This window comes from Shewanella algicola (genome assembly GCF_014648035.1).
GTDB lineage: Bacteria > Pseudomonadota > Gammaproteobacteria > Enterobacterales > Shewanellaceae > Shewanella > Shewanella algicola.
Window position 1 is genome coordinate 1 of sequence record NZ_BMQI01000016.1, and the last position, 57671, is coordinate 57671.

The 57671-nt window shown below is 42.5% G+C and carries 57 protein-coding genes and 1 pseudogene (1 of these 58 running past the window's edge); 23 read left to right on the top strand and 35 right to left on the bottom strand.

What is annotated here, in order from left to right:
* Positions 1 to 285 precede the first annotated feature (285 nt).
* Both IEY42_RS08645 and ppsR read right to left on the bottom strand, forming a co-directional pair.
* Positions 286 to 1350: a 3-deoxy-7-phosphoheptulonate synthase gene (locus IEY42_RS08645; protein ID WP_188924876.1), complete on the bottom strand. Its 1065-nt coding sequence runs from the start codon at positions 1348 to 1350 to the stop codon at positions 286 to 288.
* A gap of 204 nt (positions 1351 to 1554) precedes the next feature.
* On the bottom strand, positions 1555 to 2367 hold the full coding sequence (ppsR, locus tag IEY42_RS08650; protein WP_188916508.1) for a posphoenolpyruvate synthetase regulatory kinase/phosphorylase PpsR: 813 nt from the start codon (positions 2365 to 2367) through the stop codon (positions 1555 to 1557).
* A gap of 126 nt (positions 2368 to 2493) precedes the next feature.
* Between ppsR and ppsA the strand changes: the two genes are divergently transcribed.
* From ppsA to IEY42_RS08690, 8 genes are all read left to right on the top strand, one after another.
* Positions 2494 to 4863, top strand: a complete 2370-nt coding sequence (ppsA, locus tag IEY42_RS08655) for a phosphoenolpyruvate synthase (protein ID WP_188924933.1) — start codon at positions 2494 to 2496, stop codon at positions 4861 to 4863.
* Between the two features lie 117 nt (positions 4864 to 4980).
* A complete protein-coding gene (ydiJ, locus tag IEY42_RS08660; protein WP_188924877.1) occupies positions 4981 to 8031 on the top strand; it encodes a D-2-hydroxyglutarate dehydrogenase YdiJ in 3051 nt (1016 codons plus the stop codon).
* Between the two features lie 10 nt (positions 8032 to 8041).
* Entirely contained in the window at positions 8042 to 8479 is a 438-nt protein-coding gene (locus IEY42_RS08665) for a DUF1285 domain-containing protein (protein ID WP_188924878.1), read from the top strand.
* Positions 8480 to 8773: 294 nt separating this feature from the next.
* Entirely contained in the window at positions 8774 to 9193 is a 420-nt protein-coding gene (locus IEY42_RS08670; RefSeq protein ID WP_188924879.1) for a MarR family winged helix-turn-helix transcriptional regulator, read from the top strand.
* 516 nt (positions 9194 to 9709) lie between these two features.
* Positions 9710 to 11059 (top strand): M24 family metallopeptidase, encoded by a 1350-nt coding sequence (locus IEY42_RS08675; protein WP_229779985.1) that lies wholly within the window; start codon positions 9710 to 9712, stop codon positions 11057 to 11059.
* Between the two features lie 73 nt (positions 11060 to 11132).
* Entirely contained in the window at positions 11133 to 11717 is a 585-nt protein-coding gene (locus IEY42_RS08680; RefSeq protein ID WP_188924880.1) for a hypothetical protein, read from the top strand.
* Positions 11718 to 11892: 175 nt separating this feature from the next.
* Positions 11893 to 12489 carry a YqiA/YcfP family alpha/beta fold hydrolase gene (locus IEY42_RS08685; protein WP_188924881.1) on the top strand — a complete coding sequence of 199 codons (597 nt, stop codon included), beginning with the start codon at positions 11893 to 11895 and terminating at the stop codon, positions 12487 to 12489.
* A gap of 148 nt (positions 12490 to 12637) precedes the next feature.
* Positions 12638 to 13294, top strand: coding sequence for a Bax inhibitor-1 family protein (locus tag IEY42_RS08690; protein WP_188924882.1), 657 nt, complete (start codon positions 12638 to 12640; stop codon positions 13292 to 13294).
* Positions 13295 to 13675: 381 nt separating this feature from the next.
* Here the strand turns inward: IEY42_RS08690 and IEY42_RS08695 are convergent, their stop codons facing one another.
* Genes IEY42_RS08695 through IEY42_RS08740 form a run of 10 tightly spaced genes read right to left on the bottom strand, consistent with a single transcriptional unit; the run spans position 13676 to position 21614 of the window.
* Positions 13676 to 15385: a Na(+)/H(+) antiporter subunit D gene (locus tag IEY42_RS08695; protein WP_188924883.1), complete on the bottom strand. Its 1710-nt coding sequence runs from the start codon at positions 15383 to 15385 to the stop codon at positions 13676 to 13678.
* Positions 15375 to 15689, bottom strand: coding sequence for a hypothetical protein (locus tag IEY42_RS08700; protein WP_188924884.1), 315 nt, complete (start codon positions 15687 to 15689; stop codon positions 15375 to 15377). The genes IEY42_RS08695 and IEY42_RS08700 overlap by 11 nt, the downstream gene beginning before the upstream one ends.
* A gap of 1 nt (position 15690) precedes the next feature.
* The gene (locus IEY42_RS08705) at positions 15691 to 17157 is read right to left on the bottom strand and encodes a monovalent cation/H+ antiporter subunit D family protein (protein ID WP_188924885.1); all 1467 of its coding nucleotides are present in this window, start codon (positions 17155 to 17157) and stop codon (positions 15691 to 15693) included.
* The gene (locus IEY42_RS08710) at positions 17154 to 18644 is read right to left on the bottom strand and encodes a monovalent cation/H+ antiporter subunit D family protein (protein ID WP_188924886.1); all 1491 of its coding nucleotides are present in this window, start codon (positions 18642 to 18644) and stop codon (positions 17154 to 17156) included. The genes IEY42_RS08705 and IEY42_RS08710 overlap by 4 nt, the downstream gene beginning before the upstream one ends.
* A 5-nt stretch (positions 18645 to 18649) precedes the next feature.
* Positions 18650 to 19009 carry a cation:proton antiporter subunit C gene (locus IEY42_RS08715; protein ID WP_188916495.1) on the bottom strand — a complete coding sequence of 120 codons (360 nt, stop codon included), beginning with the start codon at positions 19007 to 19009 and terminating at the stop codon, positions 18650 to 18652.
* Positions 19006 to 19986: a DUF4040 domain-containing protein gene (locus IEY42_RS08720; RefSeq protein WP_188924887.1), complete on the bottom strand. Its 981-nt coding sequence runs from the start codon at positions 19984 to 19986 to the stop codon at positions 19006 to 19008. The genes IEY42_RS08715 and IEY42_RS08720 overlap by 4 nt, the downstream gene beginning before the upstream one ends.
* Positions 19983 to 20342, bottom strand: coding sequence for a monovalent cation/H(+) antiporter subunit G (mnhG, locus tag IEY42_RS08725; protein WP_188924888.1), 360 nt, complete (start codon positions 20340 to 20342; stop codon positions 19983 to 19985). Before mnhG ends, IEY42_RS08720 begins: the two co-directional genes overlap by 4 nt.
* Positions 20335 to 20616, bottom strand: coding sequence for an MrpF/PhaF family protein (locus IEY42_RS08730; RefSeq protein WP_229779986.1), 282 nt, complete (start codon positions 20614 to 20616; stop codon positions 20335 to 20337). The genes mnhG and IEY42_RS08730 overlap by 8 nt, the downstream gene beginning before the upstream one ends.
* 3 nt (positions 20617 to 20619) lie before the next feature.
* Positions 20620 to 21141 carry a Na+/H+ antiporter subunit E gene (locus tag IEY42_RS08735; RefSeq protein ID WP_229779988.1) on the bottom strand — a complete coding sequence of 174 codons (522 nt, stop codon included), beginning with the start codon at positions 21139 to 21141 and terminating at the stop codon, positions 20620 to 20622.
* Positions 21138 to 21614 carry a Rap1a/Tai family immunity protein gene (locus tag IEY42_RS08740; RefSeq protein WP_188924889.1) on the bottom strand — a complete coding sequence of 159 codons (477 nt, stop codon included), beginning with the start codon at positions 21612 to 21614 and terminating at the stop codon, positions 21138 to 21140. The genes IEY42_RS08735 and IEY42_RS08740 overlap by 4 nt, the downstream gene beginning before the upstream one ends.
* Positions 21615 to 22008: 394 nt before the next feature.
* Here IEY42_RS08740 and IEY42_RS08745 point away from each other — a divergent pair, with 394 nt between their 5' ends.
* Together IEY42_RS08745 and IEY42_RS08750 are read left to right on the top strand one after the other, a co-directional pair.
* The gene (locus IEY42_RS08745) at positions 22009 to 22443 is read left to right on the top strand and encodes a hypothetical protein (RefSeq protein WP_188924890.1); all 435 of its coding nucleotides are present in this window, start codon (positions 22009 to 22011) and stop codon (positions 22441 to 22443) included.
* Between the two features lie 48 nt (positions 22444 to 22491).
* Positions 22492 to 22896: pseudogene (locus tag IEY42_RS08750) on the top strand (NUDIX hydrolase).
* Here the strand turns inward: IEY42_RS08750 and IEY42_RS08755 are convergent.
* Together IEY42_RS08755 and IEY42_RS08760 are read right to left on the bottom strand one after the other, a co-directional pair.
* Positions 22858 to 23880, bottom strand: a complete 1023-nt coding sequence (locus IEY42_RS08755) for a Gfo/Idh/MocA family protein (protein WP_229779990.1) — start codon at positions 23878 to 23880, stop codon at positions 22858 to 22860. The pseudogene IEY42_RS08750 and the gene IEY42_RS08755 overlap by 39 nt on opposite strands.
* Before the next feature lie 3 nt (positions 23881 to 23883).
* Positions 23884 to 24198: a putative quinol monooxygenase gene (locus tag IEY42_RS08760; RefSeq protein ID WP_188924891.1), complete on the bottom strand. Its 315-nt coding sequence runs from the start codon at positions 24196 to 24198 to the stop codon at positions 23884 to 23886.
* Positions 24199 to 24340: 142 nt separating this feature from the next.
* On the opposite strand from IEY42_RS08760, the gene IEY42_RS08765 reads away from it, so the two are divergent.
* Positions 24341 to 25216, top strand: coding sequence for a LysR substrate-binding domain-containing protein (locus tag IEY42_RS08765; RefSeq protein ID WP_188924892.1), 876 nt, complete (start codon positions 24341 to 24343; stop codon positions 25214 to 25216).
* A gap of 5 nt (positions 25217 to 25221) precedes the next feature.
* On the opposite strand, the gene IEY42_RS08770 is transcribed toward IEY42_RS08765, so the two are convergent.
* Genes IEY42_RS08770 through IEY42_RS08785 form a run of 4 tightly spaced genes read right to left on the bottom strand, consistent with a single transcriptional unit; the run spans position 25222 to position 27500 of the window.
* Positions 25222 to 25623 (bottom strand): CBS domain-containing protein, encoded by a 402-nt coding sequence (locus IEY42_RS08770; protein ID WP_188924893.1) that lies wholly within the window; start codon positions 25621 to 25623, stop codon positions 25222 to 25224.
* Positions 25620 to 25970 carry a P-II family nitrogen regulator gene (locus IEY42_RS08775; protein WP_188924894.1) on the bottom strand — a complete coding sequence of 117 codons (351 nt, stop codon included), beginning with the start codon at positions 25968 to 25970 and terminating at the stop codon, positions 25620 to 25622. The genes IEY42_RS08770 and IEY42_RS08775 overlap by 4 nt, the downstream gene beginning before the upstream one ends.
* A 3-nt stretch (positions 25971 to 25973) precedes the next feature.
* Positions 25974 to 26741 (bottom strand): DUF1538 domain-containing protein, encoded by a 768-nt coding sequence (locus IEY42_RS08780; RefSeq protein ID WP_160052914.1) that lies wholly within the window; start codon positions 26739 to 26741, stop codon positions 25974 to 25976.
* A 21-nt stretch (positions 26742 to 26762) separates the two neighbouring features.
* Positions 26763 to 27500, bottom strand: a complete 738-nt coding sequence (locus IEY42_RS08785; RefSeq protein WP_188924895.1) for a DUF1538 domain-containing protein — start codon at positions 27498 to 27500, stop codon at positions 26763 to 26765.
* A 257-nt stretch (positions 27501 to 27757) separates the two neighbouring features.
* Between IEY42_RS08785 and IEY42_RS08790 the strand changes: the two genes are divergently transcribed.
* Complete coding sequence (locus tag IEY42_RS08790) at positions 27758 to 28879, top strand: energy transducer TonB (protein WP_188924896.1); 1122 nt, start codon at positions 27758 to 27760, stop codon at positions 28877 to 28879.
* Positions 28880 to 28899: 20 nt separating this feature from the next.
* Here IEY42_RS08790 and IEY42_RS08795 read toward each other — a convergent pair whose 3' ends face one another.
* From IEY42_RS08795 to IEY42_RS08815, 5 genes are all read right to left on the bottom strand, one after another.
* Positions 28900 to 29244 (bottom strand): hypothetical protein, encoded by a 345-nt coding sequence (locus IEY42_RS08795; protein WP_188924897.1) that lies wholly within the window; start codon positions 29242 to 29244, stop codon positions 28900 to 28902.
* Between the two features lie 336 nt (positions 29245 to 29580).
* On the bottom strand, positions 29581 to 29967 hold the full coding sequence (locus IEY42_RS08800; protein ID WP_229779993.1) for a CBS domain-containing protein: 387 nt from the start codon (positions 29965 to 29967) through the stop codon (positions 29581 to 29583).
* A 197-nt stretch (positions 29968 to 30164) separates the two neighbouring features.
* A complete protein-coding gene (gene olsF, locus IEY42_RS08805) occupies positions 30165 to 31889 on the bottom strand; it encodes a bifunctional ornithine lipid synthase OlsF (RefSeq protein WP_188924899.1) in 1725 nt (574 codons plus the stop codon).
* Positions 31890 to 31902: 13 nt separating this feature from the next.
* Positions 31903 to 32799 (bottom strand): UDP-2,3-diacylglucosamine diphosphatase, encoded by an 897-nt coding sequence (locus IEY42_RS08810; protein WP_188924900.1) that lies wholly within the window; start codon positions 32797 to 32799, stop codon positions 31903 to 31905.
* A gap of 186 nt (positions 32800 to 32985) precedes the next feature.
* Positions 32986 to 34017 carry a Glu/Leu/Phe/Val dehydrogenase dimerization domain-containing protein gene (locus tag IEY42_RS08815; RefSeq protein WP_188924901.1) on the bottom strand — a complete coding sequence of 344 codons (1032 nt, stop codon included), beginning with the start codon at positions 34015 to 34017 and terminating at the stop codon, positions 32986 to 32988.
* Between the two features lie 279 nt (positions 34018 to 34296).
* Between IEY42_RS08815 and IEY42_RS08820 the strand changes: the two genes are divergently transcribed.
* Complete coding sequence (locus IEY42_RS08820) at positions 34297 to 34737, top strand: DUF4826 family protein (protein ID WP_188916478.1); 441 nt, start codon at positions 34297 to 34299, stop codon at positions 34735 to 34737.
* 107 nt (positions 34738 to 34844) lie between these two features.
* On the opposite strand, the gene IEY42_RS08825 is transcribed toward IEY42_RS08820, so the two are convergent.
* The 6 genes from IEY42_RS08825 to IEY42_RS08850 all read right to left on the bottom strand — a co-directional run bounded on the left by IEY42_RS08825 (position 34845) and on the right by IEY42_RS08850 (position 40742).
* Entirely contained in the window at positions 34845 to 35984 is a 1140-nt protein-coding gene (locus tag IEY42_RS08825) for a ribosomal protein uL16 3-hydroxylase (RefSeq protein WP_188924938.1), read from the bottom strand.
* An 86-nt stretch (positions 35985 to 36070) separates the two neighbouring features.
* Positions 36071 to 37441, bottom strand: a complete 1371-nt coding sequence (gene purB / locus IEY42_RS08830) for an adenylosuccinate lyase (RefSeq protein ID WP_188924902.1) — start codon at positions 37439 to 37441, stop codon at positions 36071 to 36073.
* Positions 37442 to 37480: 39 nt separating this feature from the next.
* The gene (gene hflD, locus IEY42_RS08835) at positions 37481 to 38113 is read right to left on the bottom strand and encodes a high frequency lysogenization protein HflD (RefSeq protein WP_268244266.1); all 633 of its coding nucleotides are present in this window, start codon (positions 38111 to 38113) and stop codon (positions 37481 to 37483) included.
* A gap of 3 nt (positions 38114 to 38116) precedes the next feature.
* Complete coding sequence (gene mnmA / locus IEY42_RS08840; protein WP_188924903.1) at positions 38117 to 39235, bottom strand: tRNA 2-thiouridine(34) synthase MnmA; 1119 nt, start codon at positions 39233 to 39235, stop codon at positions 38117 to 38119.
* Between the two features lie 246 nt (positions 39236 to 39481).
* Complete coding sequence (locus tag IEY42_RS08845; protein WP_188924904.1) at positions 39482 to 40015, bottom strand: NUDIX hydrolase; 534 nt, start codon at positions 40013 to 40015, stop codon at positions 39482 to 39484.
* A gap of 49 nt (positions 40016 to 40064) precedes the next feature.
* Positions 40065 to 40742 (bottom strand): rRNA large subunit pseudouridine synthase E, encoded by a 678-nt coding sequence (locus IEY42_RS08850; RefSeq protein ID WP_188924905.1) that lies wholly within the window; start codon positions 40740 to 40742, stop codon positions 40065 to 40067.
* 392 nt (positions 40743 to 41134) lie between these two features.
* Between IEY42_RS08850 and IEY42_RS08855 the strand changes: the two genes are divergently transcribed.
* Positions 41135 to 43357, top strand: coding sequence for an NADP-dependent isocitrate dehydrogenase (locus tag IEY42_RS08855; RefSeq protein WP_188924906.1), 2223 nt, complete (start codon positions 41135 to 41137; stop codon positions 43355 to 43357).
* Positions 43358 to 43505: 148 nt separating this feature from the next.
* Here the strand turns inward: IEY42_RS08855 and cspD are convergent, their stop codons facing one another.
* Positions 43506 to 43712 carry a cold shock domain-containing protein CspD gene (gene cspD, locus IEY42_RS08860; protein WP_160052900.1) on the bottom strand — a complete coding sequence of 69 codons (207 nt, stop codon included), beginning with the start codon at positions 43710 to 43712 and terminating at the stop codon, positions 43506 to 43508.
* A 196-nt stretch (positions 43713 to 43908) separates the two neighbouring features.
* Between cspD and clpS the strand changes: the two genes are divergently transcribed.
* Both clpS and clpA read left to right on the top strand, forming a co-directional pair.
* Complete coding sequence (clpS, locus tag IEY42_RS08865; RefSeq protein WP_160052899.1) at positions 43909 to 44217, top strand: ATP-dependent Clp protease adapter ClpS; 309 nt, start codon at positions 43909 to 43911, stop codon at positions 44215 to 44217.
* A 45-nt stretch (positions 44218 to 44262) separates the two neighbouring features.
* On the top strand, positions 44263 to 46521 hold the full coding sequence (clpA, locus tag IEY42_RS08870) for an ATP-dependent Clp protease ATP-binding subunit ClpA (RefSeq protein WP_188924907.1): 2259 nt from the start codon (positions 44263 to 44265) through the stop codon (positions 46519 to 46521).
* 235 nt (positions 46522 to 46756) lie between these two features.
* Here clpA and infA read toward each other — a convergent pair whose 3' ends face one another.
* The 3 genes from infA to aat form a co-directional block, all read right to left on the bottom strand.
* Entirely contained in the window at positions 46757 to 46975 is a 219-nt protein-coding gene (gene infA, locus IEY42_RS08875; protein WP_011496276.1) for a translation initiation factor IF-1, read from the bottom strand.
* Positions 46976 to 47053: 78 nt separating this feature from the next.
* Positions 47054 to 47773, bottom strand: coding sequence for an arginyltransferase (locus IEY42_RS08880; RefSeq protein ID WP_188924908.1), 720 nt, complete (start codon positions 47771 to 47773; stop codon positions 47054 to 47056).
* A complete protein-coding gene (gene aat, locus IEY42_RS08885; protein ID WP_188924909.1) occupies positions 47763 to 48470 on the bottom strand; it encodes a leucyl/phenylalanyl-tRNA--protein transferase in 708 nt (235 codons plus the stop codon). The genes IEY42_RS08880 and aat overlap by 11 nt, the downstream gene beginning before the upstream one ends.
* Before the next feature lie 52 nt (positions 48471 to 48522).
* Here aat and IEY42_RS08890 point away from each other — a divergent pair, with 52 nt between their 5' ends.
* Positions 48523 to 49011, top strand: coding sequence for an outer membrane lipoprotein (locus tag IEY42_RS08890; protein ID WP_188924910.1), 489 nt, complete (start codon positions 48523 to 48525; stop codon positions 49009 to 49011).
* Between the two features lie 113 nt (positions 49012 to 49124).
* Here IEY42_RS08890 and IEY42_RS08895 read toward each other — a convergent pair whose 3' ends face one another.
* The gene (locus IEY42_RS08895) at positions 49125 to 49478 is read right to left on the bottom strand and encodes a hypothetical protein (protein WP_188924911.1); all 354 of its coding nucleotides are present in this window, start codon (positions 49476 to 49478) and stop codon (positions 49125 to 49127) included.
* Positions 49479 to 49788: 310 nt separating this feature from the next.
* Between IEY42_RS08895 and IEY42_RS08900 the strand changes: the two genes are divergently transcribed.
* Both IEY42_RS08900 and IEY42_RS08905 read left to right on the top strand, forming a co-directional pair.
* Positions 49789 to 50571 (top strand): Nif3-like dinuclear metal center hexameric protein, encoded by a 783-nt coding sequence (locus tag IEY42_RS08900; protein ID WP_188924912.1) that lies wholly within the window; start codon positions 49789 to 49791, stop codon positions 50569 to 50571.
* Positions 50572 to 50628: 57 nt separating this feature from the next.
* Positions 50629 to 52578 carry a monovalent cation:proton antiporter-2 (CPA2) family protein gene (locus tag IEY42_RS08905; protein WP_188924913.1) on the top strand — a complete coding sequence of 650 codons (1950 nt, stop codon included), beginning with the start codon at positions 50629 to 50631 and terminating at the stop codon, positions 52576 to 52578.
* 94 nt (positions 52579 to 52672) lie between these two features.
* On the opposite strand, the gene metG is transcribed toward IEY42_RS08905, so the two are convergent.
* Complete coding sequence (gene metG, locus IEY42_RS08910; protein ID WP_188924914.1) at positions 52673 to 54709, bottom strand: methionine--tRNA ligase; 2037 nt, start codon at positions 54707 to 54709, stop codon at positions 52673 to 52675.
* 155 nt (positions 54710 to 54864) lie between these two features.
* On the opposite strand from metG, the gene apbC reads away from it, so the two are divergent.
* The 4 genes in view from apbC to pabC are tightly spaced (at most 22 nt apart) and all read left to right on the top strand, a layout consistent with a single transcriptional unit that may run on beyond the window.
* Entirely contained in the window at positions 54865 to 55980 is a 1116-nt protein-coding gene (gene apbC / locus IEY42_RS08915; RefSeq protein ID WP_188924915.1) for an iron-sulfur cluster carrier protein ApbC, read from the top strand.
* Between the two features lie 9 nt (positions 55981 to 55989).
* A complete protein-coding gene (gene udk / locus IEY42_RS08920; RefSeq protein WP_188916464.1) occupies positions 55990 to 56628 on the top strand; it encodes a uridine kinase in 639 nt (212 codons plus the stop codon).
* A gap of 22 nt (positions 56629 to 56650) precedes the next feature.
* Complete coding sequence (dcd, locus tag IEY42_RS08925) at positions 56651 to 57235, top strand: dCTP deaminase (RefSeq protein ID WP_188916463.1); 585 nt, start codon at positions 56651 to 56653, stop codon at positions 57233 to 57235.
* 5 nt (positions 57236 to 57240) lie between these two features.
* A protein-coding gene (gene pabC, locus IEY42_RS08930; protein WP_188924940.1) for an aminodeoxychorismate lyase crosses the window boundary here: on the top strand, positions 57241 to 57671 show its 5' portion. 397 nt of this gene lie beyond the right edge of the window; 431 of the gene's 828 nt are visible here — the first part of the coding sequence; it begins with the start codon at positions 57241 to 57243; its stop codon lies beyond the right edge, outside the window.

The window sequence follows — 57671 nt, forward strand, 5'->3', positions numbered from 1 at the left end:
ATCATAAATAAGGCCTTTTTTCTACCTAAAATATAGCGTTATCGCTAAAGATCCTGTCTATGATTAGTTGATAGCTTTATGACGATTGAGCATTACTTTGCAGAGTTATCGCAAGCCTCTTTGGCACATCATTCTGCAAGTTATGAACCATAGATGGCCAATGTTGATGATGGATCAAGTGTTTAATAAGTCCAATTACCAGCACTTAATCAATCTCCTATTATAAAAAATGCCAGTCTTCATAGACTGGCATTATTTTGTGAACTCGATTAACGCGAACAGGTGTTACTTGGCAAGCAAGTTTTTGCGGTCACGGGAGGCTTGTGCTAATTCACGCAATAACTTTTCAGAATCAGCCCAATGCAAACAAGCATCAGTGATACTTTGACCGTAAACCAATGGCTCACCTTTAACCACTTTTTGATTACCTTCTATCATAAAGCTCTCAGCCATAATACCTGCAATAGCAGTGCTACCATTGCGCATTTGCGCCATGATGCTATCTGCAACGTTTAACTGGTTTTTATGCTGCTTTTCGCTATTGCCATGGCTAAAATCAACAACCATACGTTGAGTCACACCCACTTGTTCTAGCTGTGCACGAGTCACTTCAATATCTTGTGCTGAATAATTTGGTGTTTTACCGCCACGTAAAATAATGTGACCGTATGGGTTACCGTGAGTACGGTACACAGCCATGGCGCCATCTTTATCTGGAGAATAAAAAATATGTGGTACTTGAGCTGCACGAACGGCATCTACTGCGATATTGATATTACCGTCAGTACCATTTTTAAAGCCGACAGGACAAGATAGGGCAGAGGCCATTTCACGGTGAATTTGGCTCTCAGTGGTGCGCGCACCAATAGCTCCCCAGGTGATGAGGTCTGCAATATACTGACCGTTTACCATGTCTAAAAACTCAGTAGCGATTGGCAGTTTAAGTTCGGTAATTTGTTGCAGCAACTGACGAGCCATGCGCAGGCCTTTATTGGGGCTAAAGCTGCCATCTAAATCAGGGTCTGATATTAAGCCTTTCCAACCTACAATGGTGCGTGGCTTTTCAAAATACACTCGCATCAAAATACACAAGTCGTCTTTTAATTCATGGTGCAATGCCGATAACTTCTCAGCGTATTCTAACGCGGCTTTGGTATCGTGAATTGAGCAAGGGCCAATAATGACTAATAAGCGTTGATCTTCGCCTGCAATAATCGCCTCAACTTCGCGACGTTGCGCAACAAGGTAATCCGCAGCGTCTTGGGTTAAAGGATATTCTGAAGCTAACTGAGCAGGAGAGATAACTTTGCTTAATAAGGTCGTTCTTAGTTCATCTGTTTTAATAGTCATGCGTATTACCGAAAAATCGTGAGATGCATCAGCATCATAATGCCTCGGATTATATACCCAAAGAAGTTAAAGATGCGAGGCTTCACCTAGGATTCTACTCGTTAAAAAACAGATTGCCCTAAGCGTTCAAGACGAATCAACCAGGGTTAAGTTCGTCTTTGATGAATAATTAACCTAATTCAGCGTGGTCTAATTGTTTACTTTTTAGAACATATGACGATCTAAACCGGTAATGTCGAGGATTTTTGTGGCAATTTCTTCAACCGAATGATTGGTGGTATTCACAAAGGGAATACGCTCTTTTTTAAACAACATTTCCACTTCTTTGACTTCAAGACGACATTGTCTTAATGACGAGTAACGGCTGTTTTCCATGCGGCTTTGTCTAATTTCATGCAGTCGATGTGGGTCAATTGTTAGGCCAAATAATTTCGATTTATTGCGTTTAAGCGATTCCGGCAACTTTAGATGATCCATGTCATCCTCAGTAAAGGGGTAGTTTGCAGCCTTAATACCAAATTGCATTGATAAGTACAAACTCGAGGGCGTTTTACCACAGCGAGACACGCCTAATAAAATAATATCGGCTTTATCCATGTGTTTCATGGTTTGGCCATCATCATTTTCCATCGCATAGTTAATGGCATCGATACGGGTGTCATAACTGTGATTACTTTTACCATGAGTACGATGCAAAATAGGCTTTGCTTGCACCCCTAAGTGTTGTTCGAGTGGCGCAACAAAGGTATTCAAAAAGTCGTAATCGACACATTCGCTCGAAAAAATCACATTGCGGATCTCGGGATTAATGATCGAATGGAATACAAGTGGTCTTTCGCCTGTTGTAATAAAACAATCATTTATTTGTTGTTTAACTTTTTGTGCACGTTGAACCGTTTCAACAAACGGAATTGTAAGTGCTTCAAATTCAATGGGAAACTGTGAAAGTACAGCATGACCAAAAACCTCTGCTGTGATCGCGGTCCCATCTGAGATATAAAATACTTTTGGCGTCATTATGACCTCTTGTAGTAATAAAATTACAAATAAAATTATAGATTTACGCGTGTTGTATGGGAGTGTAAGATGCTATTGCCCTCGTGTGAAGTGGCCACTGAAATAAAAACTTGCGGAGATAAAACTGTGCAGCAATACGTACTCTGGTATCAAGAATTAGGCATGGGTGATGTAAACAAGGTTGGCGGAAAAAACGCATCCCTTGGAGAGATGATCAGCAATCTAGCTAATGCAGGAGTTCAAGTTCCTGGTGGTTTTGCTACGACCTCGCATGCGTTCAATGAATTCCTTGAACAAAGTGGAGTTAACCAGAAGATTTTTGACATTCTGGCTACATTGGATGTGGATGATGTCAATGAACTGGCGAAAGTCGGTGCACAGATCAGACAATGGGTGATTGAGACCCCATTCCAGCCTGCATTAGAAAATGCTATTCGTGAAGCTTATGAGCAATTATCAAGTGAAACGCAAGACGCTTCATTTGCCGTACGTTCTTCAGCTACTGCAGAAGATATGCCGGATGCATCATTTGCGGGTCAACAAGAAACATTTTTAAACGTTAAAGGTTTCGACGCTGTCATGCTAGCAATTAAGCATGTATACGCATCACTCTTTAACGACCGTGCAATTTCTTATCGTGTTCACCAAGGTTATGAACATCAAGGTGTGGCTTTATCTGCTGGCGTGCAACGTATGGTGCGATCAGACAAAGCGGCTTCTGGGGTGATGTTTACCATGGACACTGAATCAGGTAACAACGACGTTGTCTTTATCACTTCATCATTTGGTTTAGGTGAAATGGTAGTGCAAGGCGCGGTTAACCCTGACGAATTCTATGTGCACAAACCAATTTTAACGCAAGGACATCAAGCCGTTGTGCGTCGTAACATTGGTAGTAAGCTGATTCAAATGGTTTACTCAGATGATGCTTCACACGGTAAGCAAGTCAAAATTGAAGATGTTGCCGCAGAGCAACGTCGCGAATTCTCTATTAATGATGCCGAAGTAATGGAACTGGCTAAACAAGCCATGACCATTGAGCAACATTATGGCCGTGCGATGGACATCGAATGGGCAAAAGACGGTAACGACGGTAAGTTGTATATCGTTCAAGCGCGCCCTGAAACAGTTCGTAGCCGTGAGGATGTGCAATTAATTGAACGTTACCACTTAAAAACCAAAGGCGATGTGATTTCAGAAGGTCGTGCTATTGGTCATAAAATTGGTTCAGGTGTGGCTAAAGTTTTAGCTTCAATTGAAGACATGGACCAAATTGAGCCTGGTGACGTATTAGTAACAGATATGACAGACCCAGATTGGGAACCTATCATGAAGCGCGCGAGCGCCATCGTAACTAACCGTGGTGGCCGTACATGTCATGCTGCGATTATCGCACGTGAACTAGGTGTACCTGCTGTTGTGGGGTGTGGTGACGTGACTGACCGTATTAAGAGCGGTGACTTAGTGACGGTATCTTGTGCTGAAGGTGACACTGGTTTGATTTATTCTGGTGAGCAACAGTTTGAGGTGGTAACAAACCGCGTTGATACATTGCCATCATTACCAATGAAAATCATGATGAACGTGGGTAACCCTGATCGCGCATTCGACTTTGCTCGTTTGCCAAACGAAGGTGTTGGTCTAGCACGCTTAGAGTTCATCATTAACCGCATGATCGGTATTCACCCTAAAGCCTTGCTTGAATTCAACGACCAAACGGCTGAGCTACAATCTGAAATCAATGACATGATTGCCGGTTACGACTCGCCAGTTGAATACTATGTTGCTCGCCTAGTTGAAGGTATTGCTTCAATTGCATCTGCTTTCTACCCGAAAAAAGTCATCGTACGTATGTCAGATTTTAAGTCTAACGAATACGCAAACTTAGTCGGTGGTGAGCGTTATGAGCCTGAAGAAGAAAACCCAATGTTGGGCTTCCGTGGTGCTAGCCGTTATATTTCTGAATCATTCCGCGATTGTTTCGCGCTTGAATGTGAAGCCATTAAACGTGTTCGTAACCAAATGGGCTTAACCAATGTTGAAGTGATGATCCCATTTGTTCGTACTGTTAAAGAAGCATCACAAGTTATCGAATTACTGAAAGAGCAAGGCTTAGAGCGTGGTAAAGATGGTTTACGCGTTATCATGATGTGTGAGCTTCCATCTAACGCCTTATTAGCTGACCAATTCCTTGAGCATTTTGATGGTTTCTCTATCGGCTCAAACGATTTGACTCAGTTAACACTTGGTCTTGACCGTGATTCTGGCATTATCAGCCACTTGTTTGACGAACGTGATGATGCCGTTAAAATATTGCTGTCTATGGCCATTAAAGCGGCGAAAACCAAAGGTGCTTATGTCGGCATTTGTGGTCAAGGTCCATCAGACCATTCAGATTTTGCGGCTTGGTTAGTTGAGCAAGGCATCGACACTGTGTCATTAAACCCTGACACTGTTATCGATACTTGGTTATATTTAGCCGAAGCTCATGGATAATTAGTGTTAAAAATGCAGTCCAACCTGCATTTTTATCACGTTGCAACAAAAGCCGCTTTTTAGCGGCTTTTTTTTGTTTATAATGACAACAATATACCCATAATGAATAAGTCCTCTATGTTACCTTTACTATCACATAAACAAACATTAGAACCTATCTATCTAGATTACCTTGACGCGCTTGAACAAAGTGAGTTTGAGGGTGAAATAGACAAGCGATACAGCGCTCGGCTTATTCAAGCTACCGATAATTCGGTATACCAATTTTTACCTCAAGCAGTCATTTATCCATTACATCAACAAGATGTCGAACTTGCTCTGACGCTAGCATCACAGCCAAAGTATAAATCGGTTACTTTTAGTGCGCGTGGCGGTGGTACTGGTACCAATGCCCAATCCTTAACCCATGGGTTGATATTAGATGTGTCTCGCCACCTTAATCAGGTACTCGAAATTAACGTCAAACAGGGCTGGGCAAGGGTACAAGCTGGTGTTATTAAAGATGCTTTAAATGATGCATTACGCCCTCATGGACTGTTTTTTAGTCCTGATTTATCCACGTCTAATCGTGCCACAATTGGCGGCATGGTGAATACTGATGCATCGGGAGCTGGTTCACTGGTTTACGGTAAAACCTCAGATCATGTATTAGGGGTAACCAGCGTTTTAGTAGACGGCAGCGTATTAAACACACTACCTCTTTCTACCGAAGCTATTGATAATCAGCCTCATGGTGACAACACTCTGGCCAATATTATTGCCAGCCAAATTGCTGGTGTTTGTCAGCAAAAACGCGACACTATTATTGAGCGCTTTCCTAAGTTGAATCGATTTTTAACCGGTTATGACTTAAAAAATGTGTGGAACAACGAGCTAACTCAGTTTGATTTATCACGCATTTTAACGGGTTCAGAAGGCACATTGGCGGTCATCACCGAAGTTAAGCTAAATCTAACGCCATTACCGGCGACTCGGATGATGGTCAATATCAAATATGACTCTTTTGAATCAGCATTACGCCACGCACCATCGCTGGTTAGCGCTCAAGCTACAGTGGTTGAAACCGTTGACTCAAAAGTATTAAACCTTGCGCGCGAAGATATTATTTGGCATTCAGTCGCCGATGAAATTAAAGCTGTCCCTAATAAGGTGATCGAAGGCCTTAACATGGTTGAGTTTGCGGGTGACGACAGTGATGTCAAAAGTAAGGTGGCCAATTTAGAGGCCATGTTGACTGATCAGCTCAGTCAACAACAGTATGGTTTAGTGGGGTTTCAAATTACTGGCGATCGCAGCAGCATTGACAGTATTTACGCCATGCGTAAAAAAGCCGTAGGGCTACTTGGCGCCACAAAAGGCAGTCGTAAACCGCTTGCTTTTGCTGAAGACACCGCCGTACCACCTGAAAACCTAGCCGACTATATTATGGAGTTTCGTGCGCTACTCGATAGCCATAAATTGCAATATGGCATGTTTGGTCATGTTGATGCCGGTGTGTTACATGTGCGCCCCGCACTCGATATGTGCGATGAAAACGATGAAAAATTACTGAAAGTCATCTCCGATCAAGTGGCTGCATTAACCCTTAAATATGGTGGATTAATGTGGGGTGAACACGGTAAAGGTGTTCGTGGCGAATATGGCCCAGACGTATTTGGTGATGAACTATACGGCGTGCTTGAACAAATTAAAGGTTGGTTTGACCCCAACAATCGTTTAAATCCAGGTAAGTTAGTGGCGCCGCCACAGTCGGGTCCATTAATGTTTAATGTCGACAGCGCCAAGCGTGGCAGTTTCGACAGACAAATTCCGGTACAAACGCGAGATGCATTTCCAGATGTCATGAACTGTAATGGCAATGGCTTGTGTTTTAACTACAGCAGTTACTCACCGATGTGTCCATCATTTAAGGTGACAGGCGATAGAGTGCAATCACCTAAAGGCCGTGCAGGCTTAATGCGTGAATGGTTGCGTTTACTTGAAGCTGAAGGTGTTGATGTTGAAGAGCTTGCAAAGTCTAAATCTTTAGGTTGGATGCAGCGCACCCAAAATACCATAAATAACCAACGTGATTACGATTATTCTCATGAAGTGATGGAATCACTCAAAGGCTGCCTGGCCTGTAAAGCCTGTACAGGGCTGTGCCCGGTTAAGGTCGATGTGCCTAAATTTAGAGCGCAGTTCTTTAATATTTATTACAAACGTTACTTACGTCCAGCAAAAGACTACCTAGTGGCCGGTATTGAAGATTCATTACCGTTAATGGCATCAATCCCTAAACTGACAAATTTTGCATCGCAAAACCCATTGAGCCAATGGGTGATTAAAAAGACCATTGGTTATGTTGATGCGCCTAAGTTGTCAGTTCCTACTCTCAAGCAACGCTTAGATGGCCATGTGAGTCGGGGTTATGATTTAGACGCTTTGTGCGCGATCCCAGAAGCAGACCGCAGTCAGTATGTACTGGTAGTGCAAGACCCATTCAATAGCTTTTATGATGCAGGCTTGGTTTATCGTTTTGTTCAACTAATTGAAAAATTGGGTTTAAAGCCGGTATTATTGCCTTTTAAACCGAATGGTAAACCAACACACATAAAAGGCTTTTTAGACAAGTTTGCCAAAACAGCCCAAGACAGCGCCGACTTTTTAAACCGTGTTCACGCGCTTGGCATGCCAATGGTTGGCCTCGACCCTGCGTTGGTATTGTGTTATCGCGATGAATATAAAGAGGCACTAGGTCAACGTCGTGGTCCATTTGAAGTTAAACTTGCTAATGAGTGGCTAAGCTCTGTCATAGCTACTCGTACTGAGGCAAACCCAGTAGCCAACGACGCACCACAATACACTTGGTTTAGTCACTGTACTGAATCGACGGCAAAACCTAATACAGCCAATGAGTGGAAAGCCATCTTTAGTCACTTTGGCGCTAAGCTTAATAGCGTGAACTTAGGCTGTTGTGGTATGGCGGGTACCTATGGCCATGAGCTTGAAAATCTTGAACGCTCAAAGCAGCTATTTGATATGTCATGGCAGTCTGGAATTGCCGATATTGCTGAAAACAGCCAAGTGTTAGTGTCGGGATATTCTTGTCGAAGCCAGGTTAAACGCTTTGCAGGCTTTAAACCTCAACATCCAATTGAAGCTTTGCTTAAATTACTCAACTCATAAGGCTAATAACATGGCAGATGAAACAACGGCATTAAACGCATTTACTCATCCTGATGGGGTAGCGTTGTGCAGTGATGATGTGTTGTTTCATATCCAAGAAAATGGTGATTGGCTGTATCTCAACAGCCCATTGCCAACGAAGTTTGCTGCATTGTTCAGCAGTATTTTGCACTGCATCGACAATGAATATTTGTTAATTACCCCAGTTGAAAAAGTCAAAGTCAGCGTAGAGCAACACCCATTAATAATGGTTGATTATCAACACAAGACAGAGCCGACTCAATTAACCTTTTTCAGTAGTATTGGCACGCAACTTCCACCGGTTAATATTGCAGATATTATCGTGACAGATGATGGTATTTATGTGCCATTAATAAGGGGATTAACCGGTAAGCTTAATCGAGCTTGTTATTACCGATACATTAATGAATACATTTCATTTGATTAACGTGAGGCTATTCAGCTTCCCAACAGTTTTTGGCTTGTAAATGGCACACTTGGAATTGTAATCACTAGCTTATGGCGCATAAATGTGCCTTGTGAGCAATACAATGACTCACCTTAATATTTATCGTCATAAATACAAGCGGTTAAACTTTTTTAACTATATGTTCATTCAAACTAAGGCTAAAGAGCTTCTCTTAACGTATAGACATGGTAATCTTAATTTGTTAGCGCGAGTTTAGTTACTGAGCATAGTGATGCAAACTGAACATGCCAATGACGATGTAGGAGGTATCATTTGAAACGATTTGAAAGTTTAAGCTACCTGATTTCTCATCTTAATATTGCCTTACAGCAAGAACTCGACACGCGCTTAAAGCGTTATGAGTTAGACAGCAAACTTTGGCCAGTGTTATTTGCTTTATGGCAAGAAGAGGGCTTAAGCCAAACCGAGCTATCAAAACGTTGTGATGTGGCTAATTACACTATGACTCGCCTGCTCGATAACCTGCAAGTGCAGGGATTTATCACCCGTCATCAAGAAGCCGACAATCGCCGTGCTTTTCAAATCTTTTTAACCGACAGCGGTAAAGCATTAGAGCAGGATTTAGTGCACGAAGCTGAGTGGGTCAATGAACTCTTTTTAGCGGTACTCACCGAAGCTGAGCAAGGTGAATTTATGCGCCTGTTGAATAAAGTGAATCAGTTTAGCCAATAAAGGTTTGAGTGCAGCGTTGCTTTTATCCCTTTTAAGTTAGTGTATCTGACTCTTTTTTGTCCCCAAACGTGTTTCAAATATGGCCCGCGGCTACAAACGTCGTGGCGCATCCCCCAAACCAGAGCAATGGCCGTAAGTTGTAAACTTACGCTGGTGACCTTACTCATTATCCCTACTAAGTGTCTAAAAAATAGGTGTGTTCTTACTTTATTTTACTGTGAGTTATTGTTATCGGGGATTAGCCACTCATTAAGCAAAACCGTAGGTCTATGATAGTCGTTTAAAGTGATTTTTTATTATAACCGAGGGCAATCTCAGTTATTTTAGGCGTTGTTTTATGGAAGATGGTATTTTTCTTTACTCCATTCACAACAGTTAACGTTAAATTCTTTATTACAATATTGAATAAACTTGAATACGGAGATGTGAATTTTGTTTATATTAATATCAATCCGTTTAAGTCATGGGTTGTGTGCGGTGTGCATTCAACATTATCGCTAATAAAAGGAGTTAATTGTGCGTTTTTTTAATTGGATCTGTTTATCATTTCTACTGACCTTAACTGTCTCTGTTACTTCATTTTCAGCCAATGCAGTTAAGGTTTTGCCCATGCGAGACAGGGCAACATTTATCGACGATATTTTAGCTAAACGGGTTGATCAATTATTGCCCATATTAATGAATGAACATAAGTTAGATATGTGGGTCATCATTAGCCGTGAATACAATGAAGACCCCGTCATTAAAACGCTATTACCTGCCACATGGATATCTGCACGCCGTACAACAATACTGGTGTTTGCTCGTAAAAATGACGGAACAATAGGTGCTCATGCCATTGCCCCTTATAACGTTGGTCAAGTTTTTGAAAAAGCCTGGGATAAAACAACACAGCCTAATCAATGGTTAGCGCTTAATGTATTAATTGAACGCTATCAACCTAATAGTATTGGTATTAATCAATCTGAACACTGGGCACATGCTGACGGGCTTGTTGCCACAGACAAAGATAACCTGTTAGCGCATTTACCTGAAAAATATAAAAGCAAAATTGTTTCGGCAGAATCAGTTGCCATTGGGTGGTTAGAGCAACGTATTCCAGAAGAAATTGCAGTTTACAAAGATATTGTAAAATTGGCACACTCTATCATTGCCGAAGCCTTTTCAAACAAAGTGATTACGCCCGAACAAACAACCACTGACGATGTCGTGTGGTGGCTGAGAGAACGTGTTGTTGAACTTAAGCTACAAACTTGGTTTCACCCAACCGTTTCAATTCAGCGAGGAGCTGATGTTAGTTTCGAGCACGGATCAGACTTAAGCCATGGCGATGAAACACAAGTCATTTTACCTGGCGATTTATTGCATGTAGATTTTGGGATAAGCTATTTACGCTTAAATACCGATACCCAACAACATGCTTATGTATTAAAACCGGGTGAGACTGAAGCGCCGCAGTATTTGCAAAAGGCGTTGTTGTCTGGCAATCAACTTCAAGATGTATTTACCGGGCAATTCGCTCAAGGGCTAACGGGTAACCAGGTATTAGCACGTTCTCGTCATCTGGCCATTTCACAAGGATTAACCCCAACAATATACACACATCCGCTGGGCTATCATGGCCATGGTGCTGGCACCACACTGGGGATGTGGGATTCGCAGCAGGGCGTACCTGGCGATGGTGATTATCCATTACACCTAAACACCGCTTATGCTATTGAGTTAAACAACGCTATTTTTATCGACGCATGGAATAAAGAGATCAGGATTATGCTGGAAGAGGATGCCATTTTTGATCAATCGGGTGTGTGGTATCTCAATGGCAGACAAACAGAGTTATTACTCATCAAACCTGTAAAGAGCTGATTTTGCTACCAGCTCAGTTAACGTTATTTTTAAACACTCTACACATCGGTGTAAATATTCTTTTTGAGACGCTATGAATAACATAAACGTGAATGACATTTTGCAACATGCTGATTCTCTACAATATGAAGACCCAGAACATACCTATCACAGATCATACCGTCATTTTGTTAACTACTTCAGTGATAAAAATGAGTTAACAGAGCAAGATTTGATTATAGGAGCCAATTTCACATACGGGTGGATGCCGACGATAATGAATTTTAAGTCAAATAACTTTGACGAGTCGTTGAAAATACTCAATAAAGCGAGATTGCCAGAGCGTATTTCAAGTAATGAAATCCTTATTCTTAAGTCGTTGATCAACAATTCTCTTGTGGGTGTGTCAAAGCTCTTACATTTTATCAATCCAAAGGTATACGCCATTTGGGATAGTCGAGTGTGCTATTTTCTTCTTGGTAAGTCGCATAAATACCTCATTGAAAAAGTAGACATGTATTGGCAATACTTGGACTTATGTGAGCGAGTTTCAGCAGATTTGGATTTTAAGGTAATCCATTCAAAGTTCGAATCTTCGGTAAATTATGAGGTTTCAGCTTTAAGAGTGGTAGAGCAATTGATGTTTGTGAATAGCAATATGACAATAGCAAAACTCTAGCTGATATCAGTTTCCCTCTTACCAATAATGGATATGAGCTAATTAGGCTGAGCAATTTGAGCAGGATCTCTTACCTGCTAAACCCTATGATTTATTATATCTTTGGATTTTAACTTGTGCTTGTGAATAAAGAAGTGCATGTAAGTTATTTAGCGTTAATTTTAAGTGGAATAAAATGCACTCAAAAATAGTAATTTTATACATTCACGGTTTTGGTAGTCGATTTGATCCTCAATCTGACAAAGTTAAGGCATTAAGCTATTTAGGAGAGGTTAAAGGGATTACTGTTGATTACACATCAATGCCAAGTTTGATTGAAAAACAGTTGATGAACGCCTGTACGGACTTTCAAGTTGATCTTATCGTCGGTACAAGCCTTGGTGGATATTGGGCAAATAGAATTGGAGCTCAAATTGGGGTACCTTTTGTATCTATAAATCCAGCTATATCACCTAACGTTACATTGCAAAAATATATTGGATTTGGACAAACCTATTATGGTGAAAATTATGAGTTAACACCAGAAGCTGTTGATGCGTATACTGATTTTTCTGCTCAAGGTTGCGGTTTGATTTTATTAGATATGGCAGATGAGTTGTTAGATTCAGTTGCTACAAATAGTCAATTAAAAGACCAGTTTAAGGTTCATTGCTTTGAGGGGGGTACTCACCGCTTTTCTCATATGAATGAAGCTATTCCAATCATTGAGAGATTTGTAAGTAATGCAGCGCTTATTTATGGTGTAGTGAATGAGACAGATATTAACCATTAGCTTTTTCAAATTAGAAAAGAGGATTTCATAAATAATGCTATTATTACAGAGTGTTGTGTAATAATGGGAAATCTTAAGGCTAGCTCAATCGCTCTTGATATTGAACATGCTCAAATCAGCATAAAATCTCAATTTATAAGGATGTAGAATGGAAGTCGAAGTATTTAACAGAACCCACACTAATGACAAAATTATCAGTGGGTCTACTTACAATTTTATCATTGGCTCAACGCTGTTATGGGGTTTTGCCATCAATTGGCTTATGGTGCTGAACATTTCGGTTGAATCAATCAGCAGCATTAATCCTATTATTTTCTTTATTGGTTATTTTGCTTCGTGTTTCTTTGGTATTTACCTTTTTAGCAAATCAGATAAGCCTATTGTGAGCTTTATTGGCTATAACTTTGTGGTGGTACCGTTTGGGTTGATTATTAATCTTGTGGTGAGCCAATATAATCCCGATATTGTGCAAGAGGCCATTAGGGTTACCGGCATGGTAACGTTTGTGATGATGCTGTTAGGCTCAATGTATCCAGCATTTTTTAAAAAGATAGCGGGTGGATTAACTATTGCGTTGATTTGTGTGATTGTCGTGGAGCTCATTGAAATATTTATTTTTAATACCCATCATGGCATTTTAGACTGGATTGTCGCGCTGATTTTTTGTGGTTATATTGGCTATGATTGGGCTCGAGCTAATGCAATCCCGAAAACAGTTGATAACGCCGTCGATAGCGCTGCAGCCTTGTATATGGACATCATCAATTTGTTTTTACGAATACTTAGAATTTTAGGGCGAAAATAGTCTTCAAAGAACGATTCTTATCAGCGTTCAAATGAAGCTAATCCCATTTGATTAGATCATAGATTGCCTTGATGAGCAGTGCAAACAAGAGCCGGACATTGACAGTCTATTACCCAGGAATTTTAACGATAGGCGTGATTGTCCCTGACGCTTTCATTAGTACCAAAGGTAAAGCGGATATAAGTGGCTAGTTCATTTTGAGTTAGTGGGCTCTTTTTCTATGTTGCAGCACCATAAAAGCTTCCCATAGAGTGTTATGTTTATTTGTACTGCTATATTGATTTTTGCTAAAACTCCGCCTGAGTTTGTCGTTATTAAAACACAGAAATTTAAAAATTATTATGCTAAATGGAGTCAAATGAAACATTTTTCCCATTGAAGCTAAAAGTAATACAACAATACGTAGGCCGATAGCAACCCAGCGATCCATAGTACAGTAGTGCCCACACGCCAAGACCGCGCGAACACGCTGCGCTCTTGGCTATCTGCTGTATGCGGTTGGCCTAGATAACGCACTGCCATACGTTGTAAAAGTTCCTGCAAGCGGTTTTGTTGTTGCGTAACAATTTCACCTAGTGAGCTAAGTGCTCGCTCGATCAATTTAACCAATGAAAAGCCCGCACGTCGCCAAAGCCAATCTGTGTCGAGGCTAATCGTCATGGTTCGCTTCATTAGTGGCAATAATACGAAGAAAGCCAATCCTGAAAATAGCAGCAACTGCAGGTAGAACAGCACTTTACCAATAGAGTAAGGTTGGTAATCAACAGGGTAGGGTAATAGGGCATAAAGTAATTCTGGGAATACCCCCAGTAAAATGCACATACTAGCAAAAATGATCATCGCCAGCCCCATATTCCATGGCGCATCTTTTGGTCTTAACCCTGAGTCTTTTTGGAAAAACACAAACCATGGAAATTTGATGCCAGCATGAAGAAATACACCGGCCGACGCGGCGGTTAATGCCATGTAAACCCACACTAAGTTTCCATCGATAGCAGCTTGGGAGATCATGCTTTTTGTTGTAAAGCCTGAAGTCAGTGGAAAACTTGAAATCGCTAGCGCGCCAATAATACCGCAAACGCAGGTAAGTGGCATGGTGCGAAATAGCCCCCCCAACTCTATACATTTATTTTTCCCTGTGCGGTATATAACAACACCAGCACTCATAAACAGTAGCGCTTTATATATAATATGTGCAAAAGCATGAGCCGCAGCCCCATTAAGTGCCATTTCAGTGCCAATACCTACGGCAACAACCATAAATCCGACTTGGTTAACTACAGAATAGGAAAGGATACGACGTACATCATTTTCCAATAATGCGAAAATAATACCGTACATAACCATAAATAGACCAATGCCAATCAGCACTGATTCGCCTGGGAATAATAATATCAGTGCCAGTACAGCTGTTTTAGTTGTAAATGCCGACAAAAATACTGAACCAGTGGGTGTGGCTTCTGGATATGCATCGGCTAGCCAAGCTGACACTGGCGGTGCTGCTGCGTTTATCAATATGCCAATAAGTATCATCCATGTACTGAAATCTGTTGCCAGCATAGGTTGGATTTGGATAGAACCAGTCCCAAGTACGACACCGACTATTCCCACATTAAGTATTACGCCACCGAGAAAATGCATGATGGCATAACGCATTCCAGCTGCGCGTGAACCGGGCGTACCACCACACCAAACAACGATAGTAGAGAATATTGCCATGAGTTCCCAGTAAACGAACATGGTAATAAGATCGCCTGCAAAACAGACTCCTATAGCACCTGCAGCGTATGTAAAGGCTGCGGCAAGTTCATACCAACGTGCTATACGAAATGAAAACAGACCTCCAACAAAGACCATTATGGAAAAAATAGCCGCAAACAATCTCCTTAGCGGGCTACCTTCGACAGGTTCAATGCTGTATGAAAGAAAGTTTACCGTGCTCTGGACTCCGTCAGGGACCTGCCATATGGCCAACAAGGTAATCATTGGGGCGATTAAGATGATAGTTGTTCGTGCGTGCCCTTTAACCAAACATATCAGTACAGCAGCAATTAGCAGGATAAATGCTGGAGAGAAAAATTCAAACCCCATTGCTATTCTCCTTTACCTTGTCATGACTGGGTACTGAGGTTTTAATTTGTTCTGGTTCATCATAATAGTCCTGAGGACGTTTGAGAAATAGCCCTAATAATTTCGCTATTAATACCATCACTAGGCAACTGACAAATCCATAAACTGCACCGAACCCAAACCAGCCATCAAAGCCGAAATAACCTTTAACGTATATTACTGTTTGCGCAAGTACCACCAAGGTCAGTACAACACTGAAACCAATCCAGAGCTTACGAATAGTTGACGGCCGTACTAACCAGTGTAATTGTTTTTCGTCATTCATTTTAACTGAGCCCCTTAACAACTTGGCTTGCCAATTCAATGACTGGACCGTTAAATAAAAAGAAAGCGAGTGTCAGTATGGCGGTGAGAGTCAATGCCAATACAGCTAAAAACGGTGCTTCCCCGTGCTCCTTGTCACCTTCATTTTCTTGTTCAAACCAAACTAGGTATAAAATCGGCAAAAAGTAAGCGGCATTAAGAAGGGTACTGGCAATGATGGTGAATACTGCCACGAGATTATTTGCTTCGAAAGCGCCGGCTAAAATGTACCATTTGGAAACGAACCCCGCAGTGGGAGGGACACCAATCATACTTAATGCACCAATTGTAAACGCCGCCATTGTCCATGGCATACGTCTACCAATACCACGTAATTGATGGATTTCGGTCTTTTTAGAAGCAACATAAATTGCGCCAGCAGCAAAGAACAATGTGATTTTACCAAAAGCATGAGCGACCATATGCAAGGCGGCACCAACTTCAGCGAGCGGCTTAAGAATAGCTGTGGCCATGACAACATAAGATAACTGGGCAATAGTGGAGTAGGCTAGCAGACGTTTGATGTTGGTTTGGCGCAATGCAACAAGACTCGCAACAATGATGGTAAATGCTGCTATATATAAAAGCCATTCTGAGCTCGGTGATTCAAATAGATATTCAATACCAAATATATAAATGATTATCTTAGTGATAGCAAAAACACCTGATTTAACTACCGCAACGGCATGGAGTAAGGCGCTCACAGGGGTGGGGGCTACCATAGCGGCGGGTAACCATTTATGCATCGGCATCACAGCCGCTTTGCCAATACCAAATACAAATAGTGCCAGAAGCAACCCTATTTCTGGGTCATTTAACTTACCCGCGAGGATCCCGCCTACAGTAAAATCTCCTGTACCTGCCACGGTATAAGTCCAGATGATAGCAGGAAGGAACAAACCAATAGATGTACTCAGTAAAACACCCAGATAAATCCTTGCCGAACGTATCGTAGCTGCATCGCCTTTATGTGCGACTAAGGGGTATGTTGAGAGTGTTAATAATTCATAGCATAAAAATAGAGTGAATAGATTGCCAGCGAAAGCAACACCAACAGTGGCTGAAAGAGCTAACGCGAAGCATACAAAAAATCGAGTTTGGTTTTTCTCTTTATTACCGCGCATGTAGCCAACGGAATATATCGAGTTGATAAGCCAAAGCCCAGATGCCAATGCTGCAAATAGCATGCCCAGAGGTTCAACAGTAAATGCAATACTTAGCCCAGGCATCACCTCGCTTACTTCTATTGAGGGTCTTTTGCCTTCCATAAGAGTAGAGATGAGTCCCCAAACAACCCAGATTAGTGAAACAGACGTAATAGCGGTTGCAGCTTCGCGAATATTAGGGCCTATTCGCCCAGCAAGGGCGATGGCGAGAGCGCCTACTAGAGGAAGACTAATGGCGACTAATATGGTAGTTTCAGGTGTCAATTTGTACCCTCCAATAGAAGGGCTGCGGCACTATTTGCAAGTTCTAATGGAACCTGTGGAAACAGTCCGAAGTATATATTGAGTAGTGCAATAAAACCGGTAACTAATAACATTTGTATTGGTGCTTCAGATGTTGGACCTTCTCCTTCGACAGGAGCTTGGAAGTAAAGCGCCTCAACGATGCGCCAAACATAAACCACCGCCATCAAGGAGCTGACTAGAATAATTGCGACTAGCCCGCCCCCCCAAGGACCGCTTTCCAAAGCTGAGATGATAAGGAGCCATTTACTAATAAACCCTGCAGTACCAGGCACGCCGATTAAGCTCAAACCACACACAACAAAAGCAGCACAAGTCCAGGGCATACGAGCAGCAGCACCACCGAGTTGATCTAGGCGCAAATCACGATACTGATAAGCTAGACAAGCAACTGCCAGGAATAAGCCACCTTTTGCTAGCGCATGGTTGAACATATGCATTGCGCTGGCGGTTAGTCCAGCCATGCTGACAAAGCTAACACCAAGCAAAATATAGCCTATTTGTGCTATAGATGATGAAGCAAGCCGCCTTTTAAGATGCCCTTCGAACATCGCAACAGCAGAAGCAATCAGTATTCCGAGAATTGCCAAAGGCATCGCAAACAATGCGAACTGAACTTGGTGATCCTCAAGCGTTGCTTGAAATATCATATAGTCAAATCGGATAAGTACATACAGTGCAACCTTGGTCGCGCAAGCAGAGAGAAACACAGTCACCATGTGTGGAGCATGTGTATAAGCGTTTGGCACCCATACATGTAAAGGAAACACCGCCGCTTTAAGGGCCAACCCAATAGTGATGAATCCCGCAGCAACTAGCACTGGATTTATATCGGTCACATCACCGAGGCGATCTTGAATATCGGCTAAGTTAAGCGTGCCGGTCATCATGTAGATTAAACCTACACCAATTAGATAAAAGGTTGCGCCAATGGTACCCATCATTAAATATTTGAATACGGCTGGAAGAGCGCGACGGTCTGGACCTCCAGCAATTAATATGTAGCTGGCCAGAGATGAAATTTCCATGAAAACAAAAATATTGAAGGCATCTGCTGATACGACAATACCCACCAGTCCAGATAAAACCAAAAGCCAGGCCGCATAGAAAAGTGGTTGGCGTTCTGATTCAATTTGCTGATCAATGCTTGGTTTGGCAGCGAGTAAAGCAGCTGTGCTCGCTCCCGTAATTACCAGCAAAATAATGGCACTAAACGGATCAACCGACAGTGCGATACCATAAGGTGCTGGCCAGCCGCCCATAGCGTATTGAAGGGCTTGTCCGTCTAAAACGGCCAAAGTGAGCGCAACGGCGATGGAAAAACTCACTAGTGCCACGGCAGTTGCTCCGGCCCAAGCTAAACCTCGCGGTTGTAACATGACGATAAGTGGTGCCGACAACATCGGTATCACAACTTGCAAAGCTGGAAGGTGTGCTAATAAATCCATAGTAGTCAGTCGGCATCCAAAATTTCGGTTTCTTCGATCGTGCCATAACATTCCTTGATACGCACAACCATGGCCAGTCCCAATGCGAGGGTAGATACTCCAACAACAATGGCTGTTAGTATCAGTACCTGCGGTACTGGGTTTGAAAATATTTGATCTTCTACACCGCTTTGTATGATGGGGGCTGTCCCACCTTCTACCTTGTCCATAGTGATATACATAAGGAATACAGCAGATTGAAATATAGATAATCCAATGAGTTTTTTTATCAAATTGGTTTTGCTAATCACGGTATACAGTCCCACCGTTAAAATGATAGCGAATACCCAATAATTGAAGTAGCCCAGCAGTTCTAATAGTTTCATGACAATCTCTCACGGGCTGCGAACGCATGGAAAATGGCCAGAAGTGCACCACAAACGGCCATGCCAACGCCGGCCTCGATAATTAATATCCCCAGCTGTTGTCCAAACACAGGGTCAGCGGCTAGTACTGAATAATCTAGAAATGTTCCTCCCATCAACATGCAAACCACACCCACGCCGCCATATAGCGATGCTCCGCCTATAACCATACCCAACAGCATCCCGCGAGGTATTGCGCGCAATGCTTCGGATTCGCCTTCAAGCAGCGCGTAAAGAATTACGCCAGTGGCAATAATTGCACCCGCTTGGAATCCTCCGCCGGGGCCATATTCGCCATGGAATTGTACATAAAGGCCAAATAACACGATAAACGGGATTAGCAGTCGGCCGATCACTTGGGGGATCAGATGGTGGCGTAGGCCACTACTTTTTTTAATCACTGACTGCTTTTTTCGTGAAGGGCCCACACCAAGAATGAATAAAACACCGATACAAGCAGCGAAAACAACAAACACCTCGCCCAGCGTGTCATAACCTCGAAAGCTGCCAAGTATGGCGGTGACCACATTGGGAATATCAATATACTCAGGCGTTTTTTCTAGATACCAAGGCGCTAGATGTTGATGCACAGGGGCATCAGGATCGCCGAGCCGTGGTTTGTCGAAAGTGGCGTATATTATTAGCAATGCCAGAACGCCAACAGTACCTAGAGCGACCCACCGACCTCCAACTCGAGCTTTTTCCCGGTCACCAGTCAGCTCTAATGCACAGAGGAAGATTACCGTTGTCACTCCAGCGCCCACCGCAGCTTCTGTTAGTGCTACATCAGCAGCGTCCAAAATAAAAAAGTTGGCCGCCATGAGTAAACTGAAAATAGATGTCAGCATTACCGCGACAAACAGGTCGTCGGTGCGCACTATAGCAATAGCGGTAATGACGAGAAGGGTCAGTAGAAATAGCGCAAAAATTAATATCATTCTCCAGCCCCTTCTTTGGGTAAGTTGTTAGCCTTGGGTGCGTCGCTGGCACATCCATCGTCTGGCTTGAGACCCGATAATAGCGCGGCATTGGCCAACGCATAGGTAGCCGTTGGGCCTGTCAGCAGCAAAAACAGCATAATAGCAAACAGTTTAATTGCGGCTAGAGATAAACCGGCTTGTAGGATCATACCAACAAAAATTAAGATAGTTGCCATGGTATCAGTAAGGCTAGCGGCATGAATTCTGGTGTAAAAGTTTGGCAGACGCAGGCCGCCTATACCGCCGATTAACACGCAGCCGCCCCCGAGAACGAGTAAAATCCAACTCAGAATATCTAACGCAAAATCAATCATTTTCTGCCTCGGAATCAGACTTTCTTCGGGAACGATTTTGGAAAAAATTTAATACTGCAAGAATCCCGACCATATTGATCAGGGCGTAGGCCAACGCAAGATCAAGAAAATCAGGCCGTCCGTAAAGAAATGCAATGACGGACAGTAACAACACGGTCTTGGTACCAAACACATTGACTGCCAGTACGCGATCGTAAACGCTTGGCCCTTTAAGTGCTCTCACTAGGGCCAATACCATGGTCACCAAAATGGCTATAGAGACAACAATATACATAAGTTAGCGGGGCTCCAGTGCTGCGACTCGCCGATTTGCTTCGCCTTTTTGTAATTCTTTGGCACTTTCACTGGTCAGACAATGAATCAATACTTTCCCCTTGTATAAATCTAACGTGACGGTTCCCGGAGACAGGGTAATGGAGTTGCCAAGTATAACTTGGCCCATGTCCGTTTTAGCTTCCGCTTCAAGCACAACTACGGTGGGGCTTATAGGCATTGAGGGTTTCAGGATTAGCTTGGTAACGTCCAGACTCGAAATAATAATCTCTCGAAGCAGCCACAACCAATAGCCAGGCAGGCGAGGCATCAGTCTAAGTAAATTTGTATTATTCCTGAAAAAGCCCATACGATGCGCTAAGTAAATGCTGAGCAAGCAGGACAAAACACCCAAACTCATGACGAGTGGTTTGTAGAGTCCCGACCAGAGAAGCCAAGATATTGCTAAAATAAGCAGAAGTAGCAAAACAGACGAGAGTCTTGTTTCGCCGCGTTGAAACGTATGGCGGACTAGAGTTAAGTTCATAGTTTGCAGGGGTAGTTTTTCAGTAAAGATTTATAGACGACTTCCATCGCAGGTGCATTTTCTTCGCTGCTATCTGTTTGGGCTGTTATATCGGCGACGATGACGTTAGCTACATCACGTAATAGCAGTGGATCTCCGAGGCAAAAACCGGCTAAGCCTGCGGCTCTAGAACGGTCTAAACGGTTAGGCATACGGGTGCGAATCGCGCGTTCCGAGAAGGTTTCTTTACTTGCTAGGGCACTTTCCGCATTTGGCATGACTCTTGCATCGGTCGCTATTGCACCATCTATAAAGCCTTGAATATAGCGGACACAATACTGACCATCAGCGCTTTCTGGTTCAGAATTAAACAGTGCACAGTGCGATGAAAGTTCTTGAGCCGTCAGTACTTCTATTGCCTTAGCGGGTGGTACTGAGAATAATTGAATGGCCAAGAAAGCGAAAGCCATTAAGGGGAAACTGTTTTTTGACATAAAAATCCTTTTTTTCTAATGATTTAACTTTATACAATTAATCATAGTATTAAAAGTTTAGTTTAGTTTAGTTTTTTTTATCAATAAAAAATTGATGATGTATTTTGAGAGAAAACATTAGATGAGAGAAAGTACATTCGGGAGTCATAAGGTAAGTTCAATTAGGACATTATTGGCCGCAGGGCATATCTTAAGTCAACGCCGATATTTTTACTGCGTAGTTCTAAATGGCCACTGAACAATGGGAGGTAACAAACAAGCTACCAACAAGGTTCGTTATGCAAACCATTTAAAAATTCATCGCGAATAAGCGACTAATGTTGAACTCGTTTTCGCTTAGCTACACTAACTATTACATACTTCAAAGCGGAGCCATTAGCAAAAAGGATTTTGAATGCAAAAGAATAGTTTACTCGTTATCGCAGGTTGCTTAAGTCTCTTTGCTGCCTTACTACACATCAGTTGTATATTTGGCGGCCCAGACTGGTATAGCTTCTTTGGTGCTGGTGAAAACATGGCTCAAATGGCTGCTGCCGGTGATACGTATCCCACCATTGTCACATTAATTATCGCAGCTATGCTTTGTGTTTGGGGGCTTTACGCATTTTCGGGCGCGGGTTTAATTGTTAAGCTACCGCTTCTAAAAACATGTTTAGTGTTAATCACTGCTGTATATCTCATTCGTGGTTTGGCGGGGTTAATTGTGCCTTTTTTCACGTCAGCCCCCGAGATCCATCAAAACTCTATGGCTTTTTGGTTGGTGAGGTCAATCGTTTGTTGCATCTATGGTATTTACTATTTACTTGGAACAAGGCAGTTATGGCGGTAGTTTTCCAAGACCAAATATCAAGGTTCTATTTATAATAGGAAAACCATCATGGCTTTTAACGATTAATTTAGACCCAGCTCCCATGCCGTAATCACTAATGACGATGGTCAAGTGTTGTTATTAAAAGCCAATTATGGTGACAAGCATTGGGGCTTGCCGGGTGGCGGACTTGATCCTAATGAAACCATTCATCAGGCATTACTGCGAGAGTGCAAAGAATAGTTAGGTTGTTTGGTGAAGGTGAACTATTTATCTGGGGGGTATTTTCACTCTGCTTATCAATCGCAAGCGTTTATCTTTCGCTGTGAATTACCAGAGTCAGCTCAAATAATGTTAAGTAATGAGCACAGTGACTATGCATTCTTCGTTATTGCCGACCTGTCTGCGGTGCAGCAACAACGAATTAACGATTGCCTAACCTTTAATGGTCAGGTTTTCAGTGCAGCTTTTTAAAGCCGCTTGATGCCAAGTGGTTAACATGCTCATAATATCGTGCGAATCTTGCAATTGTGCTAATGGTCTTGCCACTGTGTGTTGCTTACTGTCTAGCGCCGCTAGCACCGCTTCTACCTGGTAGTAAAAACCATTGCCTTTGGCTTCAACATTAACAATGTCAGCATCTTGCTCATATAACCTTACTGAAAAATGATTGCCTTGAGCTTCTGGTAACCAGGGATTTGAGGTGAACTCAATACTTCCTAAGCTGCCTAAAATGGTAAACCCTGCGTGTAAGCCATAATCTTCTGCTGTGTGTAAATGACATTGCACGCCGTTTGCATAAGTCACAATAGCCGTAGATTCACAAATATTGCCATCTTGTCCGCGTCGGCCTGTTGCTTGCAGTTGATATTGTTGGCTGACGCTATTACCAAATTGTTGCTGCATGACTAATTGCATTAATGATGCAGGGTAACAACCAAGGTTAAACAATGCGCCAAGACTGGCCGGATTAACAAATTGGCTGATAGCCGCACAATATTGGCCACGAATACTTTTTACGTCGCCAATGACGCCAGATGCTAGCGTTTGACTTAACTGCTGCATAAAAGGATGCGCAAGATACATTAGCCCTTCTAAAAAGAACACCTGGTTTTGCTTAACCGCATCAAGGCTGGCAATGGTTGATGGCATATCGACCGACAGGGACTTCTCACATAAAATAGCTTTACCCGCATTGGCCGCTTTAATGACATATTCGTGGTGCAAATGATTCGGCAGGGCAATATAAATCACATCCACCAATGGATCGTTAATTAATGCATCGAAATCAGTAAATTGATGTGCGATGTTATATTGCGTTGCAAACTCAGCTAACGTTGTGGTGTTACGGCCTGCAACTGCATATATCTGACTTTGGCCTTGGGCTTTTATCGCATCTACCATTACACCAGAAATGAAGCTGGTGCCTAAAATACCCCAATTAATCATTTTACTCATTGGTTACTCCTCGGTGGCTAGGTGTTGATAGTCAAAGGCTTGTTTGAGTTCGGTGAGCCCCGCTTTAATAAAGGCTTGAGTGTGAGGTGCAGCAAAATGGGTATCAAAGGCGGCTTGATCATCATAACGCTCCCAAAACACAAATTGCTTAGGGTGAGTTTTATGTTGAGTTGCCATGGCAAGTGAGCAGCCGGGTTCGCTATTCATGTCGGCGCAAAATTGACGGATTGCAGCAAGGCCCTGGGCTAACGGTACGTCATCTTTTATGTGAATTTCAGCGGTGATAAATATGCCTGCTTGATCTAATTTGTAATCCATAACAACTCCTCAATAATGATGGCTCATCGTAAACCAGTTTTCTTAAAATCAACATCAATCAATGGCGTTTACAGAAAACACTATAGGTTTATAATCTTTGGTATTAATTTATAATCATTGGCATAAATGATTGAGGGGCACTATGGATAAATTAACCGCGATGCAAGTGTTTAGCTGCGTAGCTGAGCAGGGTAATTATGCTGCGGCGGCGCATCAGTTTAATATTAGCCGCACTATGGTGGGCAAGCACATCAATCAGTTAGAAGGCTATTTAGGCGTTAAGCTAATCAATCGCACCACACGTCAGCAAGCATTAAGTGAGTCTGGCCAATTATATTATCAAGAATGTAAAACTATTTTGGCAGCCATTACTGCCGCTGAAAATACCTTACAAAATATGACGGGCACGATTAGCGGCAGCATTAAGATTAATGCACCAGTGAGTTTTGGTAATACGGTACTGGCACCCATTGTGAATCGTTTTTTATTAACTTATCCGCAAGTCGATGTTGATTTACGTTTAGACAATAACCTTGTCGACCCGATGTTAGACAGTGTTGATATTTTGGTGCGCATTGGTGAGCTTGAAGATTCTGCGTTAATTGGTCGGCATATTATGGATTATCACATGCAATTTTGTGCATCCCCTGAATATTTAGCCAATCATCCAGCAATTACAACTAATACTGATTTACATACACATCCATGCCTTGGGTTTAGTTATTCGAGCAATGGTTCATTGTCAGTGGCCCATCAACAAATATTTGGTAAACGGGATTTTAGGTTGTCGTCAAACAGTGGGGTAGTACTGACACAAGCTGCCATTGATGGGTTGGGTGTGGTGTTACAACCTAGTATTGTGGTCAAACAGGCAATAGAGGATGGCTTCTTGGTTAATATTACGAGTTTAACCCCACCAGAAGCCATGCCGATTCATTTATTGTATAAAGATAAAAATTTGCCGTTAAAAACGCGTTCATTAATCACGTTTATTGTTGAGCAGCTTGCTGAGCAATAAGTTTTTTAAGACTTAATCATGCCTTTAAGAACAATATCCTTATAGGTTACAAAGCCCAAAATACTTCCGGACTCTACTACTGGAGCTTTATTAACATTAAAGCGTTCAAATAACCTTGCGGTATAGCGAACATCCATATCGGCAGGTACAGAAAATACCGGTTTTATCATAATCTCATAAATATTGGTGCGCTCTGGCGACTTGTCTTTTGCCAGCACTTTTCGGGCAATATCACTCATTAAAACCATGCCGTATTCGTCATGTTCGTTGCGTTTATCGACCACCAAAATACTGATATTTTTGGTCACGGCAACTTGAATAGCCTCCGCAACTGTATGCATACCGTCCACCATGGCGTAACGGTTATTCATCACATCGCGGTTAAGGGTAGGGGCTGACTTTGTCATATTTGGTCCTCAATGTCTTTAGTTAACTTTTCTACCTGATGAGCCACACCTACGGCATCTTCAACATCAATTTGAATCGCAATACCTTTACCTGAGTTGGTATCAAATTCACCCACTTTGGCAATGGTTTCTAAAATACAGCGACACATATGCTCTTCAACCAACCATAAAATCACATCGCGCTGTACATCTAAGGTAAGGCCCATAAAGGTTTTCTTTTTTTCTAAGCCTTCACCACGAGCATGATTAATGACAGTGGCGCCAGTGGCTCCAGCAAAACGCGCGGCATCGAGCACTTCGTCGGTACAGTCTTCGTCGACAAAAGCGACAATTAATTTAAAGCGCATAGATTACTCCTTAATCGCTTTTCGTTTGGATAAATAGTCAACGATTTGGGCATAACCCATTACGGTGATCATCGGAAATAAACTGGCAAAGGCGATTAAGCCAAAGCCGTCAATGAGTGGGTTTCGCCCTTCAACGTTGGTGGCAAGCCCAAGACCTAGTGCGGCAACCAAAGGAACGGTTACAGTGGATGTGGTCACGCCGCCTGAGTCATATGCCAGAGGTACGATCATTTTAGGGGCATAAAAGGTTTGGATAACCACGATGACGTAACCGGCCATAATGTAGTAGTGGATGGGATCGCCAACCACAATACGAAAGCAGCCTAAGGTAATCCCAATAGCGACACCCAATGCGACCGAAATGCGTAAACCTTGAATACCAATGGTGCCAGCAGATACTTGATTCGCTTTAATCGCTACCGCAATCAGTGACGGTTCGGCAATGGTGGTACTAAAACCAATCGCGGCGGCAAACACATATACCCAAAAATAATCCTGCCAAATAAACGGTGCTTTGCTGCCATCGGGGTGTAAAAACTCGCTGGTGGTTAATTGGTTTGCCATACTTTCGCCAATGGGAAACAGTGCGAGTTGTAAACCGACTAAGAAAAAGGTTAACCCTATAATCACGTAGACAAAACCCAGTAACACTTTGCGCCATTGGGTGACAGGGCGTTTGAGTACGCCAAGTTGAAAGCCAAATAAAATCACTGCAATAGGGATGACATCACGGGCAGTGAGCAAAAATGTGCTAATCAGCTCAGTAAACAAATTGGCTCCTTATCGCACGCATCAGTTTAAAAACACCATGCCGTAAATTAATACAAAAATCATAGGGCTAAGGCTGGCAAAAGCAATGAGGCCAAAGCCGTCTAACATTGGGTTTCGACCTTTAATCACACTGGCAAGGCCGACGCCCAATGCTGTTACCAAAGGCACGGTAATGGTTGATGTCGTAACGCCACCTGAATCGTAGGCAATACCAATAATATTGGCAGGGGCAAAGCTGGTGAGGATCATCACAAGTACATAACCACCAATGATGATGTAATGAATAGGCCAACCCTTAAGAATACGGATCACGCCAAGTAAAATGGCTAAACCTACCGAGATTGCAACCGTGATACGCAGTCCCATAGCATAGGAACTCATGGCCTGCTTATTGGCCTCAATCGCACCCGCATTAGCGGCGACTTGAGCCGCTTCATTGGCTACGGCGGTTAGCGCAGGTTCAGCTAATGTGGTGCCAAATCCTAATGAGAACGAGAAAATCACTAGCCAAAATACACTTCCTTTTCGTGCTAATGCTTCTGCTAATGATTCGCCAATCGGGAATAAGCCCATTTCTAAACCAAATACAAAAAATGTTAAACCCAAAACAATAAAGACTAGGCCAACAAGAATAGAACCCAGTTCAGCAGGCGCTTGATGTAGGACAAATATTTCAAAAAAACTGACCACTAATATGATGGGTACAAGGTCTTTAAAGCTACTGAACATAGCTTGGAGCAATTTAGCGATGGCAGACATCTATACTCCTGAAGGTAAAGTGACGGACTGTGATACTGCCTAGCAGTATCTCTGATTGTTCAATTCTGGTTGTTCAATAGCAAACGTTTTATTAAGTGTGACTCTTGATAGTATTTTCGCAACATATTGTTTACAATGATTTTCATTAAATTGACTCAGATCATAAAAGTCAGGCAAACTGTGCCGTATATCTTTGATTACTGATTTATACCCTGTGTAACAAAGGATCTTAGGTAAAACTAAAAAGGACTTTAATCATGAAAAAAACACTTTTACGCTTATCCATTATCGCCGCGTGTGCAAGCCACATGGCCTACGCTCAACCTACGGACATGGTCACTGGGTCGGTTGATTTTTCAACAGCATACCAACAATATAACAATGCTATTGAGGCTAATAACCAAGTCGATATCATCACCTATGCCCGACAAGCTTACGAACTTGGCGAAGTTAAATTTGGCGCAGACAACATTGATAGTGCTAAGTTAGCCATGAACTGGGCTAACGCTATTGTTGCGCAGTCAAAGCAGAATAATAATGGCCGGGTGATTCAAAATGAACAGGTGATAAAAGCGCAACAATTATTTGAGTCAGCTTTAACCGTGTACCGTCAAAAATTGCCTGAAAATGATATTGCCTTGATTGATCCGCTTGTGGGCTTAGCAGAAACCACCGCTGATGATGCCTATGCCAAAAAAGTGTTGTTTGAGGCGATTGATATTGCCCAAGAGGCGGATAATGAACTCACTGTAGCTGAAGTGAAAACCATGGCGTTTTATCGTTTAAAGAGCACGGAATTTTATACTCGTACGGTGAGGAATTTCGCTTTTGACGCCTATGATATTTATGTCAAAAAGCTTCCAGAAAACGCGATAAAACGTGTAAATGCTACGTACCTCTATGGGGCATTAAACGAAGCCATGGGTAAACACACTAAAGCGACGGATGCTTTAGTTGAAGTGATAAAACAATATCAAGCGTTACCTTATAGCCACCCACATGAACTGCGTGCTCATGCCTTGCTGGTTGATATTTATCAAAAGCAAGGCCAAAGTGATCAAGCCACTGAGCATTGCATTGCCATTGGTAAAATGACGCCGTGGAATGAGCAACAAGAGCAAACGCCTTTATTTCGAACTCCACCAGATTACCCTATGTCTTATGCAAAGCGGGGTAAAAGTGGTTGGGTAAAATTACAGTTTACTGTTGATGAGCAAGGTTTTGTGCAATCACCACAAGTACTTGACTCTAAAGGGGGCAGTCAGTTTGAGAAAGAATCAATTGAGGCGCTAAGCCAGTGGCGTTACGCGCCTAAATTTATTGATGGTAAGCCAGCGCAGGGCACTTCAACAGTGCGCTTAGACTTTACCCTAGGTTAATGAGTCTATTGAGTTGTGAGTTAGCTTAATAAATACATACTCAACATGCTCACACACACAATCACAAAGCCAGATTCAATCATGAACTGGCTTTTTTGTAGCTGTTTTTTACCTTGCTTTAAAATGGTTATCAGTTGGTTTTGTTTGTAGATTCGGCACGATATTAATGAGGTTTGTGGATCGGCTATGAGTTGAAAACGACACTTTTTACCATTATCGAGCAACACATCATGCATGCTTTGTAAACCAAAGTTAAATTTGCGCGACACAACCTTACCATTAATAAATACGCGCTCTAAACCACACCAATTGCTTGCTTGTAACTCAATGTTGTCTTGATTGAGAAGGTAAGAAAATTTAATCATAATACTCATCCTTTCATATGATAACTGCACAATTTACCGATACAAACGCTGTTAGCTTAAGCTCATTCCTGTTGGTTTTTATTGCCTTAGTAACATTAATAAAAGCAGAGCAATGTGACATTTTCCAGCACACAAATATGAACAATTTAAGAATTTAACCTATGTTATTGCTGGCTATGGAAATATTTATTTTTATATTTTTAGTTGCAATATAGGAGTGATTGATCAACGAAGAGGTTATGGTTAAAGCTGACCAAGCCAGTGCAGCGCTCATTCGTCTAACACTTGCAGGTGCTAGTGCTGAATAAGTCTGTAATGCTAAGAACTTTGGCTGAATTAAGCGCTGTAATACGCCTTGAGTAAATCTTTCCAGGTAATAATACCCACGATATTGTTATTTTCTAATACTGGGAGGCAGCCAATGTTATTGTCTAAAATTAACTGAGTCGCCAGGTTGATATCACAATGGGGGGCAATCGTTAAAGGGTTGTGGCTCATTACTTGATGAACGCGTTTTTGTAGGGTTTCAGTATCACGAATAAGTTCTGCTGCGGTACCAATATTGGGGCTTAACGCACTTAAAAAGTCTCGATGCGATAAAATACCTGTCAAGTGACAGCCTTCATCGATAACCAGTAAGTGGTGAAAGCTGACATTATCGAAAATTTCTTTAGCTAATGACAAGCGATCATCCATTTCGATAGTCACAACGCGAGTTATCATGATATCGCCCACGCTGATGTGACGAGGCGAAGATTGTGCCGTTGTGTCATTTGTTGTCTGATCCGATGTATCTGTCGATGTTGTCATAGATGATTCCCCACTCATTTATTCTTTTATATCAGATAAATATTAGCGTAACAATCAAATAACAACCAACAACAGCAGCAAAAGTATCCAGGGTTATGATGCGGTTTGTCCTAATGGTATAAATGGCCTGCCAGGTACTTTTGATATTTAATCGGTTTAAGTTGGTGAATATCCACTAAGACTAAACCATCAATGCAATCACCAAATTCAGGGTCAATACCAAAATCTAAAAATTTTACGCCTTGGTTGTCGCACAATTCACCATATTGTTTAAATAATGTCGGTACTGAGACAGCCATATTTGCTAACGTCCGTTTGAGTATTTTAAAGTTCTCAGCGTAGTCGTTGCCGTTAAACAAGAGTTGTAATTGGGCTATTCTGTCTGGGGTAAATTGATAGGGATTAAATGAGCGAGCTAGCGTTTTGCTGGTCGAAAACTGTTGTTGATAAAAGAACACCAACATTTCTTTTGCTTGCAATGGCAGGCTGTCACTTAATGATACTGGGCCAAATAAATAGCGATATTGAGGGTGCTTTACTAAAAACGCACCAATGCCTTGCCATAGGTATTCTAAACTGCGTCGGCCCCAGTATTTAGGTTGTACAAAGCTGCGGCCAAGTTCTAATCCTTGATCGAAATAAGGGGTAAAGGCGCCTTTGTAATCAAATAACGATTGGCTGTAGAGTGAATTTTCGCCAACATTTTCATGTAACGTCTTAGCGCTGGCAAAGCGGTATGCACCGACGATTTCTAAGTCATCTTTGTCCCATAATACTAAGTGTAAGTAGTGGTTGTCGTATTTATCAGTGTCACGGCGTTTGCCTGTGCCTTCGCCCACAGCACGAAAAGCAATCTCACGTAAGCGGCCAATTTCACGCATGATGGCGCTACTGTGTTGATGCTTGTACAGATAGATTTGTTTGTTGTCTTGGGTTTGCCCGAGTAATTCGCATTGTGTTAACGCACTTTGCAGTTCACTGCGTTTCTCCGGGTGAGCAATTGCATTTTGGGTAGTAAATAACGGGCTCCGATTTTTGCCTATTCGGTATAAATGGTTTTTAAGCAGTTTTACTTTTGTTTTTAAGGGGAACTCTTGGGTGTTAACGACTTCTTTGGCGATCAACTGCCCAATACGAATTGGCATGACTTGGTCAACTTGCTTAAACATTTCTTTGACTAATAATAACGTTGCTAACGGTTTATAGAGCATTGAAGCGCCATAAAACGTCGCTGAGTTTTTTGCGTCTACAAAAATAGGTAAAAGGGGCGCATTACAGGCACGAGCCATTTTTAAAAAGCCACTATGCCATTGTAAATCGGTGACACCAGAGGGACGTAAACGTGACACTTCACCCGATGGGAATATCAGCACCGCACCTTCATTTTTAAGGTGGTGGTGTATTTCATCGAGATGTTGCTTGGGTGTGCCGCCGGTCATGTTACGTACGGGCAATAAAATCGAATGCAGCGGTTTAATGGCCATTAATAATTCATTAGCGACCACTTTAATGTCGGGTCGAACCTGGCTAATAAGTTTGATTAACGCTAAGGCATCGAGTGAGCCAATGGGGTGATTGGCGTATATTACCACGCGCCCTTCGTGTGGAATATTCTCAACTTCGTTATTGGGCACGCTGTAAGTGAAGTTTAAAAAGGCTAGAATTTGTTCGACAAAGTCTACGCCAGATAAATGGGCGTGTTCGTTGGCAATGTCATTACATTGCTTCTCGTGAAGTAAATAACGCAACATGGCTTTGGTGGGCGTAGCTAACCACGGCTTGTTGTGCACATTTGGCAGGTTTTTCTCTACTACATTATCGACCGTAAAAATCATAACCTTATCCTTTTTATGCTACGTGTTGTTTTTGAGGTTTGATGGGGTTGTCATGCATATGGGGTAACACAATACTGGCGACAGTTTCAGCTTGTAGGTTTTGCTCGTTCCATTTAAGCAGCTGCACATCGCCCTCAAGGGTTTCTACAATCAAGGTGCAGTTTTCAACCCAATCCCCATCGTTGGCGTAAATCAGTGGGTGTTGATTTATGGTGTGTTCTGATAGCTCAGGCTGGTGGATATGGCCGCACACCACCATGTCGACCTGTTTTTTAGCGGCGTAACGCAATACGGCATCACGATATTGAGTAATGGCTTGCTGGGCCTTATTAACCCTAAGTTTGATATAACTGGCCAACGACCTATAGGGATAACCCATGGTGCTTCTCACTGCATGAAGTTGTCGGTTTAGCCAAAGCAACACATCGTATAAATGATCGCCTAATTTGGCATAAGCGCGGCTGACGCACACTTGCGAGTCAAATTGATCGCCATGAAGCATTAAAAAGCGTTTGCCCGTAATGGACTCATGAATGTGTTGTTTTGCTAAGGTGACACCTTTGAAGTGACTGTCAGCATAGGCTTTAAATGCTTCGTCATGGTTACCTGGAATAAACACGACCTGAGTACCGTTACTGGCAAGTTCAAGGATTTTTTTGATGACGTTGTCATGGCTGTCTGGCCAGTAGACTCTTTTTTTAAGTGCCCATACATCGACAATATCACCCACAAGGTACAGGTAATCACTTTGGCTGTGGTTTAAAAAATGCAGTAAAAATTCGGCTTTACAGTCAATGCTACCAAGGTGAACATCTGATATCCACATAGCATGAAAATGTTGGATTTTTGCTTTGTGGGTTAAGTGCGATAAAGATTGGCGTTGCTGATTACTTTTACTCTGTGAAATCATCTGTCGTTCACCCTAATACACAGATTGTGTCAGTGTTGATTTAGGGTAAGGCTGTTATTTGACGCTAAGGTGAACGATTTATTGCAACTTGATGAAAGTGTTAGCCAATAAAAAAAGGAAATGCATAGGCATTTCCTTAATTTAGCAATGTATCGATGGGGCGAATCTGGCACTCAGGCGTGGCGATTATTGTGCCGCGTCAATAATGGCTTTAGCCATTTCGTCAGCAACCGAACCCGTGGTGCGATTCTCTGCATCTGCACGGCTAAAAATAGTTAATAGCGTATGATAGATTTGCTCAACTTTGGCCTTAGATGCTGCGGCGTCATAGTTTTTCTCAAATGACACGTTAATAATCCCGCCCGCGTTAATCACATAATCTGGCGCGTACAAAATGCCCATTTGCTTGAGTTTTTCGCCGTGGCGCACCTCAGCTAACTGGTTATTGGCACAACCGGCAACGATAGTGGCTTTTAACAGTGGCAGGGTGGTGTCATTAATTGTGGCGCCTAAGGCGCAAGGTGCATATACATCGACATCTTGAGCATAGATGTCTTGTGGGGCAACTACTATGGCACCAAACTCGGCGGCCACACGGTCAAGTGATGATTGGTGAATGTCGGTTACAATCAGTTCAGCACCTTCTTCGTGTAAATGCTTACACAGGTAATAACCTACGTGCCCAACGCCCTGTACCGAGACTTTTATTCCTTTTAGGCTATCTACACCACGTTGATGTTTAACAGCCGCTTTAATACCTAAATAAGTGCCTAACGCGGTTAATGGCGATGGGTCGCCTGATTTGCCTTCCATGCCGGCAACAAACTCTGTTTCACGGCTGGCAATCATGATGTCAGATGTTGATACGCCAACATCTTCTGCTGAATAGTATTTACCACCTAAACTATTCACAAAGCGGCCAAAGGCTAAAAATAATGCTTCGCGGTCGGTGGTTTTAGGATCGGCGATGATCACGGCTTTACCACCACCCATGCTTAGGCCTGCTAGTGCATTTTTATAGGTCATGCCACGCGAGAGACGCAATACATCCGTTAACGCTTCATCATCCGATTGATAGTTCCACATACGGCACCCGCCGACGGCTGGACCAAGGTTAGTGTTGTGGACTGCGATAATGGCTTTTAAGCCACTTTGCTTGTCATGACAAAATACCACTTGTTCGTGTTCATCGAACGAAACATGATTAAATACTGTCACGTGTAATCTCCGCTTGCTGTGTGTAAAAGTAAAGTAACGTACCTAGGGAATAGAGTCTATTAGGTACAAACGACTGCTTGTTAAATTTATTGCAGCACGATAGCATTTAGCGCTACTCTCAACAAAGCACGATTTAGTTATTTTTGTGATTGATGTGGAAATTTAGCTTGCCACTTTACGTAAACGTAAAGTAACTTATGTTGCATCATTGTTTTTGAGATTGAGTTTTAGGTTAATTATTGTTCTAACCTGAAAAATAACAATAAGATAGGAAGTATTATGACTGAAGAAGTTGCAGAGAATGTCACTGAGCCAACAGTAGACCAAGAAGCCTTAAGACAAGAGTGGGTGCGTACTCAGTTTCAAAAAGCCAATCGCTTTTTAGCTGAAAAAGGCGTAATCCCAAGTAACGTACTGGCCAGTGAAAGTCGCTATCTTGCGCCTTATTTAGCCATTTGGAAAATGGAATCTAAGCAGCCTAAAAAACAAACCTTTTGGGTGATGTCGGGTGATTTACCATCTGATTATGTTGACGTTAAAGTGGCGGCTACAGCACGAGATGCCATTCGTCATTTTTCAATGATGTGGCAGCTTAAAGCTGAAAACCTGCATCAATCAGGCGCTACCAGAGATGAGACTCAACGAAAATTTGCCCAATTATTAGTGTCACGTGCAGAAAGCCTGCACAGAATGCATCAAGATGAAAAACTTTGGGGTTAATACCTCAACAACGCAAATAAACAAAAAAGGCACCTAGGTGCCTTTTTGTTTATCTTAACCTGAGCTCTCGCAGAGTCATCACTTATTAACGCACAATGACTTTAAATTTAGTATTCGTCTTCAGCGAGGTAATACAACCCTTGATTAACCAGTTGGGTTAATAGCTCAAGTAATGCGGGCTGTTCAACCAGTTCTCTGGCTTGCTCAGGCATAATGCTGACATTGTTGGCAAACAGTTGTAATACCGCTTCGCTTGCTTGTGCTAGTGGGTACTCGTCACCATTAATAAATAACCGTGACTGGCTGTCTTGTTCAAGACATAACACTTTTAAGCCACCAATGCGCTGAATAATCGCGCCTTGCTCAATGGCATCAATTAAGTCTTCGTTGCTTAATGGTTCTTCATCTTCGCACACATCCAGTTCAAATCTGTTTTGACTTAATAATTTGCCTAGCATGGTTTGGTATGCTTGAGGATCTTGAGCAAGTTGCACCAATAAATCCATAATGCCTTGTTGATGCGTTTGGCTAATGATGCCGGGGGCCTCTGGTTCATCGGTGGAGGTAAAACGTTTATTGCCTAAATTGTTGTCGATAAGGCTGTCGGCTAATTCAGTTAATAATTCTTGTTGGCTCGGCGCTCTAAATCCAATGGAGTAGGACATGGCTAAAGTCACGGTTTCGCCGCAATGCGGATAACCTGGAGGAATGTATAACACATCGCCTTTTTGCAATACCACATCAATAATTGGCTCAAAATCGTCAACTAAAGGTGAGTTTTCATTGCCACCACGACGTTTATGTTGGCCTTTGTCACCGACTTTCCAGCGACGTTCACCTTCACCTTGAATAATAAACACATCATAGTTGTCGATATGTGGTCCTACACCGCCGCCCGGTGTGGCAAACGACACCATTAAGTCATCAAAACGCCAGTCGGGTAAAAAGCGAAATGCTTCGACTAATGGCTGTGATGCGGGATACCAATGGTTAACGGCCTGCACTAATAACTGCCAGTTATCTTCGCCAAATTGGTCGTAGTCTTCAAATGGACCTTGAACCACGTCCCAATCATCACCTTTTGTGACCACCACGCGAGAGGAAATTTCTTCTTCGCATGCGAGACCTGCAAGTTCGTCTGCAGCAATTGGGTCTTCAAAATCAACAAATGCCTGTTTGATGATAAGGGGTTTCTGCTGCCAATGCTGTTTAATAAAGGCTTGGGTATCAATATTTAATGTGTACATCATTGACCTCAGATGGAGAATGGTAAATCCAATAAAAAAGCGGCCACAGATGCGACCGCCAAGATTAGCTAATGTCGATTAAATGACTATTTTAACTCGTCAACAAAGGCTCCAGCACGGCCGATGTAATTTGCTGGAGTCATTTTCTTCAGTTCAACTTTGACGTGTGCTGGCAATTCAAGGCCATCGATAAATACAGCAAGTTGCTGCGCATCAATACGCTTACCACGTGTCAGTTCTTTGAGTTTTTCATATGGTTTTTCGATGCCATAACGACGCATTACTGTTTGTACTGGCTCTGCCAATACTTCCCAGTTTTTATCAAGCTCGGCAAGCAGCTGTGCTTGATTCACTTCTAATTTGCTAATGCCTTTCAGCGTGGCTTGGTAAGCAATAAGCGAGTGCGCCATACCGACACCAAGGTTACGTAAAACCGTTGAGTCAGTTAAGTCACGTTGCCATCTTGATACCGGTAATTTAGCCGCTAAATGCTGCATTAATGCGTTGGCGATGCCTAGGTTACCTTCAGAGTTTTCAAAGTCGATTGGGTTGACTTTATGCGGCATGGTTGATGAACCAATTTCGCCTGCTATGGTGCGCTGTTTAAAGTGACCTAAGGCAATGTAACCCCAAATATCACGGTCAAAATCAATTAGAATCGTGTTGAAACGCGCGATAGCATCAAATAATTCAGCAATGTAGTCATGTGGCTCAATTTGCGTAGTGTAAGCGTTCCAGTTAATACCAAGGCTGGTTACAAAACGTTGTGACAGCTCATGCCAGTTAACTTCTGGGTAGGCTGAGATGTGAGCGTTGTAGTTACCTACAGCACCGTTAATTTTACCCATAATCTCAACAGCATTGATTTGGTTTAATTGGCGCTCAAGACGCACGGCAACGTTGGCCATTTCTTTGCCTAAGGTTGACGGTGATGCTGGCTGACCATGGGTGCGCGACATTAAAGGCACGCTTTTATTGTCATGGGCGAGCTTTTTAATGGCATCAATAATTTGCTGACATTGCGGTACTAATACTAACTCACGCGCTTCTTTTAACATTAAGCCGTGCGATAAGTTGTTGATGTCTTCAGAGGTGCAGGCAAAGTGTACAAATTCGTCAATCGCAACAAGCTCAGCGTTATCGGCAATTTGTTCTTTAATGAAATATTCAACCGCTTTTACATCGTGGTTGGTGGTGCTTTCGATGGTTTTAACGCGCAGTGCATCTTGTTCACTAAAGTTGTCTTTAATGCTGTCTAACAAGGCAAGGGCGGTTTCACTAAATGGGGGAACTTCTTCAATCTCTGGGCAGCTAGATAATAGCTTTAACCAGTTAATTTCAACTTGAACACGGTACTTAGTAAGACCGAACTCGCTGAAAATCCCTCTTAATGAGGCGGTTTTACTACCATAACGACCGTCTACCGGAGAGATAGCAGTTAGTGCGGAAAGATCCATTTGAAGCTCCTTGATGAACTTTGTTGTAGGGTGAATCGATTAATTGTTATTTTGGCTTTTTTTAGCGGTATCAAATATCGCTTTTCGGGCAAACACTAAATGGCGACGTTTGCCGCCTAATTGGCGCCATAATACTGCGCTACGCATGGCTGCAAGCAGTAGGGCTCGAATTTTATGTTGTACGATAGGTTGCTTTAAACAATCAGGATTTCCCGATATTTGCAGTTTTGGACCTAATTCACTGATGATGTCGCTGTATATGCTGGCAAAGTTAGACACGACTTGCTCATCGGTAATTTCAAAGTGGCTTAGTTGGCGGTGTATTTGGTTAATGCGTTCAGCAAGCATGCCTAAGCCGTTTGCCGAACGAGCCAGTTTGCGCTCTAGCGCTAATACACCAACTAAGTAGCGGGTGGTTTCGACATCTTTATTGCTGCCATCGCCCAGTTGGTTTTGAATCAACTGGTAGCCTTTACTTAAAATGCTTTTGTCTTGATACACATCGGCAGTGGCTTCGGGCTCGGTGACTAAGATGGTATTTAATGTTGCCGCCAGCGCTTCTTTATCGCTTTCACCGTGGCGGGCTAAATACTGCACTTGACCAATCGCCTGTAAAATACCGGCAAAGGCCATTGTACGTTCGAACAGCAGACTCTCTGGAGTTTGACTCACGGTTTATCCTCGAACTAGGGTATCGATAATGCCGCCACCTAAACAAATGTCGCCATCATAAAATACAGCCGATTGTCCAGGCGTGACTGCGGCAACTGGTGTATCGAACATGACGGTAATATTGTCTGGGTCGTTATAGACTAATGTACAGATAACATCACGTTGACGATAGCGGGTCTTGACTGTGATGTGACTGTTATTGGCTGGACCTTTACGGTCAACCCAATGCAGTTGATTAACGGTCATACCCTGTGACATTAAGCGCGGGTGTTCAGCACCTTGTGCCACCACGAGTACATTACGCAGTAAATCTTTTTCAACTACGTACCATGGGTCTTCGCTGCTGTTCTTTAAGCCGCCAATCCCTAGGCCTTTACGTTGCCCAAGAGTGTGGTACATCAAGCCTTGATGAGTACCAATGACTTCGCCTTCAGCGGTTTCAATATCACCCGGTTGCGCCGGTAAATAAGTGGCTAAGAAATCTGTAAACTTGCGCTCGCCAATAAAACAAATGCCGGTACTGTCTTTTTTGTCGTGAGTGATTAAGCCCATTTTTTTGGCAATCTCACGCACTTCATGTTTTTCAAGCTCACCGACAGGGAATAAACTGCGCGCCACTTGTTCATGGCTTAAGGTATATAAGAAGTAGCTTTGATCTTTATTGCCATCAACACCACGAAGCATTTCAACGTTGCCATCGCTGTTGTCGCGACGACGAACATAATGGCCCATGGCGATATAGTCGGCGTCTAAAATCTCGTCAGCAAATTCTAAAAAAGCTTTGAATTTGATTTCTTTGTTGCACATGATGTCTGGATTAGGCGTTCGGCCGGCTTTGTATTCAGCTAAGAAGTACTCGAACACGTTGTCCCAGTATTCTGCGGCAAAGTTGACGGTGTGCATTTTAATACCAAGCTTGTCACATACCGCTTGCGCATCTTTTAGATCATCTGCAGCGGCGCAATATTCGTCGGTGTCGTCTTCTTCCCAGTTCTTCATAAATAGGCCTTCAACCTCGTAACCTTGCTGGATAAGCAAATAGGCCGAAACAGAAGAATCTACACCGCCGGACATGCCGACAATGACTTTTTTACCGTTAGAAGTTGGGGTGATTGATGTCATAAATCCTAAAACCATTGAATATAGAGAGTATGTATATGGTGGTGTCTGTTTACGGTTTCAAGTTAATGATAACAATTGACTGAGCTTGAAAGCCGTTAAACAAGGTCAAAAATAAAGTAAAAGAGAGATAAACCTTATCTTATCGAGTAAACATTACATTTGTGCGGCGCATATTCTACCACGCATTCGAGCACTGGGCTATCTTGAAGGACAGTCAATATAGGGCTATATAGGGCTAAAACTGAGCTAACGCGTGTGCAAATAATCCGCATTAAGTAAAGATAATGGTAAATGGTGCGGACTCGGTTTTGCATTGCTTTTGGGCGTTAAATCTCTGGTTGCCGGAGGGGATTGGTCTAACAATCCGGCTTGTTGTATATAATCATCAATACTTTTGAGCACGAGCGGGCTGCGTAATTGATCGCCTAACTCACTAATTTGTTTGCGAGATAACCAATGAGTTCGGGTAATGGCGCTATCGAGTGGCGTGGCCTCAATAGGTTGCTCTAGAGCAATGCAGAAGGTATATCGTACAAACGCGAGTTCATCACTGGCACTAAATTGATAAATCCCCACAATGGCTTGCGGTACAATGTCCAGTCCAGTTTCTTCTAACACCTCCCGTGAGCAGGCATCAATAAGTGACTCATTGGCTTCTAAATGTCCTGCGGGCTGATTAAATTTAACCCGGCCATTAATCATTTCTTCAACCAGTAAAAACTTACCCTGGCTGTACACGACACAGGCGACGGTGGTATTGGGTTTATAGCGTTGAGTCATATATTTAATCCCTTATGCGTGTATCGCTAATGTTATTTATGATTAACGGTTAACGTTGGCTGATTTGTTTGTATTGACCATTTTGTAAATCATCTAGACACCATTGACCTATTTTATAACGGATTAATCTTAAGGTTGGGTGGCCTACATGGGCAGTCATGCGTCTGACTTGACGATTTCGACCTTCACAGATTTGCACTTCAAGCCAGGTAGTGGGTATTGATTTTCGCTCTCGTACTGGCGGTACTCGGGGCCAAATAGCGGGTGAGTCCATTACTTTGACCTTTGCCGGTAAAGTCATGCCGTCTTTAAGTTCTACTCCATCGCACAATGCTTGTATTGCAGCATCTGTTGGTTCACCTTCAACTTGTACCCAGTAGGTTTTAAAGGTTTTTTTATTTGGCTGGGTTAGTTTAGCTTGCAGCTTGCCATCGTTGGTGAGCAGTAATAAGCCTTCACTGTCGCGATCTAAACGTCCGGCGGCGTACACGTCACTAATGGGGATAAAGTCTTTTAGTGTTTGTCGACCTGATTCATCGGTAAATTGGCAAAGCACGTCAAACGGTTTATTAAACAACACGATAATGGGATTTTCGACAGGCGGTTTCGCCGGGTTTTTACGTCGAGTTGTTTTGCCCGCGAGTGTAGACTTAGACGTTTGCGATAAGGGACGGCCATTTTTGGCAGCCGTTTTTTTAAATGAACTGAATTTACCTGAGTTTGCCATAAAGGTTTGGATATTATCCTTCGTCGTTTAAGAGTGTTTGTAATAAAGGGGTTGTAATAAGAATTAACATCTTTTATGTCAGTTTACTGTGTATTCGCCCTTAGTGGAATTTGAAAATTGCCAAGAATGATCTATGATGTCCGCCTAAAAATTGTGATCTGTACCTAATTTATCACTGCTTATGGTGTGTTTTTAGCAAAATATACCGTTGCAATGTGGAAAAAATATAATAAAAAATGGGATAGGGGATTTCACATGCAGTGTTCACATTGGATGTGAGCCCTCGTTGCAAATCAAGGTTCGCTCGCGTGAGTGTTATCCACCAAAGCCCATCAAATGCTTATACAATTTATTCTAATAAGTTATTAATTTACAATAATGTAGGAAATATAATGAAAGATAACACTCCAACGATCATATACACAGAAACTGATGAAGCTCCAGCCCTTGCTACACTGTCTTTATTACCTATTATCCGTAATTTTACTGACGCAGCTGGCGTAAAAGTAGAAACTCGCGATATTTCTTTGTCAGGTCGTGTTATTGCTAACTTCCCTGAAAAATTAACTGCTGAACAGAAAATTGCTGATGCATTAACTGAGTTAGGCGAATTGGCTAATCAGCCAGAAGCTAACATCATTAAGTTGCCTAATATCAGTGCGTCAATTCCACAGCTAAAAGCCTGTATTGCTGAACTACAAGCCAAAGGCTATGACATTCCTAACTACCCTGATGAGCCTAAAACTGACGCAGAAAGAGAAACTCAATCGCGTTATGACAAAATTAAAGGCAGTGCGGTAAACCCAGTATTACGTGAAGGTAACTCAGACCGTCGAGCACCAACTTCTGTTAAAAACTATGCCAAGAAAAACCCACATTCAATGGGTAAATGGGCAAGTGATTCACAATCTCATGTTGCGCACATGAATGAAGGTGACTTTTATGGTAGCGAACAATCTGTCACTTTACCCGCTGCAGACAAAGTGAATATCGTATTAATCCAAGATGATGGCAAAGAAGTGGTGCTTAAAAGCGGCCTAGCATTACTGGCTGAAGAAGTGATTGACTCATCGGTGATGAGCAAGAAAGCGTTAGTTGAATTTTACGCTCGCGAAATTGAAGCGGCTAAGTCTGAAGATGTTTTATTATCGCTTCACTTAAAAGCTACCATGATGAAAGTGTCTGACCCTATTTTATTTGGTCACGCTGTTAAGGTTTTCTTTAAAGATGTATTTGACAAGTATGGCGAGCTATTTGCTGAACTCGGTGTCGATGTTAACAATGGTTTTGGTGACGTTTACGCTAAAATTAGTACGCTTCCTGAAGCTAAACGCAGCGAAATTGAAGCTGATATCGCCGCCGTTTATGCAGCGCGTCCAGCATTAGCCATGGTTGATTCAGACAAAGGTATCACTAATTTACACGTACCAAGTGACATCATCATTGATGCATCTATGCCAGCGGCTATTCGTTCATCTGGAAAAATGTGGGGGCCAGACGGTCAGCTACAAGATACTAAAGCCATGATCCCAGATCGTTGTTATGCTGGTGTTTATCAAGAGACTATCGCGTTTTGTAAAAAACACGGTGCATTTGATCCAACCACAATGGGCAGTGTGCCAAACGTGGGTCTTATGGCTCAAAAAGCTGAAGAATACGGTAGCCACGACAAAACATTTGAAATTGGCGCTGCCGGTACTGTCAATGTGATTAACCAAGCAGGCAATGTAATAATGAGCCACAAGGTTGAAGCTGGCGATATTTACCGTATGTGCCAAGTTAAAGATGCACCTATTCTTGACTGGGTTAAGCTTGCGGTAAGACGTTCACGTTTAAGCAACACTCCAGCTATTTTCTGGTTAGACAGTGCTCGTGCACACGATGCTGAGTTAATCAAAAAAGTAACTAAATACCTCGCAGAAGAAGATACATCTGGTTTAGATATTCAAATCATGTCTCCTGTTGATGCAACGCGTGTCACCTTAGAGCGTATCATTAAAGGCGAAGATACCATTTCTGTTACCGGCAACGTGTTACGTGACTACCTAACCGATTTGTTCCCAATTCTTGAGTTAGGCACAAGTGCTAAAATGCTATCTATCGTGCCGTTAATGAATGGCGGCGGATTATTTGAAACAGGCGCGGGTGGTAGTGCACCTAAGCATGTTCAACAGGTAGAAAAAGAAGGTCACTTACGTTGGGATTCTTTAGGTGAGTTTTTAGCACTTGCAGCTTCTTTAGAGCATTTAAGCCAAACGGCGAACAACCCTAAAGCACAAGTACTGGCCGATACCTTAGATGTCGCGATTGGTGAGTTCTTAGACAGCAACAAGTCGCCTTCGCGTCGTGTCGGTGAGTTAGACAACCGTGGTAGCCACTTCTACCTTGGCCTTTATTGGGCGAATGCACTTGTTAACCAAACTGCAGATAAGCAATTAGCTGAACATTTTGCACCTTTGGCACAATCGTTAGCAGCCAATGAGACGGTTATTTTAGCAGAGCTAAATGGTTCACAAGGCCCAGCCGTTGATTTAGGCGGTTACTACCGTTTAGATGCCGCTAAAGCAGAAAAAGCCATGCGTCCAAGTGCAACATTAAATAAATTTATTGGTTAATTTGCTTGTTAATTAATGGGGCATTACTTTGAATTGAGTTTGAATTTGAAGCTCTGTCCTTATTAATAACAAATTTATGCTTTATTTTTAGACAATAAAAAAGACAGGGATTAAAATCCCTGTCTTTTTGTTTTATAGTCTCTACCTACTATTTTGTAGGTGAGATGGCTGAAGCATGCATTCCTTTAGGACCTTCTTCAACTTCGAAGCACACAGGTTGACCTGCTTTTAAGGTACGATAACCTTCCATTTCGATAGTTGAATAGTGCGCAAATACATCCTCGCCACCCTGATCTGGGCAAATAAACCCGAATCCTTTGGCGTTGTTGAACCACTTTACAGTTCCGTTTGCCATACTTCCACTTCCTTCTGTTGTCTACTTACCAGTAAGATAGTAAAACTTATTATCCAGCGGTCTAGTATTCGCCGCCTAGCAAATAGAATGAAATTTGTACGAAAAGATGTCAAGCATAAATTAACAAAAAGACAACATTTAATTAATTTAATAATATCAAGTGGTCGGGAACCAAACGAGAGGCTAGTATTAAACAATGGCTAAATTAGGCAGTGTAGAACATACCGAAGAAAAGGTTGAATCTGAGCTACAACCACCCCATATGTATAAAGTGGTGCTAAACAATGATGATTACACCCCGATGGATTTTGTGGTTGAAGTATTACAACGCTTCTTTGAGAAAAATGAGCAGCAAGCTGTTGATATCATGTTAGCGATACATCACCAGGGCAAAGGATTGTGTGGGGTTTTCCCATTTGGGATCGCCGAAACTAAAGTTTTTCAAGTAAATCAGTTTGCAAGAGAAAACCAACATCCGTTACTGTGTACATTAGAGAAAGCATAAAAAAATCGTTTTCTTACAGTCTGTGGTTAAATTTAGGGGGTGCTTATGCTGAACAAAGATCTGGAAGTCACCTTGAACCTAGCGTTTCAGCAAGCTAGAGATTCACGTCATGAATACATGACGGTAGAACATTTATTATTAGCGCTTATTGATAATCCAGCCGCGTATGAGGCGTTAATTGCCTGCGGTGCGGATGTTAATCGTCTTCGTGAAGAAGTGGCTAATTTCATTCAACAAACCACACCTATCATTGCAGAGTCACCTGAAGAGCGTGAAACCCAACCGACATTAGGGTTTCAGCGAGTACTTCAACGGGCTGTTTTTCATGTGCAATCATCTGGTCGTAACGAAGTGACCGGCGCAAATGTGCTGGTGGCTATTTTTAGTGAACAAGAATCACAAGCCGTATATTTATTACGTCGTAGCGAAATTACTCGTCTAGATGTGGTTAATTTTATTTCCCACGGCATGAGCAAAGACGAAGAATCTGGTGAATCGTCGGATCAAGAGCGCATTGAAGATCAATCTGACAATAGCGAAGAGCGCAGCATGTTAGCGCAGTTTGCCTCTAATCTTAATCAGCTTGCTAAAGACGGCAACATCGACCCATTAATTGGTCGTGATGCTGAAATTGAACGCGCAATTCAAACCTTATGTCGTCGTCGTAAAAATAATCCATTGTTGGTTGGTGAAGCGGGCGTGGGTAAAACTGCGATTGCTGAAGGCTTAGCCTATCGCATCGTTACCGAACAAGTGCCAGATGTGATGGCCGATGCCACAGTGTACTCGTTAGATTTAGGGGCGTTATTGGCCGGTACCAAATACCGTGGCGACTTTGAAAAGCGCTTTAAAAGCTTACTAAAAGAATTGTCAACAGACGAACATGCCATTTTATTCATTGATGAAATTCATACCATCATTGGTGCAGGTGCAGCGTCTGGCGGGGTAATGGACGCCTCTAATTTATTAAAGCCCTTGTTATCGAGCGGTAAGTTACGTTGCATGGGCTCAACGACGTTCCAAGAGTATCAAAGTATTTTTGAGAAGGACCGCGCGTTAGCGCGTCGATTCCAAAAAATTGATATTAATGAGCCGTCAGTGGCTGAAACCACCAAGATTTTGATGGGACTTAAGTCAAAATACGAAGAATATCACGGTGTGCGTTATACCCAAGCCGCCATCAGCAGCGCTGCTAGCTTGTCCGCGAAGCACATTAATGACCGTCACTTACCAGACAAAGCCATTGATGTGATTGACGAGGCGGGCGCTCGCATGGTGATGATGCCGCAAAGTAAACGCAAAAAAACCATTGGCCAGCCTGAAATCGAAGCAATTATTGCTAAATTGGCGCGTATTCCTGAGAAGTCGGTATCGTCGACTGACAAGGATATGTTACGAAACCTTGAACGTAACCTTAAGATGGTGGTGTTTGGTCAGGATAAAGCGATTGAGAGCCTTAGTGCTGCCATCCGTTTGTCGCGCAGTGGTTTAGGTTCAGAAAAAAGACCTGTGGGTAGTTTTATGTTTGCCGGTCCGACGGGTGTGGGTAAAACAGAGGTCACCAGCCAGCTTGCTTCGTGTTTGAACTTGAAGCTTATCCGTTTTGATATGTCTGAGTATATGGAACGCCACACAGTGTCACGCCTCATTGGTGCGCCTCCAGGCTATGTGGGTTATGACCAAGGCGGGTTGTTAACAGATGCTGTGATTAAAAATCCACATTGCGTGGTTCTACTTGATGAAATTGAGAAGGCGCATCCAGATGTGTTCAACTTACTTTTACAAGTCATGGATCACGGTACATTAACCGACAATAATGGCCGCAAAGCTGACTTTAGAAACGTCACCTTGGTAATGACCACCAATGCCGGTGTGCAGGAGACGATTCGTAAGTCGATTGGTTTCCAGCAGCAAGATCATACTCAAGATGCGTTAGCGGAAATCAACAAAGTATTTTCACCTGAGTTCCGTAACCGTTTAGATTCGATTGTCTGGTTTAATCACTTAGACATGACAGTCATCGCTAAAGTGGTTGATAAGTTCTTAGTAGAGCTTCAAGCGCAGCTAGATGATAAACGAGTCACCTTAGAAGTGAGTGACGAAGCACGTACCTTGTTGGCCGAGAAAGGCTACGACAAGTCAATGGGTGCTCGTCCTATGTCGAGGGTGGTGACCGAATTAATTAAACGTCCATTAGCGGATGAAATCTTATTTGGGATCCTTGAGCGTGGCGGTATTGCGCACATTGATGTCAAAGACGGTGAGATTAATATTGATTGTGAGGCCACTGAGAAGGTGTCTTAAACAGCCGGTTTACTCGGTAAAATGACAATAAAAAGATGACCAAGTGGTCATCTTTTTTTATCCGCAGAATCACTATTCCCACCACATTAATTATGTCATCCGTTCAGATGTTTTATGGTTCTTTATACAACAAAAATTGGTTTGCTGCCTGACCAGATAATGAATAGGATGGAGAGTAGACTCAACAACAAAAAAACCGACTTACAGTCGGCTTTTACAATGTTGAGGCTAGCGATTAACGTGCGCGGAAGACGATACGACCTTTTGATAAGTCATAAGGAGTCAACTGAACCGTGACTTTGTCACCCGTTAAAATACGGATGTAGTTTTTGCGCATTTTGCCAGAGATGTGGGCTATCACCACATGTCCATTTTCAAGCTCTACGCGGAACATTGTGTTTGGCAAGGTCTCAAGGATAGTGCCCTGCATTTCAATGTTGTCTTCTTTCGCCATTAATAAGTTATCCCATTAGCCTTCAAATATGAAAAATCGGGCGTATCATGCCCCAAAATCGCGTAACTGTAAAGGGTGTTAGCAAGAAAGAGGTTCAAGTTGTTCACCAATTTGCCAACCTTGGGGTGTTAATATTTGATAAGGTCGATATTGACGCTTATAACGCATTTTTCGATTTTGATCAATTTGATAGCCTAAATACAAATAACGCTTGCCCATAGACTTAGCCAGTTGGCATTGAATTAAGATCATCAACGAGCCCAATGAGCGGTCTGCATAGTCAGGATCAAAATAACTGTAGATAGCAGAAAAGCTGTGGACCATGTTGTCGGTGACAGCAACCCCAATCAGTTGGTCTTTATCAAACACTTCAATAAACATGGGCGGTAGCCAATCAGACAATAAAAAATCATCATACTGGGTTTGAGAGGCCGGATACATTGGTCCGTCGTTATGACGTTCTTTAATATAACGTTGATAAAGCTCAAAATGTTCAGGGCGAGTTTGGTAATTTACTTTCCAGTGTAAATCTTGACTATTTTTTAAGGTTCTCTTTTGGCGTTTTGACAATACAAAATCGTGCACATTTAGGCGTATCGATTGGCACGCTTGGCAACTCGGACAGCGCGGTTTATAGATTGAATTACCATTACGACGAAAGCCCATCCCCAGCAATTGCTCAAATAAAGCTCCGTCAATATGCGGTTCTTGGATAATGAGTAATTGCTCTTTGTTGCCTTCAATATAATTGCAATCAAATGGTTGGCTTATTCCGACACTCACAGATTTAGAATTCAATTAAGACCTCTTGTTTGTTCCATATCGATGGCGATATTGATTGGTCTCGATAACGGTGAAGTAAGGTTAAAAAATCATGTCTTGGTAGCGCTTTTGCGCCCAAACTGACTAGATGTGGGTTCATTACTTGTGCATCAATGAGTTTAAAACCATGCTGCACCACATGCTGGTTAAGTATAGCAAAAGCGGCTTTTGATGCATTGGTTTGTCGATGAAACATTGATTCGCCACAAAAAACACCGCCAACCGCTATACCATATAAACCGCCCACGAGGTGCTCTCCATCCCATACTTCTATCGAATGGGCTTTACCTTGTAAATGTAACTCGTAATATGCCATTTGAATTTCAGCTGAAATCCAGGTGCCATCTTGTGCGCTGCGAGGGGCTGAACAACCCGCTACAACGTCTAAAAAAGCATAATTAATGGTATAGCGCCAGGTGGATTTTTTAAGGAACTTTAGCAAGCTTTTGCTGCCAAAAGGATAAGTGGGAGTAAACACGGCACGCGGATCGGGCGACCACCATAAAATAGGGTCGCTACTATTAAACCACGGGAATATGCCCTCATGATACGCTTTCAGTAAGCGTTGAGGCTGCAAGTCCCCTCCAATGGCAAGTAAGCCATTTGGGTCGGTGAGCGCATGTTCTGGCGGCGGGAAGCCGATAGACCGATTTAAATAAGACAGTGAGTTCACAATTGAGTATATTAATTGTCATACCTTATCGTTAACTTAGCGGAAAATAGCGATGTTTAAAATAATAACCGTCACCGGAAAGAGTTTTTTTGCTGTATTACTGACATTTTGCTTGTTTAGTAGCCTGGCACAAGCCGCTTATGAGCGTAACCAGGCTGTGCCGGTTGAGAAAGTGTTGTACGGCAACATTGAGTCAGTACGGCAGGTGAATGAAAAGCAATTAGTCGAAGACAGCCGCAGCGGTTGGAAAACATTTGGCGGAGCCTTAATCGGTGGGGTGATTGGTCATCAATTTGGCAGTGGATCTGGCCAGGATGTGGCTACGGTATTGGGTGCGTTAATTGGTGGCGGTTTAGGCAGTCAGCATGGACAATCGGCCTATTATCTTGAAAATAAACTGGTAGAATTAATGATCACTCAAGAAGATGGCAGCCAAGTGATGGTGATTCAAGATCTCGACCCTGGCATGAGCTTTAGTGCTGGTGATGAAGTGCGAGTGGTATATTTAAAAGGTTATGTCCGAGTCGATTTAGCCATGTAATTCGATTAATCTGACAACAATCGATTAAACAAGAAAGTATCAATAACATAAAAGGAGCCTAGGCTCCTTTTGTGTTGATGCTAATTTATTTTATACGAATAAGCCGTATTAAATTAGAATCCTCGTGGCAAGGTTTGGCTGCCTGCTGCGTTTTCAAGCTTTTGACGCCATAATTGTTTAGGCGTTAACCCACAAGATGTCGCAGTGGCTTTTTTACTGGGTTGCGTCTTAGCAGGTTTAACTTCTGTTTTAACCGCAGCTTTTGCGCTAGAGGCTTTTATTTCAGAGGCTGGGCTTGCTGCACACAACTCGCCATGCATGGTTTCAAGTTCGCTAAAACGTACCGATTTACCACCGTCGATTTTATACCAGCTGCCAGCTTGCTCAATCGACACCGCTTTGCCCGATTGTTTTTCAAGTGCCATTTGCAGTTGGCTGATGACCTCTTCTTTAGTCAATGTTGTCATAGTTAATAACCTATTTGTTATCATGTTAAATGAAGGTTGTAATGAATTTTAAAGTGTTAACACTATAAAAGTCCAATTGACTGCTAAAATTGTTGGTTTATCACTCATAAAGTCGTTTTTATCGACATATTTCACTGCTATTGCTGAAATATTCGGGCTTGAGTTAAACTGTATGTCATCGCATCGTGGCGTTAACTCGACATGATTTTTACTGTTAATGTTAATCGTTCAGTAAAGTCATCATCCCATTATTTTTGGTCACACTCAATCGAGTGAACCCTTACAGCTTCACAGTACTTTTAGGAATATTATGTCTACAAATCAGCATGGAAAGTCCGTTATCTCGCGACAAGCTCTCTCGTCGTATTTAGACACTTTTTTGAATGTTTCAGCGTTTAAAGACTATGCCCCAAATGGATTGCAAGTTGAGGGCAAAGGGCAAGTTCGCACTTTAGTCACTGGGGTTACGGCTTGTCAGGCATTAATAGAACAAGCCATTGCCGTTAATGCTGATGCTATTTTAGTGCATCATGGTTTCTTTTGGAAAAATGAACCAGAAGTGATCACCGGCATGAAATACCGCCGAATTAAAGCCTTAATGGATCATGACATCAGCTTGTTTGGTTATCATTTACCCTTAGATGCGCATCATGGCATTGGTAATAATGCTCAGTTAGCTTATCAATTGGGGATTTTAAGCCCACGAGTGTATGAACCCGTAGCGCAAGATTTATTGTGGCATGGTCATCTAGAACATCCTGTAACGGCAACTGAATTTAGCCAGTTACTCAATAATGTGCTTAAACGTGAACCGTTGCATATCGGTGATAACAGCAAACCCATTGCAACCATTGCCTGGTGTACTGGCGGGGCACAAGATTATATCGATCAAGCGGCGCAAATGGGTGTGGATGCATTTATTAGCGGAGAAGTATCAGAGCGAACTTACCATGCTGCAATGGAGCAAGGGATACATTATTTTGCAGCAGGGCATCACGCCACGGAACAATTTGGCATTAAGGCACTTGGTCAACACCTCGCCAGTAAATTTGATTTAACTCATCACTTTATCGATATCGTTAATCCAGTGTAATTGGGTTTTATCCAGTAATCGCGGTGAGAAAATGTGGTGGGTTAATAAGGAACGTTAATGACGGAATATTTTTTACAGGCTTTTATTTACCTCACCGCAGCGGTGATTGCTGTACCGTTAGCGAATAAATTGGGTTTAGGGTCAGTATTAGGTTACTTGATTGCTGGTGTGGTTATTGGCCCTATTGTTGGGCTTGTGGGCAGCGAAACCAATACGATTCAACACTTTGCTGAGTTCGGTGTGGTAATGATGTTGTTTTTAGTCGGCTTAGAGCTTGAGCCCAAAATGCTCTGGGCGATGCGTAATCGCTTGCTAGGCCTTGGTGGTTTGCAAGTCGGTGGCTCAGTGGTTGCGGTTATGGCCTGTGCGATTTATGCCGGATACCAAACCAGTATTGCACTGACAATAGGATTAATTTTCTCGTTATCGTCGACAGCGATTGTATTGCAAACCCTGTCAGAAAAGCGCCTTAACAAAACCCATGCGGGTAAAAATGCCTTTTCGGTATTATTGTTTCAAGATATTGCCGTTATTCCCATGCTGGCGTTTATTCCGTTATTGGCTTTACCTGAACTAGTCGAAAAAGCTCAGGCTGCGGCCAGTAGTTTGAGTGAGCAACATGAACAATTAAGTCTGGTGGCATCATTACCGGGTTGGGCCTATGCCATTGTGCTGTTATTGGCGATTGCCGTGGTGGTGTTAGGTGGACATTACCTGAGCCGACCACTGTTTAAAATGGTCGCTGAATCTGGCGCGCGCGAAATTTCAACTGCAGCAGCATTAATGCTGGTGATTGGTATTGCGGCGCTGATGAGTTTAGTGGGGATTTCTCCGGCTTTAGGAACTTTTCTCGCGGGCGTGGTATTAGCCAACAGTGAGTTTAAACATGAGTTAGAAGCGAATATTGGCCCTTTTAAAGGCTTATTGTTGGGATTGTTCTTTATAACCGTCGGCGCCGGGATTGATTTTGCGGTGCTGTTTGCTGATTTTGGCGAAATTATTTTAATCACCTTAGGTGTGATGCTTATAAAAGCATTAGTGCTGTATTTATTAGCCTTAATATTTAGAATTAAAGGCAGTGACCGTTGGTTGTTTGCATTAAGCCTTGCTCAAGCAGGGGAGTTTGGTTTTGTGTTACTCAGCTTCAGTGTTCAGCAACATGTTATTCCAACCGATTTAGCGCAAACCTTATCAATAGTCGTCGCCTTGTCGATTTTTTTAACCCCAGGTTTATTCATCTTATTTGATAAAGTGATTTACCCGCGTTTTCAGGTGAAAACCAATCAGCGCGAACAAGATAGTATTGATGATGAAGGGACGGTGATTATTGCCGGGATTGGCCGATTTGGACAGGTGGTGAATCGGTTTTTAATTTCAAATAACATTAAAACCGTGGTGTTGGATTATCAGGCATCACAAGTCGATACCATTAGGCGAATTAACACTAAAGCTTATTACGGTGATGCAACGCGGCCAGATTTACTGAAAACGGCGGGCATTGAAGAAGCATCACTATTTGTGGTGGCGATTGATAATCGTGAGAGCAGTGTTGAGCTAGTGAAATATTTACATCACAGTTACCCAAAACTTAAGATTGTGGCCAGAGCATTTGATAGAGGCCACGGACACTTGCTAAAAGAGGCTGGTGCAGATGTGGTTGAATCAGAAACACATCACTCCGCACTTGAGTTGAGTGTATCGTCATTGCTGCTACTGGGTCACAGTGAAGCATATGCCATGAGGCGCAAAGCCACTTATAAACGCGTAGAAAAAGAAGCGTCAAAGCGGCTATATGATTTTTGGTTAAAAAATTCTGCAGGTGAGCGTTTTAGTAATGACTTTATTAAGTTATTTATGTTGTATGAAGAACGCCTAAAGCAGGCCATGGATGAAGATAATGCTGCTCATCAAGATGATGTTGAAGAGAGTATTTTGGTAAATCATATCGCTGATGTCGATTCAGCCCAAGTTAACCCGTCGATAACCCTATTAAGCAGTAACCGGTAAGCTGTAAGAGCAAAACGTCATTGAGTAAACCATTAAAAAAGACCGCCGAGGCGGTCTTTCTTAATATTGGTTTTTTACAACACAGCTATGTGGTCTATTTAACGCGCATACCTGGTTGTGCACCTTCGTGAGGCTCTAAAATAAACAAGTCTTTACCGCCAGGTCCTGCAGCTAATACCATGCCTTCAGAGTCACCAAATTTCATGGTGCGCGGTGCAAGGTTAGCCACCATAACCGTTAATTTGCCGACTAAATCTTCAGGGGCGTAGGCTGATTTAATCCCTGCAAACACTTGTTTAGTCTCGCCGCCTAAATCAAGCTCAAGGCGCAATAACTTATTGGCCTTTTCAATGTGCTCTGCTTTGCTGATGCGCGCAATACGCAAGTCAATTTTAGCAAAGTCATCGAAGGTAATTTCTGGGCTGATGGGGTCTTGCGCTAATTGATCAACCGCTTCTGTCGGCGCCGGCGCTTGCGTGACTTTTAAGTTCTCTTTAGATGCATCGATAATGGCTTCGATGCTCTTCATGTCAATACGTTGCATTAAAGCTTTAAACGGGGCAATTTCATGGCCAGATAAATCTTGCGCTAAATTGTCCCACGTTAATGTCAGTTGTAAGAAACCTTCAACATCTTGGGCAAGTTTTGGCAGTACGGGTTTAAGGTAGGTCACCAAAATACGGAACAAGTTTAATGCATTACTGCAAACCTGATGTGCTTCTTCTTGCTTGTCATCTTGTTTAACTAACTGCCAAGGTGCCGCGTCGGCAACGTAACTATTTGCAGTGTCGGCTAATGCCATAATTTCGCGCATGGCCTTACCAAACTCACGGGTTTCATAAAATTCGGCAATGGTTTCGCTTTTAGCTAAAAACGACTCAGCTAGGCTGTTGTCAGCGACTTTGGCTAACTTACCGTCAAAACGTTTACTGATAAAACCAGCAGTACGAGAGGCAAGGTTAACCAATTTACCCACTAAATCTGAGTTAACGCGTTGAGCAAAGTCTTCAAGGTTTAAATCTAAGTCATCAATACGGCTATTGAGCTTAGCTGCATAGTAATAACGTAAATATTCAGGATCTAAGTTATCTAAATAGGTACGGGCTTTAATAAACGTCCCTTTAGATTTAGACATTTTTGCGCCGTTTACGGTGACATAACCGTGAGCATAAACGCTGGTTGGTTTACGAATACCCGCACCATCTAACATGGCAGGCCAAAACAAGCTGTGGAAGTAAACAATGTCTTTTCCGATGAAGTGGTACACTTCTGCTGTTGAGTCTAGGCCCCAAAAGTCATCAAAGTTTAGGTCGTCACGTTTATCACATAAGTTTTTAAATGAACCCATGTAACCGATAGGGGCGTCTAACCAAACATAAAAGAACTTACCTGGTGCGTCTGGAATTTCAAAACCAAAATAAGGTGCATCACGTGAGATGTCCCATTGTTGCAAGCCTTGTTCAAACCACTCGCCCAATTTGTTGGCCATTTCTTGCTGTAATGAACCTGATTGGATCCATTCTTTCAACATGCCTTCAAATGCAGGTAAGTCAAAAAAGAAGTGTTCAGTGTCTTTCATTACAGGCGTGGCACCAGACACCGCTGATTTAGGATTGATTAAATCAGTCGTGCTATAGGTGGCACCGCAGTTATCACAGTTATCGCCATATTGATCTTCAGACTTACATTTTGGGCAGGTGCCTTTAACAAAACGGTCTGGCAAAAACATGTTTTTTTCAGGATCGTAAAGTTGTGAGATGGTTTTGGTTTTTATGTAACCCGCATCACGTAGTTTTAAGTAGATGTCGTTGGCTAATTCACGGTTTTCATCGCTATGGGTGCTATGAAAATTATCAAATTGGATATTGAAGTCAGCGAAATCTTGTTGATGCTCTTTTTGCACTTGAGCAATCATTTCTTCCGGTGTGATCCCCATTTGCTGGGCTTTAAGCATAATCGGCGTGCCGTGAGCATCATCTGCACAAATGTAGTGGCATTCATGACCACGTAGCTTTTGGAAACGAGACCAGATATCCGTTTGGATATATTCAAGCATGTGGCCTAAATGGATTGGACCGTTAGCGTAAGGTAGGGCACTTGTGACCAGTATTTTTCGCTGTGATGTTGTCATGTTATCTCTATATCAAATTACACTCAAAATATGCTCCAATCCTAACCGATTGACTTAAATTTTTCATCAAAACATGACTCAAAAAGTGTATTAATCGCTATTTTTTTACCAAGTTCTGATACACTTGTAAAAATTTCACGTTTGGAGCTGCGGTTTTGATTAAAACGCAAACAAATTATCAATTAAGTGATGAATTACTGTCACCTGTTTTAGATATTTTAGAGGCCTTTGTTGATCCTTATCTGAAAAAAGGCTTAGTCTCTGCCGAGTGTGTTAGTTCGCTCGCTATCACGGATAAACGTTTACAATTAGGTCTCGTTTATCCTTATCCTTGTATGACCCAATATCGCGATACTGTCATGGCGATAACCAATCGTTTAGCGGTATTAGATGCCATTGACGAAGTTGAATGTGAAATCGATTTTCAACCTCGTGTTTATTCTGCCCTTACTGCCATTCCTCCTATCCCAAACGTTAAGCAAGTGATTGCTGTTGCATCTGGTAAAGGCGGTGTGGGTAAATCAACTACGGCTGTCAATCTTGCATTAGCGTTAAAAGCTGAAGGCGCAGAAGTGGGCATTTTAGATGCCGATATTTACGGACCTTCAATTCCGCTGATGTTAGGGATCCCGAACTTTCGTCCACAATCGCCAGATGGCAAGCACATGACAGCAGCATCTGCCCATGGCATTTCTGCTCAGTCCATTGGCTTTATGCTTAGTGGTGATGAAGCCGCAGTATGGCGCGGACCTATGGCTGCAGGAGCGTTAGCTCAACTTTTAAATGAAACGCAGTGGCCTGAACTTGACTATTTAATTATCGACATGCCACCAGGAACCGGTGACATTCAGCTGACCTTATCGCAAAAAGTCCCTGTGAGTGGCGCAGTCATTGTGACAACACCACAAGACATCGCTTTAGCGGATGCGAAAAAAGGCATCACTATGTTCAATAAAGTGAACATTCCGGTGCTCGGCATTATTGAAAATATGAGTTTTCATTTATGTCCTGAATGTGGCCATAAAGAACACCCATTTGGGACGCATGGCGGCAGCCAAATAGCCCAAAGGTACAATGTGCCATTATTAGGCGCATTACCACTGCATATTAATATTCGTGAATCTATGGATAACGGCGCTCCAAGTGTGATCAGTGAGCCAGAAAGTGAAGTGTCAGGGATATATCGCGAAATTGCCCGTAAATTAGGGGCAGAATTAGCACTTCAACAAGTTACATCAACCGTAAGCATTAGCATATCAGACGACGAATAAGGTTAAGAGATGAATTCTCAGCAGTGTGTCATTATTGGGATCGCCGGTGCGTCGGCTTCAGGTAAAAGTTTAATTGCCAAAACCATTTTTGAAGAGTTGTGCAGCGATTTAGGCACCAACCAAATTGGGGTAATTAACGAAGATGCCTACTACCGTGATCAAAGTCATATGACCATGGATGAACGAGTTAAAACAAACTATGACCATCCTAAAGCGTTAGACCATCAATTATTAGCGACACATTTAACGCAACTTAAACAGGGTGAAGCAGTTCATATTCCTTGTTATAGCTATACAGAGCACACTCGCACGAGTGACACGTTAGTCATGCAACCTAAAAAAGTCATTATTTTAGAAGGGATCTTATTACTAACAGATCCTAAATTACGTGATTTAATGGACGCGAGTGTGTTTATGGACACCCCTCTGGATATCTGTTTCCTTCGTCGTTTAACCCGTGACGTAGCTGAACGTGGCAGAACCATGGAGTCGGTTATTTCGCAATATAAAAGAACTGTTCGTCCAATGTTTTTACAGTTCATTGAACCGTCAAAACAATATGCTGACATTATTGTGCCACGTGGCGGTAAAAACCGTATCGCCACTGATATTTTAAAAGCAAGAATTCAGCATTTATTAGCTAAGTAGCCTTTCAGGGAGAAAGTGCCATATGCGTTTAACAGATATCGAAATTGAGCAGTGTTTAGATAATGGCACCATTATTATCGATCCACGCCCAGGTATTGATGCTATATCGGGAGTCAGTGTTGATGTCCGTTTAGGGAGTCAATTTCGAGTATTTGAAGACCATACAGCACCTTACATTGATTTAAGTGGCCCAAGTGCAGAAATGCAGTTAGCACTTGATCGTGTTATGAGCGATAAAATCGAAATAACTGACGATAATGCTTTTTTTCTTCACCCTGGTGAATTAGCTCTGGCAATAACTTATGAGAGCGTCACTTTACCGCCAGATATTGTGGGTTGGTTAGATGGCCGCTCATCATTGGCTCGTTTAGGTTTAATGGTCCATGTGACTGCACATCGTATTGATCCCGGTTGGCAGGGTAAAATTGTATTAGAATTTTATAACAGTGGTAAATTGCCGTTGGCGCTTCGCCCGGGCATGACAATTGGTGCGCTTAACTTTGAACGGTTAAGCTCACCCGTTGCACGGCCTTATAACACACGTAAAAACGCTAAGTACAAAGATCAGCAAGACGCTGTGGCTAGCCGGATCAGCCAGGACAAATAATGGCATTGGTTTGGGTTAACCAGGTAGCACAAGGCACAGTTAGTCCTTTTGACCGCGGATTGGCTTACGGTGATGGCGTGTTTGCAACAATGCGCACCACTGCTGCCAATCAGCCTGCGGCGGTTTTGTTTATTGACTATCACCTGTCGCGCTTACAACAAAGTTGTTTGCGATTAGGCATGCATTGGCAAGCAAGTGATGCATTAACTAGTCAACTCTTGTCTTTGGCCACTCAATACCCTCAACATTGTATCAAGTTACTACTGACTCGTGGTGAAGGTGGGCGTGGCTATCAAGCGCCTACGCAAATCCAAATCAATGAAATCGTCAGTGTCACTCCAATCCCTGAGCATTATCAACAATGGCAACAACAAGGGATAGCACTCGCAACATCTCCCATCGCACTTGCTCGCCAACCGTTACTGGCAGGCATGAA

Excerpts from the sequence above, each read along its gene's own strand:
- IEY42_RS08645 (WP_188924876.1), bottom strand. The coding sequence starts at position 1,350 with ATGACTATTAAAACAGATGAACTAAGAACGACCTTATTAAGCAAAGTT.
- ppsR (WP_188916508.1), bottom strand. The coding sequence starts at position 2,367 with ATGACGCCAAAAGTATTTTATATCTCAGATGGGACCGCGATCACAGCA.
- ydiJ (WP_188924877.1), top strand. The coding sequence starts at position 4,981 with ATGTTACCTTTACTATCACATAAACAAACATTAGAACCTATCTATCTA.
- IEY42_RS08665 (WP_188924878.1), top strand. The coding sequence starts at position 8,042 with ATGGCAGATGAAACAACGGCATTAAACGCATTTACTCATCCTGATGGG.
- IEY42_RS08680 (WP_188924880.1), top strand. The coding sequence starts at position 11,133 with ATGAATAACATAAACGTGAATGACATTTTGCAACATGCTGATTCTCTA.
- IEY42_RS08685 (WP_188924881.1), top strand. The coding sequence starts at position 11,893 with ATGCACTCAAAAATAGTAATTTTATACATTCACGGTTTTGGTAGTCGA.
- IEY42_RS08690 (WP_188924882.1), top strand. The coding sequence starts at position 12,638 with ATGGAAGTCGAAGTATTTAACAGAACCCACACTAATGACAAAATTATC.
- IEY42_RS08695 (WP_188924883.1), bottom strand. The coding sequence starts at position 15,385 with ATGGGGTTTGAATTTTTCTCTCCAGCATTTATCCTGCTAATTGCTGCT.
- IEY42_RS08700 (WP_188924884.1), bottom strand. The coding sequence starts at position 15,689 with ATGAATGACGAAAAACAATTACACTGGTTAGTACGGCCGTCAACTATT.
- IEY42_RS08710 (WP_188924886.1), bottom strand. The coding sequence starts at position 18,644 with ATGGATTTATTAGCACACCTTCCAGCTTTGCAAGTTGTGATACCGATG.
- IEY42_RS08715 (WP_188916495.1), bottom strand. The coding sequence starts at position 19,009 with ATGAAACTATTAGAACTGCTGGGCTACTTCAATTATTGGGTATTCGCT.
- IEY42_RS08720 (WP_188924887.1), bottom strand. The coding sequence starts at position 19,986 with ATGATATTAATTTTTGCGCTATTTCTACTGACCCTTCTCGTCATTACC.
- mnhG (WP_188924888.1), bottom strand. The coding sequence starts at position 20,342 with ATGATTGATTTTGCGTTAGATATTCTGAGTTGGATTTTACTCGTTCTC.
- IEY42_RS08730 (WP_229779986.1), bottom strand. The coding sequence starts at position 20,616 with ATGTATATTGTTGTCTCTATAGCCATTTTGGTGACCATGGTATTGGCC.
- IEY42_RS08735 (WP_229779988.1), bottom strand. The coding sequence starts at position 21,141 with ATGAACTTAACTCTAGTCCGCCATACGTTTCAACGCGGCGAAACAAGA.
- IEY42_RS08740 (WP_188924889.1), bottom strand. The coding sequence starts at position 21,614 with ATGTCAAAAAACAGTTTCCCCTTAATGGCTTTCGCTTTCTTGGCCATT.
- IEY42_RS08745 (WP_188924890.1), top strand. The coding sequence starts at position 22,009 with ATGCAAAAGAATAGTTTACTCGTTATCGCAGGTTGCTTAAGTCTCTTT.
- IEY42_RS08755 (WP_229779990.1), bottom strand. The coding sequence starts at position 23,880 with ATGAGTAAAATGATTAATTGGGGTATTTTAGGCACCAGCTTCATTTCT.
- IEY42_RS08760 (WP_188924891.1), bottom strand. The coding sequence starts at position 24,198 with ATGGATTACAAATTAGATCAAGCAGGCATATTTATCACCGCTGAAATT.
- IEY42_RS08765 (WP_188924892.1), top strand. The coding sequence starts at position 24,341 with ATGGATAAATTAACCGCGATGCAAGTGTTTAGCTGCGTAGCTGAGCAG.
- IEY42_RS08770 (WP_188924893.1), bottom strand. The coding sequence starts at position 25,623 with ATGACAAAGTCAGCCCCTACCCTTAACCGCGATGTGATGAATAACCGT.
- IEY42_RS08775 (WP_188924894.1), bottom strand. The coding sequence starts at position 25,970 with ATGCGCTTTAAATTAATTGTCGCTTTTGTCGACGAAGACTGTACCGAC.
- IEY42_RS08785 (WP_188924895.1), bottom strand. The coding sequence starts at position 27,500 with ATGTCTGCCATCGCTAAATTGCTCCAAGCTATGTTCAGTAGCTTTAAA.
- IEY42_RS08790 (WP_188924896.1), top strand. The coding sequence starts at position 27,758 with ATGAAAAAAACACTTTTACGCTTATCCATTATCGCCGCGTGTGCAAGC.
- IEY42_RS08795 (WP_188924897.1), bottom strand. The coding sequence starts at position 29,244 with ATGATTAAATTTTCTTACCTTCTCAATCAAGACAACATTGAGTTACAA.
- IEY42_RS08800 (WP_229779993.1), bottom strand. The coding sequence starts at position 29,967 with ATGATAACTCGCGTTGTGACTATCGAAATGGATGATCGCTTGTCATTA.
- olsF (WP_188924899.1), bottom strand. The coding sequence starts at position 31,889 with ATGATTTTTACGGTCGATAATGTAGTAGAGAAAAACCTGCCAAATGTG.
- IEY42_RS08810 (WP_188924900.1), bottom strand. The coding sequence starts at position 32,799 with ATGATTTCACAGAGTAAAAGTAATCAGCAACGCCAATCTTTATCGCAC.
- IEY42_RS08820 (WP_188916478.1), top strand. The coding sequence starts at position 34,297 with ATGACTGAAGAAGTTGCAGAGAATGTCACTGAGCCAACAGTAGACCAA.
- IEY42_RS08825 (WP_188924938.1), bottom strand. The coding sequence starts at position 35,984 with ATGTACACATTAAATATTGATACCCAAGCCTTTATTAAACAGCATTGG.
- purB (WP_188924902.1), bottom strand. The coding sequence starts at position 37,441 with ATGGATCTTTCCGCACTAACTGCTATCTCTCCGGTAGACGGTCGTTAT.
- mnmA (WP_188924903.1), bottom strand. The coding sequence starts at position 39,235 with ATGACATCAATCACCCCAACTTCTAACGGTAAAAAAGTCATTGTCGGC.
- IEY42_RS08845 (WP_188924904.1), bottom strand. The coding sequence starts at position 40,015 with ATGACTCAACGCTATAAACCCAATACCACCGTCGCCTGTGTCGTGTAC.
- IEY42_RS08850 (WP_188924905.1), bottom strand. The coding sequence starts at position 40,742 with ATGGCAAACTCAGGTAAATTCAGTTCATTTAAAAAAACGGCTGCCAAA.
- IEY42_RS08855 (WP_188924906.1), top strand. The coding sequence starts at position 41,135 with ATGAAAGATAACACTCCAACGATCATATACACAGAAACTGATGAAGCT.
- cspD (WP_160052900.1), bottom strand. The coding sequence starts at position 43,712 with ATGGCAAACGGAACTGTAAAGTGGTTCAACAACGCCAAAGGATTCGGG.
- clpS (WP_160052899.1), top strand. The coding sequence starts at position 43,909 with ATGGCTAAATTAGGCAGTGTAGAACATACCGAAGAAAAGGTTGAATCT.
- clpA (WP_188924907.1), top strand. The coding sequence starts at position 44,263 with ATGCTGAACAAAGATCTGGAAGTCACCTTGAACCTAGCGTTTCAGCAA.
- infA (WP_011496276.1), bottom strand. The coding sequence starts at position 46,975 with ATGGCGAAAGAAGACAACATTGAAATGCAGGGCACTATCCTTGAGACC.
- IEY42_RS08890 (WP_188924910.1), top strand. The coding sequence starts at position 48,523 with ATGTTTAAAATAATAACCGTCACCGGAAAGAGTTTTTTTGCTGTATTA.
- IEY42_RS08895 (WP_188924911.1), bottom strand. The coding sequence starts at position 49,478 with ATGACAACATTGACTAAAGAAGAGGTCATCAGCCAACTGCAAATGGCA.
- IEY42_RS08900 (WP_188924912.1), top strand. The coding sequence starts at position 49,789 with ATGTCTACAAATCAGCATGGAAAGTCCGTTATCTCGCGACAAGCTCTC.
- IEY42_RS08905 (WP_188924913.1), top strand. The coding sequence starts at position 50,629 with ATGACGGAATATTTTTTACAGGCTTTTATTTACCTCACCGCAGCGGTG.
- metG (WP_188924914.1), bottom strand. The coding sequence starts at position 54,709 with ATGACAACATCACAGCGAAAAATACTGGTCACAAGTGCCCTACCTTAC.
- udk (WP_188916464.1), top strand. The coding sequence starts at position 55,990 with ATGAATTCTCAGCAGTGTGTCATTATTGGGATCGCCGGTGCGTCGGCT.
- dcd (WP_188916463.1), top strand. The coding sequence starts at position 56,651 with ATGCGTTTAACAGATATCGAAATTGAGCAGTGTTTAGATAATGGCACC.